Below are 57,671 nucleotides of genomic sequence, written 5' to 3' on the forward strand. Positions count from 1 at the left end.
ACTGACGCGCTCGGCGCGATCCGGCTGGTCGCCGGGGACGAGCCACAGCTGGCCCAGATGCTGGAGGACGTGCTGGGCAACCGGCCACGGTTCCATCCCGGGGAGAGCGCCGGCAGCACCCCGCACGTGCTGGTCGTGATCGACGGCGCGGAGCCGGCCACCACCCGGCTCGACGACGCGCTGGACGGGCTGACCGTGGTCGACCTGGACACCGTCCCACCCCGGCTGCTGGACCGGTCGACGTTGGTCCTGCAGGTGCGGGCGGACGGGGTGCTCGGCACCTGGACGATGGATCACGAGAGCGAGGCGGGCAAGGCCGACGGCCTGACGGTCGCCGAGGCGGAGGCGGTGGCCCGGCGGCTCGCGCCGCTGCGGCTGGCCACCACGGTGGACCCGGTCAGCGGGGCGCCGACGCAGACCGACGCCGGCCTGCCCGAGCTGCTCGGCCTCGGGGACGTGGAGAACTTCTCGGTGGCGCACGGCTGGCCGGCCCGCCCGGACCGGGACCGGCTGCGGGTGCCGATCGGGGTGAGCTCCGACGGGCTGCCGGTGGAGCTGGACATCAAGGAGTCGGCGCAGGACGGCATGGGCCCGCACGGCCTGCTCATCGGCGCCACCGGTTCCGGCAAGTCGGAGCTGCTGCGGACGCTGGTGCTGGCGCTCGCCGCCACCCACTCGTCCGAGCAGCTCAACTTCATCCTGATCGACTTCAAGGGTGGCGCGGCGTTCGCGTCGATGGATCAGCTGCCGCACACCGCGGCCGTGGTCACCAACCTGGAGAACGCGCTGCCGCTGGTGGACCGGATGGCCGACGCGCTCGAGGGTGAGATGTCGCGGCGGCAGGAACTGCTGGCCAAGGCCGGGAACTACGCCAGCCTGTACGACTACGAGCGCGCCCGGTCCGGCGGCGCCCCGCTGGCCCCGCTGCCGACCCTGTTCATCGTCTGTGACGAGTTCACCGAGATGCTCAAGGAGAAGCAGGACTTCATCGAGATCTTCCTGCAGATCGGGCGGCTCGGCCGGTCACTCGGCGTGCACCTGCTGCTGGCCAGCCAGCGGCTCGAGGACGGCCGGCTGCGGGGCCTGGACACGCACCTGTCGTACCGGATCGGTCTGCGGACGTTCTCGGCGCTGGAGTCGCGGGCGGTGCTGGGTGTGCCGGACGCGTACGAGCTGCCCAAGGCCCCCGGCAACGGCTATCTGAAGTTCGGCACCGAGCCGATGTCCCGGTTCAAGGCCGCCTACGTCGGCGGCACGGTCCGCCGGGCCGGACGGTCCCGCGGCTCGGCCCGGCACGACGGCCCGCTGGTGCTTCCCTGGTCCACCCGGTACGTCGCGGCCCCGGTCGCCGCACCCGAGCCCCAGCCGGCGCCGGAGCCGGAGGACGGGCCGAAGCTGGCCGACGTGGTGATCGAGAAGCTGGTCGGGCAGGGGCCGCCGGCGCACCAGGTGTGGCTGCCGCCGCTGGACGAGTCGTCGCTGCTGGACGAGCTGGTCGGCCCGGTCGCCGTGGTGCCGGGCCGCGGCCTGACCTTCACCAACCCGTCGGTCCGGGCCCGGCTGCAGGTGCCGATCGCGATCATCGACAAGCCGCGCGAGCAGCTGCGGGACGTGATGTGGCTGAACCTGGCCGGAGCGGCCGGTCACCTGGCGGTGGTCGGCGGCACGCAGAGCGGCAAGTCCACCGCGCTGCGAACGCTGATCTGCGGGCTGGCGCTCACCCACACCCCGGCCGAGGTGCAGGTGTACTGCCTGGACTTCGGTGGCGGTTCGCTCGGCGCCCTGCGGGACCTGCCGCACGTGGGCGGGGTGTTCGGGCGTCTGGATACCGCGGGGGTACGCCGTACGGTCGGCGAGATCACCACGCTGCTCACCGAACGGGAGGCCCGGTTCGCCGAGCTCGGGGTGGACTCGATGGCGTCGTACCGGAGCCGCCGGCCGGCCAACGACCCGTTCGGTGACGTGTTCGTCGTGGTCGACGGATGGGGCACGCTGCGCAAGGAGTTCGAGGAGCTGGAGCCGATCCTGACCGATGTGGCCACCCGGGGCCTGTCGTACGGCATCCACCTGGTCGCCGCGACCTCCCGCTGGCTGGACTTCCGGGCCGCGGTGCGGGACCTGTTCGGCTCCAAGCTGGAACTGCGGCTCGGTGACCCGAGCGAGTCGGTCGCCGGGCGGCGGGCGGCTCTGGACGTGCCGGAGGGCCGGCCCGGCCGGGGCATGGTCCCGCACCCGATGGACCGCAACAAGGGTCTGCACATGCTGACGGTCCGGCCCGAGGTGAGCACCCTCGGGGACACCGCCGGCCTGGTCAAGGCGGTCGCGGCGGGTTGGGACGGCGCGCCGGCTCCGCGGGTGCGGCTCCTGCCGACGCTGGTGCCGTACGCCGATCTGCAGGCCGAACGGGGCCATGGCCTGCGCATCCCGATCGGTATCGCCGAGGCGGACCTCAAGCCGGTCGAGATCGACTTCGCCACCGAGCCGAACCTGGTGATCTACGGCGACCTGGAGTCCGGCAAGACATCGTTGCTGCGGTCCATCGCCACCACGCTGACCAGCCGGTTCCGGCCGGATCAGGCACGGCTCATGCTGGTCGACTACCGCAACAGCCTGCTCGACCTGCCCGAGTCCGAACACCGCATCGGGTACGGCATGGAGGCTGAACACACCGAGAAGCTGATGCGGTCGGTGGCGGCGTACATGGCCGAGCGCAAACCCGGGCCGACGGTGACGGTCCAGCAGCGGCGGGACCGTTCCTGGTGGTCCGGTCCGGAGCTGTTCATCCTGGTCGACGACTACGACGTGGTGTCCAGCGGAAGCACCAACCCGCTGGAGCCGCTGATGGAGTACCTGACGTTCGCCCGGGACATCGGCCTGCACCTGATCATCACCCGCCGGACCGCGGGCGCGAGCTCCTCGATGTACCGGGGCATCCTCCAGCAGCTCAAGAACGATTCGGCGGCCGGTCTGGTGCTGTCCGGGTCGCCGGAGGAGGGTGCGCTCGTCGGCAACGTCAAGCCCTTCCCGATGCCACCCGGACGTGGTCGTCTGGTCACTCGCCGTGAGGGTGTGCGCTTGATCCAGTTGGCGCATCAGCCGCCCTTCGAGCATTAGCGGAAGATGAACAGACAACCGGTGCGATTAGGAGCTCGGGACCGCAGCGACACGCCGGTGTCAGGGAGTAATCTCCCTCCATCGACTGACCGCATCGACTGATCCGCCTGGAGAATGGCGACGCCATCCGTGAGCAGTGTGAGCATGCAGCCCGGGCTTGACCGGCGGCGATGGGCGGCATCCGTGGGAGCGGCCGCGCTGGCCGGCCTGATCGCCATCGGGGCGCCGGCCACCCCGGCCTCGGCCGTCCCCGCCGAGCCGATCAGCCTGAGCGGCGACGCCGTCCGCAACGACCAGTGGCACCTTCAGGCACTGAAGCTGCCCGACGCCTGGGCCTATTCGGAGGGTGCCGGCGTCACCGTCGCCGTCGTGGACTCCGGGGTCGACGCGCGCCACGCCGACCTGGAGGGTCAGGTCCTGCCCGGCATCGACCTGGTCGACGGCGAGCGCGACGGCACCACCGACCCGGTCGGCCACGGCACCACGGTGTCGGCGATCATCGCCGGCCGCGCCGACGATCCGAACGGGGTCGTCGGCATCGCCCCCAAGGCCAGGATCCTGCCGGTCCGGGTGCTCGACGAGGAGAACCGGTACGACGACGCCCTGATCGTGGCGAAGGGCGTGCGCTGGGCCGTCGACCACGGCGCCAAGGTGGTGAACCTGTCGCTCGGCGGCAGCGGGTCCAGCCCGGCGCTCGCCGCCGCCATCGACTACGCCTTCGCCAAGGACGTCGTGGTGGTTGCCTGCACCGGCAACGCGACCGGCACGTCGACCACGACCACTTCCAAGGTCGGCGTGTGGTACCCCGCCCGGGAACCGGGTGTGGTCGCCGTCGGCGGCATGCAGCGGGACGGTGAGGGCCTCTGGAGCGGCTCCATCCGCGGCCGGGAGACCGTGGTGACAGCGCCCGCCACCGATCTGGTCGGCGCCCGGCCGGGCGGTTACTGGCGGGTCCAGGGCACCAGCTTCGCGGCGCCCATGGTGGCGGCCACCGCGGCGCTGATCCGGTCGCGGTGGCCGGACATGCCGGCCGGCGAGGTGGTCAACCGGATCATCAAGACCGCGCAGGACCGGGGTGCGCCCGGCCGGGACTCCGAGTTCGGCTTCGGCCAGATCGACCCGGTGGCGGCCCTCACCGCGGACGTGCCGTACATCGCGACGAACCCGCTCGACAACATGCCGCCGCCGGGGGTGGCCCGCTTCGGCAGCGCGCCGGCCGCCGGTCAGGCGCAGTCGGCGCCGGAGGAGAGCACGCAGCCGGACCGAGTCCCGGCGAAGGTGCCGGGCGGCAACACCGGCGGCTGGGCCGCGCCGGCGCCGGCGCCCGCGCCGAGCGGGACGCCGGTGGCCCTGTGGACGGGCTTCCTGCTGCTTCTGCTGTCGGCGGTGGCGGCCGCGGTCACCATCCGCCGTTTCGCCGCCACCACCGGCTGAGCCTGCCCTGCCGCGGCCCGGGACGGGTCAGGCGCACTTGCCGGTGCGGACCCGCTCGTTGTTGCCCAGGCCCGCCTTGGCCACCGGGGCGGCCTCGTCAGCGGTGAGGGCGAAACCGACGTTGCGGTCGTCGGCGGCGGCCGCGAAGATCACGCCGAGGACGTCGCCGTTCGGCGCGATCAGCGGGCCGCCCGAGTTGCCACTGCGGACCAGCGACTTGATCGTGTAGATCTCCCGGGTCACATCGCCGGACTCGTAGATGTCGGGGCCGGTGATGTCGCTGACGTCGCGGACACGGGCGGACTGCGCGTTGTACGGCCCGTCCTGGGGGTAGCCGAGGACGATCGCGCTGGCGCCGCTCCCGGCCTCCTTGCCGGCGAACGACATCACCGGCGCCTTCAGGCCGGGCACGTAGAGGACGGCGAGGTCACGCTTGGGGTCGTAGACGACGACGCGGGCGGTCACCTCACGGCCGCCGCTCTCCACCACCACGTCCTCGGTGCCCGCGACCACGTGCGCGTTGGTCATCACGCGCTCGCGGGCGTAGACGAAGCCGGTGCCCTCGATGCGGCGCGAGCAGCTCGGCGCCGAGCCGAGGATCTTCAGCACCGAACTCTTCGAGTCCTTGACCACCTTGGAGCCGGCCAGCGCCGGGTCCGGGGCGGCGACCTCGCGGGCCTGGGTGCGGGCCAGGCCGCCGAAGACGTCCGGGAAGCCGTTGGTGTCGAGGGTGTCGCGCAGCCCGGCGGAGAGCGCCTGCACCTGCTCCGGCACCAGCTCGCCGACACTGCCGAGGATCGCGCTGTCCCGGACCGCCGCGTTGATCGCCGGGAACGGCGTGGAGCCGAACGGGACCGCCACCAGCCAGGCCGCGAACAGCACGGCGACGACCGAGACGAGCGCGCCCCCGGCGTCGTCGATGTACTGCAGGGGGCGGCTCTCGATGTTCTGCCGGAGGTTCGTGCCGAGCCACCCGGCGAGGGTCTGGCCCAGCACCGCGAGCACCAGGATCACGCCGAGCGCGACGACCAGCCGCACCGTCCCGTTCTCGAACTGACGGGCGACGAGCGGGCCGAGCTGGAGACCGATCAGCACACCGCTGAAGAAGCCGCCGAGCGACAGCGCGCCGATGACGAAGCCCTGGCGATATCCGCTGATCGCGAACAGCACCATGAGCACGATCAGGAAGATATCGACCACGGGCACTCATTCAGCGTAGAAGTCGGGGGCCAGCTCACGGGAGCACCTCGTCGGGCGCACCGCCACGAGCGGCCGGAACCGGCGCGGCCGCGTCGGGCAGCTCCACCACCCGTCCGGGCTCCCACGGGCGCGACCACCCGGCCATGTCCAGCAACGTCGAGATCACCCCAGCCGTGAAACCCCAGACGAGCAGCCCCCGGATCTGGAACGCGGGCCCGACCCAGCCGCTCGGATGTCGCACCCGGATACGGTTCTGGGGGTCGGCGAGTTCACTGATCGGCAACCGGGCGACGTGCGCCACCTCGGTCACCTGGAGCGGATGCACCGGATGCGGCTTGCGCCACCAGGCCAGCACCGGGGTGACCACGAAGCCGCTGACCGGGATCCACAGGTCCGGCAGCAGGGCCAGCACCTCGGCCGACGACGGGTCGAGACCGACCTCCTCGCTCGCCTCCCGCAGCGCGGTGGCCGGGGCGTCGGCGTCCTCCGGGTCGGTGGCGCCGCCCGGGAAGGCGGGCTGGCCGGCGTGGTTGCGCATGGTCGCGGCCCGCTGCAGGATCAGCAGATCGGGCTCCCCGGGAGTGTCCTCGCCGATCAGCACCAGGACCGCGCTGGCCCGGCCGCCGCCACCGACCGGGGCGCGCAGGGTGGTGAAGTCCTCGGTGCGGCACTCGGCCACCCGGGCGAGCAGCGGATCGAACCACTCCGGGAGGCCGTCCGGCCGTCCCAGCACCACACCTCGACTCATCGCACGACCGTAACGCCGAAGTGTTTCTTCACCTGTTCGATCACCTGGTCGACGTCCATGGCGGCACGATGCACGTCCATCCTCCCGTCGGCGTCGATGAACACGGTGGCAGGCAACATCGTCGTACCGAGCGAACCAAGAAGGCGCTTCTCCTGGTCGAAGAGCGTCGGAAAGGTGACACCACTGTCGGCGGCGAAGCTGGCGGCCTTGTTGCGGCTGTCGCCGGTGTTCACGCCGATGACGGTGAAGCGGCCCTGGGCCCGGTCGGCCAGCCCTTGCATGACCGGAAGCTCGTCACGGCACGGTGCGCACCAGGACGCCCAGAGATTGATCACCGCGGGTCCGCGCAGGTCACGCAGCCGGATCTGAGCACCGCCGGTGAAGCATGCGAGGGAGATATCGGAAATTTCCGATACAGTCGAGCCGGTGAGGTCGTCACAGGAGGCGAACGGGGAAGGTATCTCCGGTTCGTCCGGCTCGACGGCAGCGGTGCACCCCGACAGCAGCAGGACAGCGGTGATCGCCGCGAGCAGCCGTCTCATACCGGGTCTTCCTCCGGTGTCAGTACGGCGGCGGCCGGCACCAGGCCGGGGTCGACGCCGGCGGCCGCGGCCAGATCGCGGGCCCGTGGCCCCTTCAGCAGTTTCGCCGCCGGGGCCGCCTCGGTCGGACCGGTCCCGTACGACGGGCACATGGTCGCCAGCGTGCACGCCCCGCACGCCGGCGTCCGCGCGTGACAGACCCGCCGGCCGTGGAAGATCACCCGGTGCGACAGCATGGTCCAGTCGCGTTTCTCGATCAGGTCGGCGACCAGGAACTCGATCTTCACCTCGTCCTGCTCGTCGACCCAGCCGAACCGGTTGGTGAGCCGCCGGAAGTGGGTGTCGACGGTGATGCCCGGCACGCCGAACGCGTTGCCCAGCACCACGTTGGCGGTCTTGCGGCCGATGCCGGGCAGTTTCACCAGGTCGTCGAGCTTGCCCGGGATCTGCCCGTCGTGCCGGTCGATCAGCTCCTGGCCGAGGCGGATCAGCGAGTTCGTCTTCGCCCGGAAGAAGCCGGTGGGCCGGAGCAGCGCCTCCATCTCGGCGCGGTCGGCCGCGGCGTAGTCGGCGGCCGACCGGTAGCGCCGGAACAGCTCGGGCGTGACCTGATTGACCCGGACGTCGGTGGTCTGCGCGGACAGGATGGTCGCGACGGCGAGCTCGAGCGGGTTGGTGAAGTCGAGCTCGCAGTGCGCGTCGGGGTGCGTCTCGGTGAGCACCCGCGCCATCCGGCGGGCCCGGCGCTTGCGGCCGAGGTCCGTCTCACCAGCGAAGCGCTTGAGAGAGGCGGGGGGTCGGGTCACCGGTAAAGAGTACGTCGGTCACGCCGGCGCCTTGATGCTCCCGTCCGCCCCGATCACCGCCGCGGTCGCGCCGAAGTCGGCCGCGGACAGCGCGGCGACCATCTTGCGGCCGCGCTCGTTCGTCTTGTCCCGGGTCGGCACGCCGTTGTCGTTGAGGTAGGTGGAGACGAACTTGCCGCCGGCGAACGTGCCGTCCTTGGTGAGCGACACGTGCAGGACGCCCGAGTACTTCAGGTCACCGGTGCGGGACAGGGTGCGGCCGCCACCGGCGAAGTTGCCCAGGCTGTAGGCGATCAGTTTGCCCTGGTAGAACTCCATGCCGCGGAGGATGTGCGGCCCGTGCCCGACGACCAGGTCGGCGCCGGCGTCGATGACCGTACGGCTGAATTTGATCGGGTTGCCGCGGTTCTCCCCGAAGTAGAGCTCGTTGCCGGGCTTCACGTGTGACTTGTCGGAGCCCTCGGCGCCCATGTGCACCTGCACCACGACCAGGTCCGCCTGGCCCTTGGCCTTCGTCACGATCGCGGCGGCGGCGTCGAGGTCGTTCAGGTTGTTGGCGCCGGCGTACGGCGAGAAGCCGACCACCGCGACCTTGACGCCTTTGACGTCGACGACGGTGATCTGGTCCTCGGCGCCGGTGTGCTCGAGCCCGGCCGTCTCCAGCGCCTCGACGGTGTTCTTGTAGCCCTGGACGCCGTAGTCCTTGGAGTGGTTGTTGGCCGTGTTGAGCAGCTGGAACCCGGCCTCTTTGAGGTGCTGCGCGTACTTCGGCGGGGACCGGAAGGCGAAGCAGTTGGGCCGTTTCGGCGTGCCGCACTTCGAGGTGCCGGTGTCGCCGGTGAGCGGCTGCTCCAGGTTGCCCATGACCAGGTCGGCGGCGAGGCTGGAGGCCACCGAGTCGAAGAACCCGGCGCCGTCGCGGGCCGGCAGCTTGTTGGGCGCGTCGCCCATGATGATGTCGCCGGTGGCGGACAGGCTGATCGACTCGACCTGGGCGGACTCCTCGACGGGCGACGAGCCCGGGGCGCCGCTCGCTGACGAGGCGGGCTTGCCGGTGGCGGCGGGGGCGGTCCAGACCGGCTCGTCGTCGCCGGAACCAATCAGACCACATCCCCCCAAACCGGTTCCGATCAGGACAGAGGCGGCAATGGTGACGGCAAGCGCAGGCCGCTTCTTACGGTGGGACAGGGGGTGCGGATTCATCGACGCGGACGATACCGTCGGCCCGCAAGCGGATCGACAGACGAAAGGCCCGTCCTGATATGACCGGACCGCCGAATTGTCACCGGCGGAGATGGCAATCTTGTTACCGTCCAGTATCTGGATCAAGGGGTGGCCGCCCGTTTCCCGCCCGCGTGCGCCTAGACTGATCGAGCGCAGACGTTGCGCGTTTTCGAAAGGTGCGGCGATGGATGAGGTACTGGCCCGGAGCGGAATCTTTCAGGGTGTAGACCCGGAAGCCGCTGAGGCGCTCGCCAAAGAGATGGACACGATCGAAGTCCGCAAGGGCGACGTCGTCTTCAACGAGGGCGAGGCCGGCGACAGCCTGTATATCGTTCTGTCCGGAAAGATCAAGCTCGGACGCCGAGCCGCTGACGGCCGGCAGAACCTCGTCTCCATCATGGGGCCGTCCGACATGCTCGGCGAGCTCTCCCTGTTCGACCCCGGCCCGCGCACGGCCACCGCGACCGCGGTGACCGACAGCCGCCTGGCCCGGCTGAAGAAGTCGTCGCTGCGCCCCTGGCTGAACAACCGGCCGGAGATCGCGGAGCAGCTGCTGCGTGTGCTGGCCCGCCGGCTGCGCCGCACCAACGACGCGCTCGCCGACCTGATCTTCACCGACGTCCCCGGCCGGGTGGCGAAGAACCTGCTGCAGATGGCGGGCCGCTTCGGCACCCGTGACGGCGGCGTGCTGCGGGTGACGCACGACCTCACCCAGGAGGAGCTGGCCCAGCTGGTCGGCGCGTCCCGGGAGACGGTCAACAAGGCGCTCGCCGACTTCGCGTCGCGCGCCTGGCTCCGCCTCGACGGCAAGAGCGTGATCATCCTGGACCCGGAGCGCCTGGCCCGCCGCGCCCGCGTCTGACCCGCCGCTTATAAGGGGCCGTCCTCACCGACGGCCCCTTAATCGTGCCGTTCCACCGGTCCGTGTCGCATCCCCACGGCCACTCGTTACCGAGGTGGCCGAGAGGCACCGGCGTGGACAGGGAAGGGCGCGGCATTGAAGGCAGGCAGGGGTGTGGCGGGATGACCGTGCTCGACACCGCGCTCGACCCGCGCGATCCCGCCTATCTGGAGGGTCGCAGCACCACCCTGGAACGCCTCGCCGACCTGGAGTCCGCCCTCGACGAGGCGCGGGCGGGCGGCGGCGAGAAGTACGTGACCCGCCATCACGCCCGCGGCAAACTGCTGCCCCGGGAACGCATCGAGATGCTCCTCGACCAGGACAGCCCGTTCCTGGAGCTGTGCCCGGTCGCGGCCCGCGGCTCGCAGTACCCGGTGGGCGCCAGCGTGGTCACCGGGATCGGCGTGGTCGAGGGTGTCGAGTGCGTTGTGGTGGCGAACGATCCGACAGTGGAAGAGGGTGCGGTCAACCCGTACACCGCTGAGAAGATCCGGCGGGCCACCGCGATCGCCTCGGTCAACCGGCTCCCGATGGTCAACCTGGTCGAGTCGGCCGGCGACAACGGCACGTCCGGTGGCCTGTTCCCCCCGGACCGGGTCCCGTCGATCTGCGTCGTGTTCGGCGCGACCACCGGTGACGCCGCCTATCTGCCGGCCCTCTCCGACTACACGATCCGGGTACGCGGTCACGCCAAGGTCCTGACCATCCACCCGCAGCCGATAAACGGTCACGCCGGTGTCGAGGTGCGCGCCACCCCGGTCGTCCCGGCCGGCCCGGACGGACCCGCCGACCAGCTCGCCGAGGACGAACGGGACGGGCTGCGGCTGGCCCGGCAGGCCGTACGCCGGCTGAACTGGCGCAAGCAGGGCCCGCCGCCCCGGACCACCCGCCCGCGCCCGCCCCGCCATGAGGCGGAGGATCTGCTGACCGTGGCCGCCGCCGGGCCGGACGTGTTCGACCCGCGTGAGGTGTTCGCCCGGGTCCTCGACGACAGCGACTTCGACGAGTTCAAGCCCGGCCACGGCGCCGCGATGCCGGCCGGCTGGGGTGAGCTGCACGGATATCCGCTCGGCGTGCTCGCCGTACCCAGCCGGTCCTGTTCGGCCGTCGAGGCGCAGAAGGTGGTGCACTTCCTGCACCTGGCGAACGCGACGGCCACCCCGGTCCTGTTCCTGCGGCACATCGGGGCGCCGGCCGACGAGGAGAACGACGCCCGGCACGACGCCCCGATGGCGCACGCGATCAGCCGTTCCACCGTGCCGCACCTGGTCCTCACCGTCGGCGACGTCGTCGCCGAGCGCACCGACGAAGCCCGGTTCCGTTTCAGCTGGCCGTCCGCCGGCGCGAGCAGAGCCGACGACGGCGTCATCGATCCCCGCGACACCCGTACGGTCCTCGGCCTCTGCCTCTCCGCGGTGCACAGCGCGGCCGTGGAGGGCGCCGGACACGTCGGCGTGTTCCGATCTTGAAAGGTAGACCAGTGATCCGACGACTTCTGGTGGCCGACCGTGGAGAGGTCGCCCGCCGGGTGTTCGCCACCTGCAGGCTGGTCGGCATCGAGACCGTCGCCGTCTATTCCGACGCCGACACCGATGCGCCGCACGTGATCGAGGCCGACTACGCGGTCCACCTGCCCGGCAACACCCCGTCGGCCACGTATCTGCAGGCCGACGCCTTGATCGCAGCCGCCCAGCGGGCCGGGGCGAACGCTGTGCACCCGGGGATCGGCGTGCTCGCCGAGAACTCCCGCTTCGCGCAGGCGGTGGTGGACGCCGGACTGATCTGGGTGGGCCCGCCACCGGCGACCCTGCGCACCCTGACCGACAAGATCGAGACGAAGAAGCTGGTTGCCGAGGCCCGGGTGCCGGTCCTGCCGACGTTCACCGACCCGGACCAGGTGCCCGGCTTCCCGGTGCTGATCAAGCCGGCGACCGGTACCGGTGGCGCCGGCATGCGGGTGGTCCGGGACGCCTCGACGCTGGCCGAGGCGGTCGCCTCGACCCGGCGCGAGGTCGGCGGGGAGGTCTTCTGCGAGCCGTACGTGAGCAACGTCCGGCACATCGAGGTGCCGATCCTGGCCGACGCCCAGGGCGCGGTGATCCCGTTCGGTGAGCGGGAGTGCTCGGTGCAGCGCCGGTACCAGAAGATCGTCGAGGAGACGCCGTCGCCGGCGGTGAACCCAGCCCTGCGCGAGGACCTGTGCCGGGCGGCGATCATCGCGGTCCGCGCGCTGGGCTACGTCGGCGCCGGGGCGGTCGAGTTCCTGCTCGACTCCCGCGGCGACTTCTGGTTCCTCGAGCTCACCCCGACCCTGCAGGCCGACCACGCGGTCACCGAATGCGTCTCCGGCTACGACCTGGTCCGGCTGCAGCTGCTGGTGGCCGAGGGCGGCAGTGTGCCGATGCCCGGCCCGCCGCCGATCCGCGGGCACGCCATCGAGGTGCGGATCTGCGCCGAGGACCCGGCGTACGCGTGGCTCCCGGCCGCCGGGACCCTGCACCGGTTCGCGGTGCCGGACATCGCCGGCGAGTTCCGCCCGCTCCCGCAGCCGGGCCTGCGCCTGGACGCCGGGGTCGCGGACGGCTCGGTGATCGGCATGCACCACGACCCGATGCTGGCGAAGCTGATCGCGTGGGCGCCGAGCCGCCAGGAGGCCGCCCGGATGCTGGCGTCGGCGCTGGCCCGTACCCATCTGCACGGTGTGGTCTCGAACCGGGACCTGCTGGTGCGGGTGCTGCGGCACCACGCGTTCCGAGCCGGTGACGTGGACACCGGATTCCTGGACCGGCACCCGGAGGTGTTCGCCCCGCTGCTCTCCTCGGTCGACGCGGTCCGGTTGTCCTGCCTGGCCGCCGCGCTGGCCGGGGCGGCCGCCCGGCGGGCCGCCGCGCCGGTGCTCAGTTCGCTGCCGTCGGGCTGGCGCAACGTCCCGTCCGGTTCGCAGTCCGCGGTGTACGACGGCCCCACCGGCCCGGTCGAGGTCGGTTACCGGATGAACCGCGAGGGTCAGCTGGCCGGCTGGTGGGTGCGGGCGATCGACCCCGAGGAGCTGGATCTGGCCGGTCTCGGGCAGGCGCCGGTCGCCGACGAGCACCCACCGGTGGTGGTGGTCCAGGCCGGCAGCGGCCGGGTGGTCCTCAACGTGCAGGGCATCCGGCTGGCCGTACACGTGCACCGCGTCGGCGATGTCTCCTATGTCGACAGTCCGGAGGGGTCGGTGGCGCTGCGGGAGATCTCGCGATTCCCGCTGCCCGCTCCGGAGGCCGCCGAGAGTTCCCTGATCGCCCCGCTGCCGGGGGCCGTCCGCCGCGTCCTGGTGGTGCCCGGGCAGCGCGTTCGCGCTGGTGAGCTGCTGCTCACGCTGGAGGCGATGAAGCTGGAGCACCCGGTGCACGCGCCGGCCGCCGGGGTGGTCGCCTCGCTGCCGGTGCAGCCGGGGGCCGAAGTCGATACCGGAGAACTTCTCGCAGTACTCGATCCGGAGTAGACGAACCGGTATCGTTCCACCGTCATCGATTATCGACGGGGGACAGACGCATGGCAGTACGGCATCGCCGTACCCTGATCGCGCTTGCTGCCACACTGGTTCTGACCGGTGGCGGCTGCGCGATCGCCGAGGACAACGACGACACGACCGCGCGGCCGGCACAGCAGCAGCAACCCGCGCCGCAGACCTCCCAGGAGGAGACGCGGACCACCCAGGCGAAGTCGCCGACGCCGGAGAAGACGGCGGAGAAGGCACAGGCTGAGGTACGCCGTAACGGCGCCGCGGTGAAGTCCGCGCCGGAGGACGAGTTCCAGCCGGTCGACACCACCGTGGATGCGAACGGTGACCAGCACGTCCGGTTCCAGCGCACCCACCAGGGACTTCCCGTGCTCGGCGGGGATTTCGTGGTCCACTCCGACGCGGCCGGCAACTTCCGGGACGCGACGGTGGGCCAGGACCAGGTGATCGACGTCCCGGCGACGGCGAAGATCAGCCGGGAGCAGGCGATCAGGACCGCCAAGCTCCGCGGCAAGGTCGAGGCCCGGCTGATCGTCGACGCCTTCGCGGGCAAGCCCGCGCTGGCCTGGCAGGTCACCAGCGCCGAGAAGGCGGTCGTGGTCGATGCGACGACCGGGAGGATCCGGCTGTCCTACGACACCGTGGACGCCGCGGAGCAGGGCACCGGGAAGGGCCTGCACGTCGGCGAGGTGCAGCTCAGCACCACCAAGCGCGCGGACGGCAGCTACACGCTGACCGACCCGGACCGCGGCGGCATCACCGTCCGTGACGCGCTCAACAACGACTACTACTACGGGATCGGGGAGTCCGCCGAGTTCGTCGACGCGGACAACGCGTGGGGTGACGGCACCCGCCTCGATCGCGCCTCCTCCGGCGTCGATGCGCTCTACGGCATGGCGAAGACCTGGGACTACCTGCAGGACATGTTCGGCCGGACGGGCCTGTTCAACGACGGCAAGGGCACGACCGCCTACGTCCACGAGTACGTCAATCAGAACAACGCCTGGTGGAGCGGGATCTGCAAGTGCCTGGTGTTCGGTGACGGCGACCCGGCCACCCGCAAACCCTTCACGCCCGTCGACGTGGTCGCCCACGAGATGGCGCACGGTCTCACCGACGCCACCGCCGACTTCGTCAACTCCGGTGAGTCCGGCGGCCTCAACGAGGCCAGCAGCGACATCTTCGGCACGCTGGTCGAGTTCTACGCCGCCAACCCGGCCGACAAGCCGGACTACACGATCGGCGAGAAGATCCGGCTCGACGGCACCCCGTTGCGGTGGATGGACGAACCCAGCAAGGACGGCAAGTCCGTCTCCTGCTGGACGGCGACCGCCAAGAACCTGGACGTGCACTACTCGTCCGGCATCGGCAACAAGTTCTTCTACAACCTGGCCGTCGGCAGTGGCGCCTCCCCCTGGGGCGACAGCAAGCCCTGCGGGACCGCCGCACCGGTGACGGGAATCGGCGCCGACAAGGCCGCCCGGATCTGGTACCGCGCGCTCACCCTGTACCTGATCTCCAACGCCAACTACGCCAATGCCCGCGAGGCGACCCTGCGCGCGGCCGCCGACCTCTACGGCGCCGACAGCGTCGAGCAGCGCACCGTCGACGCCGCCTGGCTCACCGTCGGCGTGGACAGCTCCCTGGCCCCCTACGGCACCCCGGACATCAAGCCGTTCCCGAACAGCATGGTGGCCGTCGAGATCGGGAAGCCGGTCCGGCTCCAGGCCAGCGCCACCGACCCGCAGAACCAGCAGTTGACCTTCACCGCCACCGACCTGCCCACCGGCCTGTCGATCGACGAGACCGGCCTGATCAGCGGTACGCCCACGACGAGGGAACGGCCGCTCAGCAAGATCACCGTCACCGACCCGGACGGCAACAGCGACTACACGTACCTGTTCTTCGTCGTCAAGGGACCGCCGATCGTCAAGCTGATCGCCCCGACTTTCAGCGGGTACGCGGAGAACCCCGTCTTCCGCGGTTTCGGTGCGACGTTCACCGAGGAGCCGGACTTCCACGCCCAGGCGTGGGACGCGTTCAAGGTGACCGCCACCGGCCTGCCGGAGGGCCTCGAACTATCGGTTCCGAAGCCGGTTTCCGGTAGCGGCCTCTACGTCGCCAGCGTCATCGGCATCCCGACCAAGGCCGGTTCCGGGACCACCGTGCTGACCGGCACCGACCCCGACGGCAACCAGGCCACCGCCTCGATCGACTGGGAGATCCTCCCGGCCACGGTGCCGACTGAGCCGAACAACGTCACCGTCATCCCCGAGGGCGCCGGCGTCGCCATCCTGACCTGGCAGCCGCCGACCTACACGACCGGCACCTCGGCGAACTCCGGTTACGTCATCCGGGTCACCCCGGGCAGCGAGACCAAGGTCAAAGCCAACGTCAAGTCGCACACCGTCTCCGGACTCGACCCCCGGCAGACCTACACCTTCAGCGTGCACGCGACGAGCAAGGCCGGTGACGGGGCGGCGAAGACCGTCACGATGACCCCGGCCACCGTCTCCCTGAGCCCGTCAACGACCGTGATCAGCAGCGGTCAGGCGGTCACGCTCAGCGGCAAGGTTCTCCGAGACGGATCACCGGTCACCAACAACACCGCATCGCTGGAGCAGCTCGCCGCCGGCAGCAGCACCTGGACCCCGGTGACCGCGGTTCAGCTGTACTCGAACGGCGCCTGGCAGGCCTCGGTCCGGCCCACGGTCACGACCGCCTACCGGCTCCGTTTCGAAGGCGCCCGCGGCATCTGGCCGGCCACCTCTCCGACCCCGTGGATCGCGGTTCGTTACGCCGTCTCGGCCAAGGCCGCCACCGCCGCCCCGAAGGCCGGGCAGAAGATCGCGATCGGCGGTTCCGGGCAGCCCGCCCGGGCCGGCACCCTGGTCACCCTGCAACACGCGGTCGGCGGCCGCTGGGTCGACCTGGCCACCACCCGGATGTACAGCAACGGCGCGTACTCGTTCTCGCGCGCCTTCACCCGCGGCACCTGGACGCTGCGGGTCGTCGTCGCCGGCGGCGCCCAGAACGCCACCGGCATCAGCGGGAACTTCACCGTCAAAGCAAGCTGATCCCGTGAGAGAGGCGGGCCGGATCCTTCCGGTCCGCCTCTTTTTCGTCGTACGGGTAACCGGCCGCCCCGTGGCGCCCCCGCGAGGTGTGGCTGCCGGGTCCGGACCACAGCGCGGCCACCGGGCCGAATGCGGCCCGCACCGTTACCCCACCCGCTCACGGCAGTCCCACGGGTCCCGGCCACCCCCAGTTCGCCAGCCGCCGCTCAGCCACGCTTCCCAGCCCCCATAACCGGCCTCAGCGACGGCTGACGACCGGGACAACCGCAACCCGACCGCCCGCCGTACGCCAGCCAGGCCTCCCGGCGCCCATAACCGGCCTCAGCGACGGCTCGCGGCGCGGGGCAACCGCAGCCAAGGCGTCAGCCGTACGCCACCCACGTTTCCCTGCCCCCATAACGGGCCTCAGCGACGGCTGACGACGCGGGACAACCGCAACCAGAACGCCAGCTGTACGCCAGCCAGGCCTCCCGAACCCCAAAACCCGCCTCGGCGACGGCTCGCGATCGGGGGTGACCGTGAGCCGGAGGCCTGCCGTAAGGCGACGGGGTAGCGGTGACCATCGCATTCGGCCCGGTGGCCGCGTCACGGCCCTGACCGGGCAGTAACCTCGCGGCCGTTACCCGTACCAGGGAAGGGTTTTCAGCCCCCGAAGAACCATTTCTGGAAGAAGTTCTTGCGGTTCGGGCTGTTGTGGACGGTGGGGGTCTCGTCGAGCGTGGGCGTGCTCGGCGGGATCGGGCGCGGCCGTGGCGGTGGCACGTGGTTGACCCGGGTGGTGCGGTAGACCGTCGGTGGCGGCTGTGGCTGGCTCGGGTCCAGGTGCAGGTTGTTGAGCAGGTCGCGCAGTTCCTCGGCGGAGGGCCGGGCGGACGGTTCGTTGTTCATGCCGTAGCGCAGCACGTCGGTGAGCTGACGCGGCACGCCCGGAAGGTCCGGGATCGGGTGGTTGAAGAGGTCCATCAGGGTGAGAATGCTGGGGCTGCGGTTGGAGTCCCAGCGCGGCGGGCGGCCGTTCATCACCGCGTAGAGGGTGGCGCAGAGCGCGTAGACGTCGGCGGCGCCGGACGGGCTGTCGTGGCGGAACATCTCCGGCGGCGCGTAGGCGGGCGTCAGCACCTCGAGGGTGACCGAGGAGTCGCGCATCTCGCCGAGCACGGCCAGGCCGAAGTCGGCGAGGACGGCCGCGTTGAACTCGGAGTAGAGGATGTTCGCCGGCTTCACGTCGCGGTGCAGGACACCGTTGGCGTGCGAGTGCACCAGCGCGTCCGCGATCTTGATGCCGACGTCCCGGGTCTCGGCAGCGGTGAGCGGGGACACACGCATGCGATCGAGGTACGACCCGTCGCAGAGCTCCATGATCAGGTACGGGTGCTGGTCGACGGTCACGCCCACGTCGAACAGGTCGACCACGTGCGGATGCGACGACATGCGCCCGGCAGCCCTTGCCTCGCGCAGGAATCGGGCCTGGTCACGGGCGTTGTCGAGGGTCCGGTTCTCGACCTTGATGGCGACCTCACGGCCGACGGAGTCCTGGGTGGCCCGATAGACGGTGGCATATCCACCTCGGGCCATGACTGACAAACCGGACATGCCCGGCACGTATGGTACGGGCAGGGCGCCAGGCGGAGTCTCCGTCACGAGATAGAAAATACGCCAGCCACTGCGGAGATCATCCGGGCACGTCGGACGCGTACGCGACAGTTTCCTCGACGACGGTCACCGCGAGGGTGTCCCGCAGTTCCTCGGCCGCCGCACGCTCGCTCGCCTGCTCGGTCGAATACGCCTGGTGGACCGCCTCCTCGGCCGCCGCCCGGGCCTCCTCGCACCGGCCCGCCGCGGCCAGCACCCGGGCCCGGACCATCGCCGAGATCACCCCGCTGCGCACGTCCTCCGCGGACGCCTCGCTCGCCCGGTCGATCCAGGTCAGGGCGGACTCCACCCGCCCGTCGGCGAGCAGGGCGGAGGCGTACGACGCCAGCGCGTGCCGCCGGGAGAACAGCAACGACGGCTGCGACGTGTCACTCGCGATCGGCGCCAGCAGCCCGATCGCCGTCCCCGCGTCCCCGGCCCGCATCCGCGCCTCGGCCAGCAGCACCCGCGGGCCGACCTGCGCCGGGGCCAGCGGATTGTGCGGCTCGACGGCGGTCATCACGCGCCGCGCGTCGGCCTCCGCCGTCTCCAGGTCGCCGCGTTGCAGCGCCACGAACCCGCGCAGGGTCCCGGCCATTCCGAGCAGCAGCGGGTGACCGGTGTGGTCGGCGTACCCCAGGGCGTCGGTGAGCAGGTCGTAGGCGTGTTCCGGCTCGTTCAGCCCGCGGGCGATCGCACCGCGCACGACGAGCGCCAGCCCGCAGCCCCAGTCGTCGTTCACCTCGAGGAACTCCCGGTACGCCCGGCGGGCCTGCCCGTCGGCGGCGCCGAGATCGCCGAGTTCGGCGGCCGCGTACGCCTCGACGACCCGCAGCGTGCCGACCGCCCAGCCCTCGCCGACCCGGTCACCGAACGGCAGGAACAGCCGGGCCAGCCGGCGCGCCTCCTGCAGCCGGCCGGCCAGCAGCCGGGCGAACGCCGTGGTGCCGCGCAGCCAGGACCGGCCGACCGGGTCACCCAGCTCGGCGAAGAGCCGGGCCGCCCGGCCGAGCACCGCGTCGGTGCCGGCGAAGTCTCCGCGGGTGGTGGTCACCCAGGCCAGGTTCTGCAGGGCCCAGGCCTGCCCGTGCCGGTCCCCGGCGGCGAGCGTGACCTGGTACGCGGCGGCGAACCGGCTGCTCGCCTGGCTCAGCTTGCCGGACAGGAAGTCGGCCATGCCGAGGCGGCGCATCGCGTTGGCCCGCTCCGGCAGCAGTTGCGCCTCGGTGGCGATCTCCAGGGCCTCCTGCCAGCCTGCGACGGCCCGGCCGGAGTCGCCGAGCGCCTCGTAGGCCCGGCCGACCACGATCATCGCCTCGGCCCGGCACACCGGCTCCCCGGCGGAGGCGGCGGCGATCTTCTCCCCGTACGCCAGCGCCTCCTCGGCCCGGCCCAGGCGCAGCAGCGCGCGGGCGTGCACCAGCTGGTCGGGCAGCGGCAGGTCGCCCTTGGCCAGGGTGGTGGCGCGTTCGGCGTACTCCAGGGCGGCGGCCGGCTCGATGTCGGCCAGCGCCCGCCGGGCCATCCGGCCGAGCGCGGCGACACCCAGCGGGGCCACCTCGCGGGCCGGGGCGTCCGGGCGCAACCGGACCGCGTCGGCCAGCTCGATCGCGTGCTCGGCGTGGGTGGCGATGAACGCGTCCCGCTCACCGCCGGTCAGGTTGAGCCGGACCGCGCCGTCGTGACCGGGCCGGTCCACCGTCTCGGGAGCCGCCCAGGCGGCCAGGTAGGCGTGCCGCTCGGCCAGGTCGGCCTTACCGATCCCGGCGTACGCCGCCTCGCGCATCAGCGGGGTGGTGAACTGGAAACCGCCCCGCGACCGGTGCAGCATGCGGCGCTGCAGCAGCTCGTCGACGGCGCGTTCCAGCTCGACGGCGACCACCACGTCGGGCCGGGAGTCGGCGACCACCCGCCGCTCCTGCAAGGCCTCGAGAACGCCGCTGGGCACCGTCGTCCCGGCGACCGAGGCGTCCCGCAGCACCGACCGCGGCTCCGGGGACAGCGCGTCGATGCGGGCGGCGAGCACGGCCGCCAGGTCGCGGGAGAGCAGCCGGCTGCCCAGCGACCCGGCCGCGAGCTGCCAGCGCCCGGCCGCGTTGGCGCCGATCGCCGGGGTGAGCGCGCCCCGCTCCATCAGCAGGGTGACCATCTCGGCCAGGTAGAACGGGTTGCCCTGGGCGGTGGCGAGCAGCCGGTCGCTGTCCGGCTGGGGCAGCTTGCCGCCACTGAGGTAGGAGGTGAGCAGCCGGGACGCGTCGGCGCCCCGCAGCGGCGGCAGGTTGTGCACCTCGGCGTCGGCGAGCCGGGTCATCGCGCCGGAGGCCCGCACCAACTCGGGGCGGGCGAGCAGCAGCACGACGGCCGGGCCCTCCAGCCGGCTCGTGGTGCGGCCGATCGCGTCGAGCGTGGTGTCGGTGGCGTCGTGCAGGTCGTCCACGATCACCACCAGCGGTTCCTCGGCGGCGAGCGCGTTCAGCAGGTCGGCGACAGCGACCGCGATGGCCTCGGCGTCGGTGCGTTTGGCGCTCGGCGGCCAGTCGGCGGGGGCGGCCGGGCCGACCGGGCGGTCCGGGGCCTCGCCGTAACCGAGCAGGACCAGCAGGCGGTCGGTGTCCAGGGTGACGTTGAGCCGGCCGCCGAGTTTGCGCAGCCGTTCCTCGACGACCGTGCGGGCGACCGTGGTGGCGACGTCCTTGGGCAGGCCGGCGGCCTTGCGGACGATGTCGGCGAGGGGGGCGTACCGCCGGCGTTCGCCGAAGGCGCGGCACCGCACCCGCAGCACCCGGGCGCCGTGCCCGGAGTAGCCGGTGGCGAGCCGTTTGACCTCACCGGCGAACCGGGACTTGCCGATCCCGGCCTCGGCGGTCATCACGATGATCTTCGGGATGCCGGCGTCGATCGCCTCGGCCAGCGCGCCGGAGACCCGGCCCAGCTCGGCCTCCCGGCCCACGAACGGCGCCTCGTCACCCACGCCCGAGCGGGTGCCCGGCGCGTCGTGCAGGCCGAGCAGCTCGTAGGTGGGCACCGGCTCCCGCTTGCCCTTGAGCCGCAGCGGCCGCAACTGCCGCCAGGAGGCCACGTGCCGGGTGCCGGCGCTGGTCCGCTCACCGGCGTAGACCGCGCCCACGGCGGCGGCGTCGGCCAGCCGGGCCGCGGTGTTCACCGTGTCGCCGATCACCGTGTATTCGATGCCGGCCTGCACGCCGGCGACCACCTCACCGGTGTTCAGCCCGACCCGGAGCCCGAGCGGCGCGCCGCCGCCCCGCTCGTCGTCGAGCACCCGGCGGACCGCCCGCTGCATGCTCAGCGCCGCCCGGACCGCCCGCTCGGCGTCGTCCTCGTGGGCCACCGGGGCGCCGAAGACCGCCATGATCCCGTCGCCGGTCAGCTTGTCGACGTGCCCGCCGAACGTCTTGACCGCGCCGGCCAGCGAGGCCAGCACCCGGTCGGTGACGGCGCCGACCCGTTCCGGGTCGAGGTCCTCGGAGAACGAGGTGAAGTCGGAGAGGTCGCCGAAGAGCACCGTGACGATGCGCCGCTCGGCGGCCGGCAACTGGGCGGCGACCGGTAACGCCGCCCCGCAGTGGTGGCAGAAGCGGGCGCCGGGAACCGGGACGGTCCCGCAGACGGGGCAGGTCACGGCGTTCCCTGGATCTTGCGCAGATGGTCGAGCTGGGCGGCGGCGGACCACTCGGCGGCGAACCGCAGCGCCGGATCGAGGTCGGGGTAGACCAGGTCGACGACGGCCGCGGGCGTGTCCGCGCCGGCGGCCATGGCGGCGGCGACCTGCGCCAGCCGCTCCCGGCGATGATTCAGATAGAAGCGGGCACGCTCGGCGGTGTCGGTGCGGGCCGGTCCGTGGCCCGGCAACATCAACACCTCGGGGTACGCGGTGAGCAGCTCCAGACTGCCCAGATAGGCCCCGAGGTCGCCGTCGGGCGGGGCCACCACCGTGGTCCCGCGCCCGAGCATGGTGTCACCGGTGAACATCGCGGCAGAACTCTCACACTCGACGAGGAAGGACACCGAGTCGCTGGTGTGCCCCGGAGTCTGCAGCACTCGTATTTCCAGCCCGTTCCCGTCGAGGGACTCGCTGGGGTCGAACGGCTCACCGCCCAGGCAGTGCACCGGTGATCCGGCCCGGACCGGCGCCCCGCCGAGCAGCTCGGAGAGCCGGGCGGCGCCTTCCACGTGGTCGTGATGACCGTGTGTGATCAGGATGCGCTCGATCGGCCCGTGCTCGGCGATCCGGCGCAGATGCCCCTCGTCCAGCGGACCGGGATCGACCACGGTGGCCCGGTCGGAGCCGGGCGTCCGCAAGATCCACGTATTCGTGCCGTCCAGCGTCATCGGCCCCGGGTTGGGCGCCCGCAGCAGCGTCACCCAACCCGGTAGCCGGTCGACCTCGGCCGACTCGGGCTCAGCACCCCCCATGCCCCGAATCGTACGTCGGCTCGGCACCGTTCTTGGAGACACGATGTCCGATCCGGTCACCATCGGTGAGCAAATGCGGCCGAACCACCGCAAGATCACGCCACTTCGGCGATGACCTCGACCTCGACCGGCGAGCCCAGCGGCAGCTCGGAGACCCCCACCGCGGCACGCGCGTGCCGGCCCTGCTCGCCCAGCACCGCGGCGAAGAGGTCGGACGCGCCGTTGATCACGGCGGGCTGGGCGGTGAAGCCCGGCGCCGACGCGACGAACCCGCCCACCTTGACGATCTTGACGACCCGGCCCAGGCCGACCAGCGCCTCGATCGCGGCCAGCGCGTTGAGGGCGCACAGCCGGGCCAGCCCGGTCGCCTCCTCGACGCTGACCTCGGCGCCGACCTTGCCGACCTGCGGCAGCTTGCCGTCGACGAAGGGCAGCTGGCCGGAGACGTAGACCATGTTGCCGGACTGGACGGCGGGCACGTACGACGCGACCGGCGCCGCCACCTTCGGCAGGGTCAGGCCCATCTCGGCGAGTTTCGCGTACGCGTCGACGGCCCCCTCACCGGCGATCGGAGCGGGCGTCGTCACTGCTTGGGCCGCTTCATGTACGCGACCAGCTGCTCCGGGTTGTTCGGTCCCTGGACGACCTGGACCAGCTCGTAGCCGTCCTCGCCCCAGTTGTCGAGGATCTGCTTGGTCGCGTGGACCAGCAGGGGCACGGTCACGTACTCCCACTTCTGCATGGCTTGCGTACTCCCCTGTTCGTCGGATACCGGCACAGCTTAGGACGCGGGGCGGTCCGCCGTTGGTTAGGCTGAGCGGGATTCGAGCACGTAGCGCATGCATGCCATCACTGAATGCGATGAGCGGAGGATGACATGACGCACGCCGTGGGCGGCCACCCGGAGCCGCCCCCGTCACCGGAGCCCGACCCGCCGATGCCGATCCCGCCGGAGGAGCCGATCCCGGTGCCGGAGCCGCCGCACGCGGCCGCTGATCACGACACCGCCGAGCATCCCGTGGTGCCGGCCGAGGTGATATCGGCCACCACGGTCTGGCACCAGCCGCCGCCCACCGGGCCGTGGCACGCCCGGCACGAGAGACCCGGCGAGTGGCAGCACCCGCCACCGGCCCACCTGGCGTACCAGCACTCCCCACCGGCCGAGATCCAGCCGCAACCGGAGCCGATCTGGGCCGGGCCGCCGCCCGGCCTGCCACCGGCGGCCGACCCGCGGCGCCGGTCGACGATCTTCCTGTCGATGGCGTTCGTGGCCACCCTGGCGCTCTGCAGCGGCGGCGCGGTCTCGGCGTATTACCTGCTCAGGGACGCCGACAACCCCGGCTCGGCGGATCCGGTCACCGCGGTCAACCGGTTCCTGACCGCGGTCTACACGCAACAGGACGCGACCGCCGCGCGGGACCTGGTCTGCGCGAAAGCCCGCGACGAGGCGAAACTCGCCGCCCGGGTGGAGCAGATCGGGTCGTACGCGGACGGCTACCAGGGACCGGTCTTCCGCTGGGACGAGCCCGCCGTGGCCGGCCGTGACGAGGAGACGGCGAGCGTGGACGTCCGGCTGGTGATGTCGACCGAGGACGAGAAGACCGCCGCCCAGGATCTCCATTTCACCGTCGTCCGTAAGACCGGCTGGCTGGTGTGTGAGGTCGCCGGCTGACACCCCGCCGTACCGTGGATCCCATGGGCGATGAACAGCGCGACTGGCCGGAGCGGCTGCACGTGGTGACCGGCAAGGGCGGGACCGGCAAGAGCACCGTGGCCGCGGCCCTGGCGCTGGGCCTGGCCGCCGGCGGCCGGCGCACCCTGCTCGTCGAGGTGGAGGGCCGGCAGGGCATCGCCCAGCTGTTCGGCCTGGAGCCGCTGCCCTACGCGGAGCGGCGGGTGGCCGTCGCGGCCGGTGGCGGTGAGGTCCGCGCGCTGGCCGTGGACCCCGAGGAGGCCCTCCTCGAATACCTCGCGATGTTCTACAAGCTCGGGGCCGCCGGGCGGGCGCTGCGCAAGGTCGGCGCCGTCGACTTCGCCACCACGATCGCCCCCGGCCTGCGTGACGTGCTTCTCACCGGCAAGGTGAAAGAGGCCACCACCCGGACCGCGAACGGCCGCCGGGTCTACGACGCGGTGGTGCTGGACGCCCCGCCGACCGGCCGGGTGGGCCGCTTCCTGAACGTCACCGAGGAGACCGCGCGGCTGGTCAAGGTCGGTCCGATCAAGACACAGAGCGAGGGCGTGGCCAACCTGCTGCGCTCACCGATGACCGCCGTGCACGTGGTGACACTGCTCGAGGAGATGCCGGTCCAGGAGACCCTGGACGCGATCGCCGAGCTGACCGCGCTGAAGATCCCGGTCGGCCGGATCGTGGTGAACGGGGCCCGCCCGCCCCTGCTGGCCGGTGGCCGGGCGACCAAGGCGGAGATCAAACGGGGACTGACCGCGGCCGGGCTGCCGGCCGGCCCGGCGACGGTGACCCAGCTGGCCGCCGAGGCACAGGCCCACCTGACCCGGCGCGAGCTGGAGGAGTCGCTGCGGATGGAGCTGGCCGAGGTGGGCCGCCCGTCGATCGAGCTGCCCCTGCTGCCGGACGGGGTGGACCGGACCGCCCTCGACCAGCTGGCCGGGCTGCTGATGCGGGGCCGATCGTGACGTTCGTCCGATCAAGACGCACTAACCTGAAACGGTGGCTGATGTGACGGCTCCACGGCTCGACGTCGACGCTCTCCTGGCCGACCCGGCCATCCGCATCGTGGTCTGCTGCGGCGCCGGCGGGGTGGGCAAGACCACCACGGCCGCGGCTCTCGGTCTGCGCGCGGCCGAGGTGCACGGCCGCCGCACGGTGGTGCTCACCATCGATCCGGCCCGCCGGCTGGCCCAGTCGATGGGCCTCAACGAGCTGGACAACACACCTCGCCAGGTCAAGGGCATCGCCGAGGGTGGTGGCGGCGAGCTGCACGCGATGATGCTGGACATGAAGCGCACCTTCGACGAGGTGGTCGAGCAGCACACCACGCCGAAACGCGCCGCCGAGATCTTCGCGAACCCGTTCTACCAGGCCATGAGCTCCACCTTCGCCGGCACCCAGGAGTACATGGCGATGGAGAAGCTGGGCCAGCTGCGGGCCGGCGACGAGTGGGACCTGATCGTCGTGGACACCCCGCCGTCGCGTTCGGCGCTGGACTTCCTTGACGCGCCGGCCCGGCTGTCCCGCTTTCTCGACGGGCGGATGCTGCGGATGCTGCTGGCGCCCGCCCGCACCGGCGGCCGCAGCGTGTTCAGCCTCGTCACCGCCTCGTTCGGGCTGTTCTCCAAGACCGTGCAGAAGATCCTCGGCGCGCAGCTGCTCACCGACCTGTCCGGTTTCGTGGCGGCGCTCGACTCGATGTTCGGCGGGTTCCGGCAGCGCGCCGATCAGACGTACCGGATCCTGCAGGACCCGCAAACCGCGTTCCTGCTGGTCGCGGTGCCCGAGCGGGATGCCATCCGGGAGGCCGCCTATTTCGCGGAGCGGCTGGTGGCGGAGCGGATGCCGCTGGCCGGCCTGGTCCTCAACCGGATGCACAGCACCGAGGCGGCCGGGCTGACGCCCGAGGAGAGCGAGACCGCGGCGGAGCGGCTGGAGGCCGAGGGCGACCAGCTGATCACCGCTGACGTGTTGCGCATCCACGCCGGGCTGCTGCGCCAGGCGGAGCGGGAGACCGCTGTCGCAGCCGGGTTCACCGAGTCCTTCCCGGCAGTTCCGGCCGTCCCGATCGCGGCGCAGCCCGCCGACGTCCACGACGTCGACGGGCTGCGCACGATCGGATCGCTGCTCGCCTGACCAGAGCGATCAGTGCGTGGAGACGAGCACCTTGTCGGCGCCCTTCTCCTTCAGAGCGGCCTCGAACATCTTCCGCCAGCTCGCCACATGCGGGTGCCGCCGCAGCAGAGCCCGCCGCTCCCGCTCCGTCATACCTCCCCAGACGCCGAACTCGATGCGGTTGTCCAGCGCGTCGGCGAGGCACTCGTAGCGGACCGGGCAGCTGCGGCAGATCCGCTTCGCCACGTTCTGCTCGGCGCCCTGCACGAACAACGCGTCAGGGTCGCCACTCTGACACGCCGCCATGCTGGGCCAGTCGCTGATCATCCCCACGGTAAAAGTCCCCCCTAGCTGTCACACCCCCTGACGCCGGCCGGCCCCTGTTCCCCCATGCCTGACCGGCGTCCGTGTCTCGCCGCACCATCATGCTCCGTAGTTGGGTGATTACGCAACGTTGTCCCTCAAATACGTATAGGCCGGTAGTTCCGGGCATAGCGGCTGTGGAACCTCGGCCGAACGGGGGTATCTTTGGTGCAGAAGCCGAAAAACGCTCCGCCAAAAGGGGTGACAGGTCACACTTGGAAGGCGCGAGGCAAGCCTTCTCGACAGGCGGTCACGTGCATCCGTCGCGTACCCTGCTCGGGTGACCTCCTGGTTTCGCCGACGCGATCACAACATCTTCACGAACGCGACCTCATTACTGGTCTGCGGCCTGCTGGCCGGCGTGGTCGTGGCCGCCGCAGCATTCCCCGCGGCGGCGATGACCGGGCTCGCGGCCAAGGCGGGCGGCAAGACGTTCGCCAATCTGCCGAGCGAGCTCAAAGAGTTCAGCTCGCCGCAGATCACGCGGGTCTACGCGTCCGACGGCAAGACTCTGCTCACCCAGTTCTACGACGAGTTCCGCAGCGACGTGCCGCTGAAGGACATCGCGAAGAACATGCAGGTCGCCATCCTGGCCGCCGAGGACCGCAAGTTCTACGACCACAACGGCGTCGACCTCAAAGGTGTCGCCCGGGCCTTCGTGAGCAACAACCAGGGCGGCGCCCAGCAGGGCGCCTCGACCCTGACGATGCAGTACGTGCGCATGTCGCTGGCCTACTCGGCGACCAACCCGCAGGAGGTGATCGACGCGACCGAGGACAGCCCGAAGCGCAAGATCACCGAAATGAAGTACGCGCTGCAGATCGAGAAGGAGCTCACCAAGGACCAGATCCTGGAGCGCTACCTGAACATCGCGCCGTTCGGCAACCAGGCCTACGGCGTCTTCGCCGCCAGCCAGGTCTACTTCAACAAGCGCCCGAAGGACCTGAACGTCGCCGAGGCGGCCATGCTTGCCGGCATGGTGAAGGCGCCGAGCGCCTTCAACCCGACCACGTCGGCCGGCCGGGCGGACATCACCGCCCGCCGGGACAACTACATCATCCCGGCCATGGTCGCGATGGGCGCGATCACCCAGAAGCAGGCCGACGACGCCAAGAAGATCAAGGTGCCGTCGACGGTCAAGCAGGTCGGCCGCGGCTGCGCCTGGGTGGCGAAGAACCACTGGGGCTTCTTCTGCGACTACTTCCACCGCTGGTGGCTGGGCCAGGAGGCGTTCGGCGCGACGACGTACGACCGCGAGCGCCGGTTGAAGAGCGGCGGCTACCGCATCGTCACCACCCTCGACCTCAAGGGCCAGCAGGCGGCGCGTGACCAGGCCGTCAAGCGCGAGCCGGACGCCAGCCCGGACGCTGTGCTCCTGGCCGGCATCCAGCCGGGCAACGGCAAGGTGCGGCTTCTCGCGGCGAACCGGAAGTACAAGCTCGACGACCCGGCCCGCCCGCAGAACAAGATCTCCTCGGACCCGAAGAAGGCCGCGAAGAAGATCCGGGGCACCCACCCGAACACGACGAACCCGCTGCTCACCGGCGGTGGGGACATCAAGGGCTACCAGGCCGGTTCGGTGTTCAAGATCTTCCCGATCATCGCCGCGCTGGAAGCCGGCTACCCGCTGGGTTACACGATCAACGCGCCGAAGATCTACAAGTCCGGCTATCCGGTCGGCCCTGGCCCGGCGTCCTGCGACGGGTACTACTGCCCCAAGAACTCGGGCGGCGGCGGTGAGGGCATCTACACCATGTGGTCCGCCTTCGCGAAGTCGATCAACACGTACTTCATCCCGCTCCAGGAGCGGGTCGGGTCGGACAAGGTGATCGCGGTCGCCAAACGCTTCGGCGTGCAGTTCCGCGAGCCGAAGGAAGCCGAGATGACCACCAAGGAGGGCGGCGCCGCCAGCTTCGGCGCGTTCTCGCTCGGTGTCACCGCCTCGACCCCGCTCGACATGGCGAACGCGTACGCGACCCTCGCCGCCGACGGCAAGTACTGCGTGCCCACCCCGATCGAGCAGATCACCACCAACGAGGGTGAGAAGATCGACGTCGGCAAGCCGCACTGCATCGCCGCCACCTCGCGGGACGTGGCCCGTGCCGCCCTCGACGCGGCCCGCTGCCCGGTCGGCGACTCGGCCCAGCTCGGCAGCTGCAACGGCGCCACCGCGCGGCCCACCAGGGGCATCGTCGAACACCCGGTCTTCGGCAAGTCCGGCACCACCGACGGCTCGGCGACCGCCTCGCTGATTGCCGGCACCACATCGCTGGTCGTCGCGGGTTACATGGCCAACCCGGACTATCCGGAGCACAAGAACCAGATGGACCACGACATCATCAACCCGGCGGTGCAGTACACGCTGGCGGCATACATGGCCGGCAAGCCGAAGGTCCAGTTCAAGAAGCCGGGCAACGACAAGATCGCGTACGGGGACCAGCGGTCCATCCCCAACGTGGAGTGCGAGTCGCTCTCCTCGGCCCGCGACGAGGTCGAGGACGCCGGGTTCGAGGTCTCGATCGGCGCCAGTGTCGACTCCACGTGCCCGCAGGGCACCGCTGCGGGCACCAACCCGCCGGGCCGCACCATCAAGGGCGGCGCGGTCTCCATCGAAGTGAGCAACGGCAAGGGCGCCCAGCCGCAGGTGCCAGGTCCGGGGACGAGCACTCCGAACCGGCCCGGCGGGCGGTAACGCCGGCTAGCCAGGGGACACGAAACGGCCGGGAGATCCACTCTCCCGGCCGTTTCCCGTACCACCCAAGGGTTTTGACCTCAGGCCAGCCGGCGCCGCACCTCGGCCGCCACACGGCCGCCCTCCGCACGCCCCGCCACCGCGGCCTGGGCCGCCTTCATCGCCGGGCCCATCTGCGCCTTGCCCGTGAAGCCGCCGGCCGCGAGCGCCTCCCCGACGATCTCGCTGATCTCCGCGTCGGTGAGCTGCTTCGGCAGGTAGCGGTCCAGGACCTCGCCCTCGGCCGTCTCCTTGGCCGCCTGGTCCGCGCGACCCGCACCGGCGAAGGCGGTCGCCGCCTCCCGGCGCTTCTTCGCCTCCTTGGTGAGCACCGCCAGCACCTCGTCGTCGGACAGGTCGCGGGCCTCGTCCCCGGCGACCTCGGCGGTCCGCACCGCGGACAGCGCCATCCGCAGCGTCGACGTGATCAGTTCGTCCCGGGCCTTCATGGCGGTGTGCAGGTCATCGTTCAGGCGGTCTTTCAACGTTCCCATGGACGGAGAAACTACCCTTGCGGGCATGCGTAAGCGCTCCCTTATTTCGGCCGCCGCCACTCTGACCGCCCTCGGCGGCGCGACGCTCGCCTATGCGTCACTCGTCGAGCGGAACATGTTCACCCTCCGGCGCTTCGATGTGCCGGTGCTCGAGCCGGACTCCGAGCCGCTGCGCATCCTGCACCTCTCCGACCTGCACATGATGCCCGGCCAGCGGCGCAAGCAGGACTGGGTGGCAGCGCTCGGCGGCACCGACCCCGACCTGGTCGTGGTCACCGGCGACAACCTGTCCGACCCGGAGGCCGTCCCCGGCGTGCTGCGCGCCCTCGACCCGCTGCTCGGTGTTCCCGGCGCGTTCGTCTTCGGCTCCAACGACTACCGCGGCCCGGTCTTCAAGAACCCCCTGCAGTATTTGATGCCCGACCGGGAGTACGTGCAGGGCGTCGACCTGCCCACCGAAGACCTCCGGGCGGCCCTGACCGACGCGGGCTGGGCCGATCTCAACAACGCCCGCACCGTCGTCAAGGCCGGCGGCCGGTCCATCGAGATGGCCGGCGTCGACGACCCGCACGTCGACCGGGACGACTACCCGTCCGTGGCCGGCCCGATCAGCGCCGGCGCCGACCTGCACCTCGGCGTCACCCACACGCCCGCGTCCCGGGTGCTCGACGCGATGGCCGCCGACGGCTTCGCCCTGCTGCTGGCCGGGCACACCCACGGCGGCCAGGTCTGCGTGCCGTTCGTCGGCGCCCTCACCACCAACTGCGACCTGCCCACCTCGATGGCCAAGGGCCTGCACCGCTGGCCCGGCTCGGACGCGTGGCTGCACGTGTCCGCCGGACTGGGCACCCACCCGACCGCGCCGATCCGGTTCGCGTGCCGTCCGGAGGCCTCGTTGCTCACCCTAATTCCGCGCTGACCTGCAGTTTTACGATTTGGGGATACCCGTTGGCGGGGCCCTCCGGGGCTCCGCTAGTATTTATCTCGCAGCGACGGGGTGTGGCGCAGTTTGGTAGCGCGCTACGTTCGGGACGTAGAGGCCGTGGGTTCAAATCCCGCCACCCCGACCATGCATGAAGGCCGGATCTTCGGAAACGAAGATCCGGCCTTCACTCGTTTGCGCTTTGTTGACGCGGGCGGCGTCCGCCGCTTCGTTTCGCGCGGGCGGCTTCCGCACTTCGTTTCGCGCGGGCGGCTCTCGCACTGAGGCCCCCGTGGCAGCCTCAGCGCGAGCGGATGCGCTCAGAGGGCCAGCTGCGGGCCGACCGTTCGCGGGGCCATCTGCTGCGGCACCGCATAGGGTCCGAGCATCGACTCGACCGCCGGCGCGATCGACGGGCGCTCGGTGAGCTGCATGAGCCGGGTCGCGCGGGCGAGGGAGCCGGTCTCGCCGTCGCGGAAGCCCTCGCGGTAACCACGTTCGTAGCGTTCGCCGCGGCCGAAGGCACGACCGAGGGCGAAGCACGACGATCCGGCGAGGGCGAGCAGGAAGAGCATCGCGAAGGGTGTCACAGAACTATCCTTCCGGGCGCAAGCCACTAATTAGGCGAAAATTACCCTAAACAGGCATACTTTGCGCTAAGGCGGAGATCAAGTACGCCAACGGGTGACCGTGAGGGGTGCCGTACGGCCGGTTCGGGCCACCTGACAAGCTGGGACCTTGTGACAGACTCCATCGACCTCGCCCGCCAGGTCCGCACCGTGAGCCGCCTGACCGGAGAGTTCACGCTCCGTTCCGGACGCACCGCCACCGAATACTTCGACAAGTACCAGTTCGAGGCCGACCCGGTCCTGCTGGACAAGCTCGCCGAGCGCCTGGCCGTGCTGATCCCCGAGGGCATCGAGGTCCTCGCCGGCCTGGAGATGGGCGGCATCGCCGTCGTCACCGCCCTGGCCCGGCACGCCGGCCTGCCGACCGCCTTCGTCCGCAAGCAGGCCAAGCAGTACGGCACCGCCCGCCTGGCCGAGGGCGCCGAGGTGGCCGGCCGTCGCGTCCTGATCGTCGAGGACGTCGTCACCTCCGGCGGCCAGGTCGTCATCTCCACCAACGACCTGCGCAAGCTGGGCGCGCACGTGGACCACGCGGTCTGCGTCATCGACCGGCAGGAGGGCGGGGCGCAGGCCCTGGCCGCCGAGGGCATCACCCTGCGGGCGCTGCTGACCCGCGCCGAGCTCGACGCCGTTGCCTGACAGTCAAGACCCGGCTGGTCGTCAGTGCTGTCTCCACGCCCGCGAGACAGCACTGAGGACCAGCCGGGGTTTCAGGCGGTGCGTTTGGCGATCTCGGCGGCCAGCAGCTCGGCGATCTGGACGGTGTTGAGGGCGGCGCCCTTGCGCATGTTGTCGCCGGTCACGAAGAACGACAGGGCGCGCGGGTCGTCCATGGCCCGGCGGATGCGGCCCACCCAGGACGGGTCGGTGCCGACCGCGTCGATCGGCATCGGGAACTCGCCGGCCTCCGGATCGTCGACAAGGATCACGCCGGGGGCGTTGCGCAGCGCCTGCCGGGCCCCGTCAGCGGTCACCTCGGACGCGAAGACCGCGTGCACGGCGATGGAGTGGCCGGTGACGACCGGGACCCGTACGCAGGTGGCGGAGACCTTCAGGGCCGGCACGGCCAGGATCTTGCGGGACTCGTTGCGGAGCTTGAGCTCCTCGGAGGACCAGCCGGCGTCCGCGAGATCCCCCGACCAGGGCACGACGTTGAGCGCGAGCGGCGCCGGGAACGGCCCGAGGTCGTCGCCGACGGCCTGCCGCACGTTGCCCGGCCGGGACCCGAGCGAGCGGTCCCCGGCGACCTTGCTGAGCTGGTCGTGCAGGGTGTCCACGCCGACCTGCCCGGCGCCGGACGCGGCCTGGTAGGAGGCGAGGACGAGTTCGCGGAGCCCGTACTCCCGGTGCAGGGGCGCCACCGCGACGATCATCGCGGCGGTGGTGCAGTTGGCGCTGGCGACGATGCCGGCCGGCCGGTGCGCCAGGTCCTCGCGGTTGACCTCGGGCACCACCAGCGGCACGTCGGGCCGCATCCGGAAGGCGGACGAGTTGTCCACCACGGTGACGCCGCGGGCCACCGCGATCGGCGCCCACTCCTCGGACACCGCGTCGGGCACGTCGAACATCGCCACGTCGACGCCGTCGAACGCCTCGGCGCTGAGCTCGCGGACCTCCAGGCTCTCCCCGCGGCAGGTGAGCACCTTGCCGGCGGAACGGGCGGACGCGATGAGCCGGATCTCGCCCCAGACGTTGCGCCGGGACGAGAGCAACTCGAGCATGACGGAACCGACGGAGCCGGTGGCTCCGACGACGGCGAGCGTGGGCTGCGCCATCGCTGGGGTTACCGGCCGGTACCGCCGTAGACGACGGCTTCCTCGTTACTGCCGAGCTCGAACGCGGCGTGCACGGCACGCACCGCGGTGTCGAGGTCGGTGTCCCGGCAGACGACCGAGACCCGGATCTCCGAGGTGGAGATCATCTCGATGTTGACGCCGGCCGCGCCGATGGTGGCGAAGAACTCGGCGGCCACGCCCGGGTGCGAGCGCATGCCGGCGCCGACCAGCGAGACCTTGCCGATGTGGTCGTCGAAGAGCAGGCCCTTGAACTTGACCTGGTCCTTGATCTTGTCGAGCGCGTTCATCGCGGTCTGGCCGTCGGCCTTCGGCAGCGTGAACGAGATGTCGGTGCGGCCGGTGCCCTCGGTCGACACGTTCTGCACGATCATGTCGATGTTGATCTCGGCCTTGGCGACGGTCTCGAAGATGCGGCCGGCCGCGCCGGGCTCGTCGGGCACGCCGACGATCGTGATCTTCGCGTCGCTGCGCTCGTGCGCGACCCCGGTGATCAGTGCGTTCTCCACGTCAGGGTCCTCCATCGAGCCGGTGACGAGCGTGCCTTCTTTGTTCGAGTACGAAGAGCGTACGTGGATCGGCACATTGAAGCGCCGCGCGTACTCCACGCATCGCAACATCAGCACCTTCGCCCCGCCGGCGGCGAGGTCGAGCATCTCCTCGTACGTGATCTTCTTGATGTGCTTGGCGTCCGGGACGATCCGCGGGTCGGCGGTGAAGACGCCGTCCACGTCGGTGTAGATCTCGCAGACGTCGGCGTGCAGCGCCGCGGCGAGCGCGACCGCCGTGGTGTCCGAGCCGCCACGGCCCAGCGTGGTGATGTCCTTGGTGTCCTGCGACACACCCTGGAAACCGGCGACGATGGCGATGGCGCCCTCGTCGAGCGCGGTCCGCAGGCGGCCGGGGGTCACGTCGATGATCCGCGCCTTGCCGTGCACCGAGGTGGTCAGCACGCCGGCCTGCGAGCCGGTGTAGGACCGGGCCTCGTAACCCAGGTTGTGGATCGCCATGGCCAGCAGCGCCATCGAGATCCGCTCGCCGGCGGTGAGCAGCATGTCCAGCTCACGGCCCGGCGGGAGCGGGCTGACCTGGTTGGCGAGGTCGAGCAGCTCGTCGGTGGTGTCACCCATCGCGGAGACGACGACCACGACGTCGTCACCGGCCTTGCGGGCGGCCACGATGCGCTCCGCCACCCGCTTGATGCGTTCAGCGTTCGCGACGGACGAGCCACCGTACTTCTGCACCACAAGCGCCACGACGAATCATTCCTTCGAGCTCGGCAATCGCTCCCACCCTAGCCGCGCCTCGGCGCGGCCTCGACAGGCGATCCCAGAATCCGGCCGGCGCGGCGCGACACGCCGGTGTCACCGGAGGGCCGTACCGGGAAGCATCGCACGGTATGGGGCGAGAATGTCGCGATGCGCATTCCCTCCGCGTTGACCGTCGCGCTGCTGACGGTCGGGCTGACCGGCTGTGGCGACAGCGGTACGCCGGAGGCCACCCCCGCCTCGCCGTCCGCGACGCCGTCCGTCGCCGCCCCCGAGCCCGCCGCCCGGGACGAGCTGGCCGGCCTGGCCGCGCTCGCCCTGGACCGGCGGTACGCCGCCCGCTACACCCTGGACGACGGGCGCGGCACCCCGCGGGAGGTGGTCGCGGCGGTGGCCCAGGACGGCACGTGGCGCGTCGACATCCCGGGCGGCGCGCTCGGCGGTTCGGCCGGCGTGTCGATCGTCCGGGTGCCCACCGGCCTCTATCAGTGCACGCTGGCCACCCCGGCGCAGCCGGTGAGCCCGACGTGTGTCCGGGTGGCCGAGGGCGGTGACAAGGTGCCCAGCCGGTACGACCCCCGCGTCCAGCGCCTGTTCCGCCAGTGGCTGCCGATCTTCACCGACCGCCGGTCCGCTCTGGCGGTCACCGCGGTCACCGCGGTTCCGGCGCTGGCGGGCGCGCAGGGCGCCTGTTACGCCGTCGACTCGGTGACCGCGTCGCTGGATCCGCCGGTGGACGTGGGCATCTACTGCTATGCCCCGGACGGCCTGCTGACCGCGGCCCGGGTCGACTTCGGCGTGCTGAAGCTGGTCAGTCAGTTCGCCGGCCCGGCCACGCTGGCGTTGCCGGGCCCGGAGGTGGCGGGGCAGCCGATGGGGATCAGCGCCGGCGCGCAGCCGGTCACGCCGAGTGGCAGCGTTCCCACGATCCGGGCGAACGGATAGCCGATCTCATCCCCTTGACGTAACGTGACTGGCGACATGTGGCTGGTGAACCTTCTCCTTCGTTGCCGCGACGAGGCCTAATCCCAGGCCGGCACCTCGTCGCGGAGGTGACGCGCGCCGCCTGCTCGTCTTCTTCCTGACTGGAGCAGTCACACATGTCCGTTTTCGGTTCTCAGCAGCCCAGCCCGATGCCGTTCCAGCGCTACGAGGCGTACCAGAAACAGTTCTCGATCTCCCTGCCGGACCGGCAGTGGCCCGGCAACGTGACCGAGAAGGCGCCGCGCTGGTGCGCTGTCGACCTGCGGGACGGTAATCAGGCGCTGATCGACCCGATGTCACCCGAACGCAAGCGGCGGATGTTCATGCTGCTGGTGAAGATGGGCTACAAGGAGATCGAGGTCGGTTTCCCGGCGGCGAGCCAGACCGACTTCGATTTCGTACGCCAACTGATCGAGCAGGACCTGATCCCGGACGACGTCACGATCCAGGTGCTGGTGCAGTGCCGGGAGCATCTGATCGACCGGACGTTCGAGTCGATCCGGGGCGCCAAGCGCGCGATCGTGCACTTCTACAACTCGACCTCGACGCTGCAGCGGCGGGTGGTGTTCGGCCTGGACAAGGACGGCATCACCGACATCGCGACGACCGGCGCGCGGCTCTGCCAGAAGTACGCGGAGATCCACACCCCGGACACCGAGATCTTCTACGAGTACTCGCCGGAGTCGTACACCGGCACCGAGCTGGAGTACGCGCTGGAGATCTGCTCGGCCGTGATCGACGTGATCGACCCGACCCCGGACCGGCCGCTGATCATCAACCTGCCGGCCACCGTCGAGATGGCCACGCCGAACGTGTACGCCGACTCCATCGAGTGGATGCACCGCAACCTGCCGCGCCGGGACAGCGTGATCCTGAGCCTGCACCCGCACAACGACCGGGGCACCGGGGTGGCGGCCGCCGAGCTGGGCCTGCTGGCCGGCGCGGACCGGATCGAGGGGTGCCTGTTCGGCAACGGCGAGCGGACCGGCAACGTCGACCTGGTCACCCTGGGGCTGAACCTGTTCTCCCAGGGCGTCGACCCGCAGATCGACTTCTCGCAGATCGACGAGATCAAGCGGACCGTGGAGTACTGCAACCAGCTGCCGGTGCACGAGCGGCACCCGTACGCGGGCGACCTGGTCTACACCGCGTTCTCCGGTTCGCACCAGGACGCGATCAAGAAGGGCTTCACCGCCCTGGAGGCCGACGCGGACGCCGCCGGCACCCCGATCGACGAGTTCACCTGGGGCGTGCCGTACCTGCCCATCGACCCGAAGGACGTGGGCCGCACGTACGAGGCGGTCATCCGGGTCAACTCGCAGTCCGGCAAGGGTGGCGTGGCGTACATCATGAAGGAGGAGCACAAGCTGGATCTGCCGCGGCGGCTGCAGATCGAGTTCTCCGGCGTGGTGCAGCAGCACACCGACGCCGACGGCGGCGAGGTCGGCCCGCAGCAGATGTGGGACCACTTCGCCACCGAGTACCTGGTCGACCACCAGGCCGCGCCGGCTATCCGGCTGGAGAGCTACGCCACCGCCACGGTGGACGGCAAGGTCGAGATCGAGGCGCAGGTGACGCACGGCGGCGAGCGGAAGCGGGTCACCGGCGTCGGTAACGGCCCGATCGACGCGTTCGTGCAGGCCATCGCCCCGCTGGGGATCCGGGCGCGGGTGCTGGACTACAACGAGCACGCCCTGACCTCCGGCGGTGACGCGCAGGCGGCCGCCTATGTGGAGGTCGAGGTCGGCGACGTCGCGGTGTGGGGTGTCGGGATCGACGCCAACATCGTCAGCGCGTCGATCAAAGCGGTGACAAGTGCGGTGAACCGCGCCTCCTGATTGGCGCCCACCAAGATCCGGTATGAGACTGGGCTACGTGGCCCCACGTAGCTCAGTCCTCGCCGTAGCCGTTCTGTTCGCCCTCTCCGGCTGTGAGGTCGCCACCACTGGCGACCCCGGCAATCCTCCCTCCTCCTCGACCGGAGGAGGGGCGAGTCTCGACTCCCTGACCGTCGCCGCCGAAGGCACCATGAAGGGTTACAGCCGGGAGAAGTTCCCGCACTGGCGGGACACCGGCGAGAACTGCGACGTCCGTGACACGGTCCTGAAGCGGGACGGTGACAAGGTCAAGTTCTCCGGTTGCAACGTCGTCGCCGGCACCTGGACCAGTCTCTACGACGGCGAGGTCCTGAACTCGCCCACCAAGGTCGACATCGATCACATGGTGCCGCTGGCCAACGCCTGGCGGTCCGGCGCCGACGAGTGGACCACCCAGAAGCGCGGCGACTTCGCCAACGACCTCGACCGGCCGCAGCTGCTGGCCGTGTCCGCCTCGTCGAACCGGTCGAAGGGCGACCAGGACCCGTCCACCTGGAAGCCGAAGGCCAAGGATGCCTGGTGCACGTACGCCAAGGATTGGATTGAGGTGAAGAGCTACTGGAAACTCAGCATCACGCAGAAGGAGAAGGAAGCTCTCACCGAGATGCTGGGGACCTGCTGATGAGCGACACCACCGACATCGTGCCCGGGCCGGGCGGCGTGATGACCGACGAGGTCGGGGTCGTCACCGGCGACCTCACCCTGCGGACCGAGCTGGTCGACGGCGAGGCCGTGGTCCGGGTGCAGTACAAGGACGCCGACGAGTGGTACACGGTGACCGGCGCCCGGGCGAAGCTGGCCGACTCCGCCGATCTCGCCGCGGTGCACGCCGTCGCGGCCGCCCTGCTGCACCGTCCCGAGGATTGATGTCCTCCTCTACACTGCGCGGACCATCCGCAGTGGATTCGGGGGAAACCACGATCATGTCTCGTCCTCTCACCATCGGCCTTTCCCTGCTCACCGGCATCGCCGGAGCCGCGGTCCTCGCGGGTCCGGCCCAGGCCGCGACGATCGGCGCCGCGGTCTCCAACGGCGCCACGGTCAATTTCTGGGCGGCCTCCGGCAAGGCCAACCGCGTCGTCCTCAGCTCCGGCGCCAACGTCGTGATCATCGACGACGTCGTCCCGATCAAGGCCGGGGCGGGCTGCACGGCGGTCCGCGGCGACAGCACCGTGGTGCGCTGCTCGGTCACGGCGGCGCCGGCGCAGCGCCGGATCGTCGCGTACACCTACGACGGCGCCGACATCATCACCAACAAGACCAGCCTGGTGCTGGTCGCCAACGGCGGTGCCGGCAACGACGCGATCGGGGGTGGCCCGGCCGCCGACAGACTCTCCGGTGACCTCGGCAACGACGTCATCTACGCCGGTGCCGGCAACGACGCGATCCAGACCGGCACCGGCGACAACACCGTGCACGCCGGGGCCGGCGACGACTACATCGACGGCAGCGACGGCGTCGACCGGCTGTACGGCGACGACGGCGACGACCGGGCCTACGGCTGGGGCGGCAACGACCTCCTCGACCTGGGAGCCGGCGACGACATGGGGGTCGGTTACGCCGAGGACGACGTGATCATCGGCGGTCCCGGCGACGACGCCATGGACGGTCACATCGGTCGCGACAAGCTCTACGGCGCCGCCGGCGACGACTTCCTGCAGGGCGAGGAGCCCTACGGCGCGCCCAATCTGATGGAGGAGGACCTGCTCAGCGGCGGTGAGGGCACTGACAAGTGCACGAGCGACGTGGACATCCTCTACTCCTGCGAGAGCTGATCGCCGGGCCGACTGGTGATCACTGGGTACGGTCGGGCGGGTGCGTCTCTCCCGCTTGGCCGTGTCCCTGGTGGTGGCCCTGCCTCTGGTCACCGCCACCGCTTCGACCGGTTCGCCGCCCGGCGGCGCGATCACACTCTCCGATGTCATCCCGGCGGTCGCCGAGGCGATACCGGCGCCCGGTGACGGTTTCCGGCTCACCGACCGCACCACGATCACCGCTTCCGGCGCCGCGACACCGGTGGCCGCCCGGCTCGCGGAGGCACTCCGGCCCGCCACCGGCTTTGCGCTGCCGATCGTCGCCACCACCGGTGCGGAGACGATCGCCCTGGTCCTGGAGCCGGGTGGGCCGGACGAGGGCTACCGGCTGGACATCCGGTCCGGCGGCGTCACGGTGCGGGCCGCGCAGCCGGCCGGTCTCTTCGCCGGCGTGCAGACCCTGCGCCAGCTGCTGCCCCCGGAGATCGACTCGACGACCCCGCGGCGGGTGCGGTGGGTGCTTCCCGGCGGTGAGATCAACGACTTTCCGCGGTACGCCTACCGAGGCGCGATGCTCGACCTGGCCCGCCACTTCCACGAGCCCGCCGAGATCCGCCGTTACATCGATCAGATCAGCCGCTTCAAGATCAACCACCTGCATCTGCACCTGAGTGACGACCAGGGCTGGCGCATCCAGATCGACTCCTGGCCGCGCCTGACCCTCGCCGGCGGCGGCCCGGGCACCGGGGTCGGCGGTAAGGGCGGCGGCTTCCTGACCAAGGACGACTACCGGGCGATCGTCCGGTACGCCGCCGACCGGTTCGTCACGATCGTCCCCGAGATCGACATGCCCGGCCACGTCAACGCCGCCCAGGTCGCCTACCCCGAACTCACCTGCGACCGGACGGCGCCGCGGCCACGGACCGACATGCGGGTCGGCTACAGCTCGCTCTGTGTCCGCGAGGAGATCACCTACCGGTTCGTCGAGGACGTGATCCGCGAATTGTCCGAGATGACGCCCGGGCCGTACCTGCACATCGGCGGTGACGAGGCGATGTCGACCCCGCACGGCAGTTATCTGATCTTCCAGAAGCGGGTGCTGCCGCTGGTCCGCAAGCACGGCAAGATCCCGTACGGCTGGCACGAGATCGCCCAGTCGCCGGCCGCCGCGCAGACCGGGGCGGTGATCCAGTTCTGGGGCCAGGAGAGCCGCCATCCGGCCGTGGCCACGTCGGTCGCCGACGGCGCGCGGGTGGTGCTCTCCCCCGCCGACCGGGTCTACCTGGACCAGCGGTACGACCTGCTGACCCCGCTGGGGCTGGCCTGGGCCGGGCACACCGAGGTGCGCGACGCCTATGACTGGGATCCCGGGCGGCTGCTGTCCGGCGTACCGGAAGAGAAGATCCTCGGGGTCGAGGCGCCGCTGTGGTCGGAGACGCTGCGCTCGTCCGCCGACATCGAGTTCATGGCCTTCCCTCGCCTGCCGGCGGCCGCCGAGCTGGCGTGGTCACCGCGGTCCACACACGACTGGGAGTCGTTCCGCGCCCGGCTCGGCGCCTACGGTCCACGCTGGACCCATCAGGGCGTCCGGTTCCACCGATCCACGCAGATCCGCTGGTCCTGAACGAGCGGAAGGCATTTACGATCATCACATGACACCCCCTCTCCGGCTGGCCACAGCCGGGATCACCATATTGACCACGGTCGGCGCGCTGGGTGCCGTGGCGGCGCCCGCTCAAGCCGCCGGCACCGGCGTCGCGTCGGTGTACGAAACCAACAAGATCCGCTTCGTGGCCGCCGGCGGCCAGGTCAACGCGGTCGTGATCACCCGGTCCGGCAACACGGTCACCATCGACGACCGGACGACTGTCCGGGCGGGCGCCGGCTGCCGGGCCGCCGCCGGCGACGCGACGAAGGTGTACTGCGCCACCCGTACCGCACCGGTCCGGGTGACCGTCTCCCTCGGCGATCGGAACGACTCCCTGGCCCACCGGGCCGACGCGGCGCTCACCGCCTCCGGCGGCGACGGCAACGACTACCTGGCCGGTGGCCCGCGCGGCGACTACCTGGACGGCGGCGTGGGCGCGGACCGGATCCTCGGCGCGGCCGGCGACGACACGCTGCAGGGCAGCTGGGACAACGACCTGCTCTCCGGGGACGTGGGCAACGACCGGATCCTCGACGACGGCGGCAACGACCAGCAGTACGGCGGCGCCGGCAACGACTACTTCTTCCAGGGCCAGGACAGCACCGGCGGCGACGCCGACCTCATCTCCGGTGGCGCGGGCCGGGACCTGGTGGACTACAGCAACCGCCGCGCCCCGATCGCCGCGGACTCCGACAACGTCAAAGGCGACGACGGACGGTCCGGCGAACGCGACACCCTCACCGGCCTCGAGGAGATCTGGGGCGGCATGGGCAGCGACTGGCTGGGCGGCACCGCGGCCGACGACTCCCTGCAGGGCGGCCTGGGCAACGATACCCTGCTCGGCCAGGGCGGCAACGACGAACTCGTCGACCTCGGCGGCGACAACCGGATCGCCGGCGGCCCGGGGAACGACACCCTCTACGGCGGGGACGGCGCGGACCTGCTGCTCGGCGGGCCGGGCATGGACACCGCCAACTACGCCGACCGGACCAGGCCGGTCACCGTGGACCTGGACGGGGCCACCGGCGACGACGGGGAGGCCGGCGAGCGCGACACCGTCGGCGCCGACGTGGAGAACGTGCACGGTGGCAGCGGCGCGGACCGGCTCATCGGCAACGCCGCCGCGAACGGGCTCGACGGCTCGGCCGGTGACGACATTCTGATCGGCAACGCCGGCAACGACCGGCTGGAGGACTTCTACGGCAGGAACCGGCTGTACGGCGGGGCCGGCGACGACTACCTCTTCGCGGCCTACTCCGACGAGTTCGACTGGCTCGACGGCGGCGCGAACGCGACAGCGACCGGCGACAACTGCGTCGGAGCCGGCGCGGACCACCTGGTGAACTGCGAGTACTGAACCCCGGAAACAACGATGGGGCCGGTCACCCGGCCCCATCGTTGTTCGTCGTCTCAGGCTTTCGTGACCGCCGGGCGGCGGCCGGCCACCGTCTCGTCCTCGGCCACCGGGAAGTGGCAGGCGGTCAGGTGCGAGCCCGGGTCGTCGAGGCGCTGCATCAGCGGCGGCTCCTCGGTGGCGCAGATGTCCTGCGCCTTCCAGCAGCGGGTCCGGAACCGGCAACCCGACGGCGGGTTGATCGGGCTCGGCACGTCGCCGTTGAGCAGCACACGGCCGCGCTGGGTACGGTCGCGGCGGCTCGGGTCCGGCACCGGCACGGCGGACATCAGAGCGACGGTGTACGGGTGACGCGCGTTCGCGTACAGCTCCTCGCGGTCGGCGATCTCCACGATCTTGCCCAGGTACATCACGGCGACCCGGTCGGAGATGTGCCGCACCACGGACAGGTCGTGCGCGATGAACACGTACGTCAGGTCCAGCTCGTTCTGCAGGTCCTCGAGCAGGTTGACCACCTGCGCCTGGATCGACACGTCGAGCGCCGACACCGGCTCGTCGGCGACGATCAGCTTCGGCCGCAGCGCGAGGGTCCGCGCGATGCCGATGCGCTGCCGCTGACCGCCGGAGAACTCGTGCGGGTAGCGGTTGTAGTGCTCCGGGTTCAGGCCGACCAGCTTGAGCAGGTCCTGCACCTCGCGCTTGATGCCCTGCTCGGTCTTGACCTTCTGGATCCGGAACGGGGCCCCGACGATCGCGCCGATGGTGTGCCGCGGGTTCAGCGAACCGTACGGGTCCTGGAAGATCATCTGCATGTCCCGCCGCAGCGGGCGCAGCTTGCCCTGGCTGAGGTGGGCGATGTCCTGGCCCTTGTAGTTCATCGACCCGCCGGTCGGCTCGAGCAGACGGGTCAGCAGCCGGCCGGTGGTGGACTTGCCACAACCGGACTCGCCCACCAGGCCCAGCGTCTCGCCCTTGAGCACGTCGAAGTCGATGCCGTCGACCGCCTTGACCGCGCCGACCTTCCGCTTGAGCAGGCCCTTGGTGATCGGGAAGTGCTTCTCCAGACCACGGACCGACAGCAGGGGCTCGGCGGCCTTCTTCACATCACTCACTGACCGGCCTCCAGCTTCGGCTTGATCTCTTCGGCCCAGATCCGGCGCCGCTCGGCGACCGGCAGGTGACAGCGCACCCGATGCCCGCCGCCGGCTTCGACCAGCTCCGGAACCAGCGTATTGCCGAGGCCGCCGGTCCGCGGCTCGTAGACGCACCGCGGGTGGAACGAACACCCCGACGGCAGGTTGATCAGCGACGGCGGCGAGCCGGGGATCGGCAGGAGGCGGTCGGCCACCGGCCGGTCCATCCGCGGCATCGAGCCGAGCAGACCCCAGGTGTACGGGTGTTCCGGCGCCTCGAAGATCGTCTGGGCCGGGCCCTGCTCGATCGCCTTGCCGCCGTACATGACCAGGATGTCGTCGGCGAGCTCCGCCACCACGCCCAGGTCGTGGGTGATGATGATCAGCGCCGAGTTGAACTCCTGCTGCAGGTCGTGCATCAGGTCGAGGATCTGCGCCTGCACGGTCACGTCGAGCGCGGTGGTCGGCTCGTCGGCGATCAGCAGCTCCGGGTCGCAGGAGAGCGCCATGGCGATCATGGCGCGCTGCCGCATACCACCGGAGAACTGGTGCGGGTAGTCGTCCACGCGCTGGTCCGGCTGCGGGATGCCGACCCGGTTGAGCATGTCGATGGCGTGCTTGCGGGCCACCTTCTTGGACACGTTGTGGTGCACCCGGTAGGCCTCGATGATCTGGTGGCCGACCGTGTAGAACGGGTGCATCGCGGACAGCGGGTCCTGGAAGATCATCGCCATGCGCTGGCCGCGCAGCTTGCGCACGTCCTCCGGGGAGGCGTTCACCAGTTCCTGGTCGCCCAGCCAGATCTCGCCGGACACCCGGGCGTTGCGTTTGTTGTGCAGGCCCAGGATGCCGAGGCTGGTCACCGACTTGCCGGAGCCCGACTCGCCGACGATTCCCAGCGTCTTGCCGCGCTCCAGGGAGAACGTCAGGCCGTCGACCGAGCGGACCAGGCCGTCGTCGGTCGGGAAGTGGATCTTGAGATCCTGCACCTTCAGGAACGGATCGGCCATCAGCTGAGCCTCACTCGCGGGTCGATGACCGCGTACAGCAGGTCGACGATCAGGTTGGCGGCGACCACGAAGAACGCGGTCAGCATGACCACCCCCATGACCTGGGGCAGGTCGTTCTTGAAGATCGCGTCGATCGTGTACTTGCCCAGGCCCTGCAGGGTGAAGGTGGTCTCGGTGAGCACCGCGCCACCGAGCAGCAGGCCCAGGTCGAGACCGAAGATCGTGACGATCGGCGTCAGCGACGCCCGCAGCCCGTGCTTGGTGATCACGGTGCTGTTGCGCAGGCCCTTGGCACGCGCCGTTCGTACGAAGTCCTCACTCATCGTCTCCAGCATGCCCGCCCGGGTGAGGCGTGCGTACGAGGCCGAGAAGAGGAAGGCAAGGGTGATCCACGGCAGCAGCAGGCCGTGCGCCCACGCCAAGGGATCCTCCTCGATGGGTGTATAGGTGCCACCGGGCGGGGTCCAGCCGAGCCCGTAGCTGAAGATCACCAGCGACATCAGGCCGGTGAAGAAGATCGGAAGCGACACGCCGGCGAGCGCGATGCCCATCGACACGCGGTCGAAGACGCTGCCCCGCTTCAGGGCCGACACCACACCGACGGCCACACCGCTGATCAGCCAGATGATCGCGGCGCCGATCGCCAGGGAGAAGGTCACCGGCATCCGGTCGACCAGGTCCGGCCAGACCGGGGAGCGGTTGATGAAGGAGTACCCGAAGCAGGGTGCCGGGCAGGCCTCCGGGCCGGTGCCGAGGTCGTACGTCGCACCGACGAAGACGCCCTTGAGCCAGTGCCAGTACTGCAGCCAGACCGGATCGTTGAAACCGAGCCGCTCGGCGGCTGCGGCGATCTCCTCCGCGCCGGCGGAACGGCCCACGTACCGGGCCGCGAGGTTCTCCGCGCTACCACCCGCCCACCGAGGGACGAGGAAGAAGATCGAGAACGTCACCATGCTGACCACGATCAGCATGAGCAGGGCGCCGATAGTGCGCCGGATGATGTAGGTCACCACGTTGTCCGGCTTCGGGGGGCCGGCAGTTCCGAACTGTGGTCCGGAACTGCCGGCCCCCCGAGCGCCTTCACCTGCCTAACTGTCTTCGTCGGGTACTGCGTTGACGCAGGGGATTACTTAGCGGCGCCCATCATCATGTAGTCGTACTGGCCGAAGGCCTCGTTCACGAAGATGTTGGTGGCGTTCTTGCTGCGCAGGGTCAGAGCCTTGGACCACACGGCCGGCAGGACGACCGCGTTCTCCATGACCTTCTTGTCGATCTCGGCCCAGATCGCCTCGCGCTTGGCCTTGTCGGTCTCGGCGACGGCCTGGTCGATCAGCTTGTCCACGTCGGACATGTAGATGCTGAGGTTCGACGAGCCACCCGACTCCCGGATGGTGCGGCTGTCGACGATCTGCGAGAGGAAGCCGAAGCCGTCGTTCCAGTCCGCGGACCAGCCGTTGGTCATCAGGCCCAGGTTGTTGCCATCGCGGTAGCTCGGCTTGCCGGCGTACAGCGAGAAGTAGTCACCGGTGGGCAGACCCTTCAGGGTCAGCTTGATACCGACGCGAGCCAGCGACTGCTGGAGCGATTCGGCGGTGTTCTTCTCCTTCGGGCGGTCCGAGCGGTACGCCATGGTGGTGCTGAAGCCGTTCGGCTGACCACAGGCGGCCAGGGCCTCCTTGGCCTTGGCCACGTCACCCTTGTTGTCGGCGCCGGCCGGGTACAGGTCGATCTTCTGGTGACCCGCGATGTTCGGCGGCATCAGCGAGGTGGCGATCTCACCACCGGCGACCGGGCCACCGTACGCGGCCTGCAGACCGGTGCGGTCGGCGGCGTACATGATCGCCTTGCGGCAGTCCAGCTTGTCGAGCGGGGCCACCTTCGGGTTGATCGAGGTGTACCAGGTCCGGGCGGAGCCCGGGTTGTCCGACTGAGCCTTCAGGGTCGGGTCGTTCAGCACGCGGGCCAGCGAAGCCGGCTGAACACCGGTGCCGGCCATGTCGACGTCGAGGGTGCCGGCGATGAGCTGGTTGTCGATGTCGTTCGACTCCACGCCCAGCTTGACCTCGTAGCGGTCCGGGAGCGCCGGGCGGTTCGGGTCGGTGGCCTTGTCCCAGTTCGTGTTACGAACCAGGGTGAAGCCCTTGCCCTCCTGGTAGTTCTCGAACTTGTACGGGCCGGAGGAGACGACCTTCTCCTTGTACTTCACACCGGTGTCCTTCGCCTCCGGAACCGGCGCGGTGCCGGGCAGCATGGCGAAGTAGTCGAAGCCACCGAACGGCTGCTTCAGGTGGAAGACGATGGTGCGGTCGTCCGGGGTCTCGATCGCCTGATCGGTGTTGACACCCTTGGACTTGTAGACGCCCTTGTAACCCGCGGGCAGGTTCAGGAAGTCACCGAGGTAGGTCGGGCCGTGGACCAGGACGTCCTTGTCGACCGTACGCAGCACGGCGTACTTGATGTCCTTCGAGGTGATCGGAGAACCGTCGTCGAACTTCAGACCGGCGCGCAGCTTGTACGTCCAGGTCTTGCCGCCCTCGCTGGAGACACCCAGGCCCTCGGCCAGGTCGCCGACCAGCTCCTCGCTGCCCGTGCCGGGAACCGGCTTGAACATCGTGAGAGTACGGGCGTACGTCCGCAGGAAGTTCCAGGAGAGACCGTAGTAGGTGTCGCCCGGGTCGACCGAGTCCCAGTCCTCCGAGATGGCGAGCTTCAGCGTGCCGCCGGTCTTGGTGGACGGGGCGAAGATGTTGCCGACCGAGGCGTTGAACGCCTGCTCGGTGCTGCCGCCGCCGTTGGACTTCTTGTCATCATCGCCGCCCCCGCCACAGGCGGCGACGCTGAAAGTGAGCGCCGCGGTCATGACGACCGCAGTCACCGACCTTCTCCTCATCAGATAACTCCCCTTCGCTGATTTGCGTGAGATCGATCGTTGGTCATCGCGTCTTCGGGTCGAGCGCGTCACGCAGCCCGTCACCGAAGAGGTTGAAGGCGAGCACAGTGATGAAGATCGCCATACCCGGCCAGAACATGAAGTGCGGCAGCGTGTAGTAGTCCACCGCGGTGGACAGCATGCCGCCCCATGTGACACCCGGCTCGCCCTCCAACTGGCGCGCGACACCCACGCCGAGGAAGGACAGCGACGCCTCGAAGATGATGTTCGTCGGGATCAGCAGCGTGGCGTAGATCAGGATCGGCGCGACCAGGTTGGGAAGGAGTTCCTTCCACAGGATGTACGGGCCACGCGCGCCCAGACCACGAGCCGCGTCCACGAACTCACGCTCGCGCAGGGACAACGTCTGCCCGCGGATGACGCGGGCGATGTAACCCCAGTTGAAGAAGCCGATGATGAAGATCAGCAGAACGATGCGGAGACTCAGGCCGGAGAGCCCGAACGCCTCGTTCGGGATGACACCCGCCAGCGCCAGCGCGAACACCAGCACCGGGAAGGCAAGGAACACGTCCATCGCCCGGCTGATCACGGTGTCGACCCAGCCACCGAAGTACCCGGCCATGACGCCGAGCACCGTGCCGAGGATGACCGAGAGCAGAGTGGCGAGGAACGCGACCAGCAGCGAGATGCGGGCGCCGTAGACGATGCCGGCGAAGAGGTCGCGGCCGTTCGTCGGCTCGAGGCCCATCGGGTGATCCCAGCTCATCCCGCCGAACGTGCCCTTCGGCACGAACGTCTCGTCGAGCAGATCCTGATGGAACTCGTTCGGGGTGGCGCCGGTCAGCTTGACGATGAGCGGCGCGAAGAGCGCCATCAGCACCAGCAAAATGATCACGACAGCGCCACCGAGGGCGCCCTTGTCACGCTTGAGCCGGGTCCATGCGATCCGCCCGAGCGAGCGACCTTCGATCGCCTTGCCGGGAACCGGGCCCTCAGCCGGGTCCGGTGTCGCCGGAGCCTGGTCGGAGACCGTGCCGGGTCCTATGACCATGAACTGTCCGGTCCTCTCCCGGCCACCGCGCAGCGGGAGTCAACGCCAGCGGCCGACGGAGGTACACGGAACCTCTCGACCGGTGACGATGGCCCACGCAGCTGACGGCAACCGATCGGTTGTCGCATGCTTCGAGTGCCGGCCTTCGACGCGAGACCCAGTTCGGATCAGCGCACGAAGGCACTAGACGACGGGTGTGCCGTCATCGAGAGGAACATTCACCTAGTGCGGTACCCCGGGTCAAGGTCACTGACCGCACACGGACGCTTCCGTGTCTCCTCCGTGACATCGTTGTGACCTAGACTCCGATTAAACGGAAGGTACACCGCAAAAACCGCCCGCGGCACCATGCAGTGCCATTCGGGCGGCGCGTTTACTGCAACGTTACGAGTGGTGATCTCAAACAGCCCGGCGGCCCTCAAAAGCGCGACCGAGAGTGATCTCGTCCGCATACTCCAGATCGCCGCCCACCGGAAGACCGCTCGCCAGGCGGGTCACGGCGATCCCCATGGGTTTCACCAGGAGCGCCAGGTAGGTCGCTGTCGCCTCACCCTCCGTATTCGGGTCCGTGGCCAGGATCAGCTCCTTCACCTCGCCCGTCCCGAGCCGGATCAACAACTCGCGGACCTTCAGGTTGTCCGGGCCGATCCCCTCCAGCGGATTGATCGCCCCACCGAGCACGTGATAGCGGCCCCGGAACTCGCCGGTGCGCTCGATCGCCACCACGTCCTTCGGCTCCTCCACCACGCAGAGGACCTCGTTGCTCCGGCGCGGGTCACGGCACACCCGGCACTGCTCCGACTCGGCCACGTTGAAACACGTGGTGCAGAACCGGACCAGGTCCTTCACCTTGCGCAGCGCGGAGGCCAGCCGGTTCACGTCGGCCGGATCCGCGGACAGGACGTGGAACGCGATGCGCTGGGCCGACTTCGGGCCCACGCCCGGCAGCCGGCCCAGTTCATCGATCAGGTCCTGGATGGCACCTTCATACACGAGATCAGAACCCCGGCAGGGAGAAGCCGCCGGTCGCCGGGCCCATCTTCTCCTCCGTCAGCTCACGCTGCGCCTCGGCCGCGTTGTGGATCGCCGCGAGCACCAGGTCCTCGAGGGTCTCCACGTCATCCGCGTCGACCACCTTCGGGTCGATCTTCACCGACTTGTACTCCCCGAGACCGGTGACCACCACGGTCACCAGCCCACCACCGGCGGTGCCGGTCAGCTCGGCCTCGGCCAGCTCGGCCTGCGCGCGGGCGACCTGCTCCTGCATCTTCTGCGCCTGCTTCATGATCTGCTGCATGTTCGGCTGTGCACCGGGGCGCATGGCACCGCTCCTCAACTAATCGGTTCGTTGTCCACCGTCGATATGGCGCGGCGGTCGAAGTTACCGCCGCCAGCGTAGCCGCCACCGTCCTGATGCCCACCGAGACGCCACCGGACACCCACGAGAGAGGTCGGCCGCTTCCGCTCTCCCCGTCCCGTGCCCCGCGGCTGGCTCTCATGGCTGTCTCAGCAGTGCCGAGACAGCCACCACGACCAGCCGGGCAGCCCGCATCCGACCGGGACCGCTCGGCGCCGTGATCAGCAGCCTCATCAACTGCCCAACCCGCGCTCGCCACCGTCCCCGGTCCCGCCGGACCGGCTCACAGCTCGGCGATCTTCTCCGCGCCGAAGGCCTCCCGGAGCAGCTGGATCGCCTGCTCCTCACTGCTCTGCCGCGCCGTCTTCTCGTCGATCACCACGTCGAGCGGCTCGTCGCCCGGGTCGAAGCCCTCATAGGCCGAGCCGCTCGGAGGCGCCGGACCGTCGTACTCCGGGTCGTAGGGCGCCTCCTCCACCGGAGACCCGTCGGACCAGGTGTTTCCGGCCGGGCGGCCGGTCGCGGCACCCCCGGGGGCCGGCCCGCCCGCGCTGCGCGCGCCGGCCAGTGCGGCACGTGCGGCAGCCGCCCCACCTCCGGAGGCAGCACTGCCCATTCCGGTACGCGCAGCCGCCCGAGCCGCCTCCATCGCCGCCGACCGCGCCGACGCCGCTGGTGCTGGCGCTGGCGCTGGCGTGCCACTGTCCCGCGGCGCGGCCGCAACCGCCGCCCCGCCGAACGCCGACCCACCACCGAGCCCCGAGCCGCCACCGGCCCCGAGCCCACCGCCGGCGCCCGGCCCACCGCTTGGCCTCGTGCCGCCGCCGGCACCCGGCCCACCGCTCAGCCCTGTGCTACCGCTGGCACCCTGCCCACCACTCGGCGCCGTGCCACTACTGGCGCCCGGCCCGGAGCCGCTGCCGTTTGCGGAGACACCGCCTGCCACGCCTTGGCGTCCCGCAGCAGACGCAGAACGTGTCGACTCAACCGGCGGCACGGCACTCGGGCCGGCGGCCGTCTCAGCGCCCGCAACAGAGCCACCCACGACGGCCGCGCCGGGCCGCGCGGGTTCAGGCCATTCAGAGCCACTACCAGCGGCCGTTCCAGGCCGAACCGGCTCAGGCCACTCCCGCTCGCCGTCGATGGTCGCTCCGGAATGGGACTGCTCGGGCCGATCAGACCCGCCCGGTGAAGACACCGCGGACCGTGCCGGACCGGGATCGCTCTGGGCGGAAGCCCCGGGCCGTGCCGGTTCAGGCCAGTCGGTTTCGCTGCCGGTCGTTTCCGGGACGACGGTCACCCCGCCTGGGCGAACCGGCTCCGGCCACTCCGATGCCCCCGCACCGTCGACCTCCGCGACCGGCCCGGGCGCGGCGGATCGGCCGGCAACGTCAGGAGCAGCCGGGCGAACCGGCTCCGGCCAGCCGGTCTCGCCGGACCGTCCCTGATCGGAAGTCGCCCGGCTGCCCGGTGAAGCCGGTTCCGGCCAGCCCGTGTCCTCGGCGGCGTCCCGCGTACTCCCGGCAGCCCTGCCACCCGGCGCGACGGGCTCCGGCCAGCCGGTGTCGTCCGACGCTACGGAGGGTTGTGCGGCGTCCGTAGGCTCGCGCTGTTCCCGGCGGGCCGGTGCCGGGCCGTCTTCGTCGGCGTCGGCGGCCGGGGCGCGCTGAGGCCGGGACGGGCGCGATTCGGTACGGCCGGTGTTGCGCTCCGGAGCGGACACCGCGGACGTGGGTGCGGTCCGGTGGGAGGCGCCGGAGGACATGCGCCGGTCGGCGGACTGGTCACGGCGGTCCGCGGGAGCGCCGGGACGGCCCCCGCCCCGGGCCTCCGCCGAACCCACCTCGCACCGGATGCGCCAGACACCGCCGGGCGCCTTGCGGAACTCGCCGGCGATCGCATCGGTCCAGGTCAGGAAACGGTCCATGAGCGCCTGGTTCGGGGCGGCGAACACCACGGTGTTGCCGTCGACCTCGCGGACGCCGATGCCGTACTCCTGCATCGCGCGCACCTTCGGCTGGTGCTGCCCGAGCGCCTGCCAGGCTGCTCTGATCTGCTCCAGCCGCCCGTCCTCCTGCTCCGAGCGGACGGAATCCGGGCGCGCCGGCTCCGCACGAACGGCATCCGGGCGTACGGAGTCGGGCCGGCCGGCGTCCGCGGTCGAATGCTCCGATCGGCCGAGCCCGGCGCTCGCGGGATCGGGGTGGGTCTGGTGCGGCCGGGCGGCATCCGGGCGGGCCGGGACACGGCGCACCGGCTCGGGCGGGCCGGCGGCCTCGGGCGGGTCCTCGTCCCACGGGGGCGGCTCGTCGTCGTAATAGCTCGCTTCGACCGGCTCGTTGCCGCCGGCGACACGGTTCCAATCGGGCTCACCCTCCGCGGAGGCGCCGCGCGCGGGAGAACCGGCAGTCGACGGCGAAGCGCCACCGGGTCCGGCAGTGCGGTCACCACCCGGCGAAACCGGCGCAGAAGGGGCATTCGGTGCGGGAGCGACTGTCGCAGGAGCCGGCGAGACGGCCGACGCCGCTGGCGAAGGCGGAGTCGCCGGAGAGACCGGAGCCGTCGGCGAGACCGGGGCCGCCGCAGGGACCTGAGCTGCCGGAGAAACCGGAGCCGCCGCGGGGACCTGGCCTGCCGGAGCGGCCTGGCCTGCCGGAGAAACCGGGGCCGCCGGGGAAACCGGACGGACACCGCCAGGGCCGGAGGGACGACCAGCCGCCGCAGCACGGGCAGCGGCCATCGCAGCCGCCCGCCCACCACCGGCACTCGCCGCCCCCGCGTCGGCCCCGGCAGGGCCACGGGGCGCGTCGATGGCGGGGGTGGCGGGTGGGTGCTCACCTCGTACGTCAGGGGAACCGGCGGCAGACGGCGAAAGGGTGACCCCGCGCTCCAACCGCTCCAGGCGCTGCAGCAGCGCGGACGCCGAAGTGTCCGCGCCCGGCAGCAGCATGCGGGCCGTGACCAGCTCGAGCAGCAGCCGTGGCGCGGTCGTGCCGCGCATCTCCACCAGGCCGTTGTGCAGGATGTCGGCGCAGCGGGACAGGGTGGCCGCGCCGAGCCGGGCGGCCTGCGCGGCCATCGCCTCGAGCTGGTCGGCCGGGCCGTCGATCAGGCCCTTGGCGACCGCGTCGGGCACCTGCTGCAGGACGATCAGGTCGCGGAAGCGCTCCAGCAGGTCGGAGGCGAACCGGCGCGGCTCGTGCCCGGCCTCGGCGACCCGGTCGATGGTGGCGTAGGCGGCGGCGCCGTCACCGTCGGCGAGCGCGTCGCACATCTCGTCGATCAGGGCGACGTCGGTGACACCGAGCAGGCCGACGGCGCTCGAGTAGGTGACGCCGTCGGGGCCGGAGCCGGCGATCAGCTGGTCCAGGATCGACAGGGTGTCCCGCGCGCTGCCACCGCCGGCCCGGACCACCAGGGGGAGGACCGACGGCTCGACGGTGACGCCCTCGGCGTCGGTGAGCTGCTGAAGATAGGGCCGGAGGACGGCGGGCGGGATGAGCCGGAACGGGTAGTGGTGGGTGCGGGAGCGGATGGTGCCGAGCACCTTGTCCGGCTCGGTGGTGGCGAAGATGAACCGCACGTAGTCCGGCGGCTCCTCGACGAGCTTGAGCAGCGCGTTGAAGCCGGCCGACGAGACCATGTGCGCCTCGTCGATCACGTAGATCTTGTAACGGCTGTTGGCGGGTGCGAAGAACGCTTTCTCCCGCAGCTCCCGGGCGTCGTCGACACCACCGTGGCTGGCCGCGTCGATCTCGATCACGTCGATCGAGCCGGCGCCGTCGTTGGCCAGCGACTTGCACGACCCGCAGACGCCGCACGGCTCGGGCGTGGGGCCCTGCTCGCAGTTGAGCGAGCGGGCCAGGATGCGCGCGCTGGACGTCTTGCCGCAACCGCGTGGGCCGGAGAAGAGATAGGCGTGATTGATCCGGCCGCTGCGCAACGCCTGCGACAACGGCTCGGTGACGTGCTCCTGGCCGATCACCTCGGCGAAGGTGCGCGGCCGGTACTTCCGATAGAGCGCGAGTGCCACTCCTGCCCCTCTCCAACGACCGCGCCATTGTCCGTCGGGGGTACGACAAGAACCAAGACTGTCCCGCTGCCGTGGCACCGACGGTCGCCGGAACGTAAAAGACCCCTCGTGCACCCGCCAGAGCCCGCTTATCCTTGCTGCCTTCCGGCCCTGGGGAGGTTCACGAGATACACGCCGCACGAGAGGCTGATCGGAAGCATACCCTCTGAAGGAGGGGCCTGGTCGCCCCCACCCCCATGCACTCCACCCGGCGGAGTGCACTACTCTGGCGCACGGAGGATTCGCCTAGTGGCCTAGGGCGCACGCTTGGAAAGCGTGTTGGGGGAAACCCCTCACGAGTTCGAATCTCGTATCCTCCGCTCTCTTCAGTAGAGCTATCGCCGCGGGGCCGGATCGAAAGATCCGGCCCCGCGGCTTTTCTGCGTTCGGCATGCCATGCCTTGCTCCATATACAAGCTACTTGTATATTCGGTCGCCATGCGATCAACTTCGCGTGTCTCCCTGCGGGAACCGTCGTACTACGTCCTCGCCGCCCTGCTCGACGGCCGGCTGCACGGCTACGCCGTGGTCAAACGGGTCGAGGAGCTGTCCGGTGGCCAAGTCAAGCTCGCCGCCGGCTCGCTGTACTCGGTGGTGGATCGGCTGCTCGGCGAGGGCTACATCGCCGCCGACGGCGAGGAGATCGTCAACGGGCGGGCCCGCCGCTACTACCGCCTCACCGACGAGGGGCACACGGTGCTCGCCGCGGAGGCGGACCGGCTGGCGCAGGCGGCACGTGTGGTCCACGAGCGGCTGGACGGCCGCCGATCGAACTGGAGGGCTTCACCGGCATGACCCACGACATCCTGGAACGCCGCTATCGGGCGCTGCTGCGGGCCTACCCGGCGGACTACCGCGGCGAGCGCGCCGACGAGCTGCTGGAGATCCTGCTGGCCGACGGGACGCGCCGCTGGCCGGAGCCACGCCAGGCGGTCGCCCTGATCCGCGGCGGCCTGCGGGTCCGGGCCGGCGCCGCGTCGGCCCGGCCGGGGCTGGTGCTGCTCCGGCAGGGCCTGCAACTGGCGGCGATGGCCGTGCTGGCCCTGGGGGTGCTGGTCGGGATCGACGATCTCGTGGAGGCCTTCCAGTTCGGCGGCCTGGACGCCCCGCTGCTCGTGCTGCGGGATCTGGGGCCGAACCTGCTCTTCTGTGCCGCCGCCCTGGCCGCCCTGTTCCTGGGCCGGCAGCGGCTCGCGGTGGGCTTCGCGGTGGCGGCGATCGCCGTGCAGACCGCGGTCTCCCAGTACCTGTTCGCCAACGGCCTGCCGCAGTGGTGGGCCCCGGTTCTGGCCCTGCCGTTGCTGGTCATCGGGTTGCGCCGCCCGGACGACGTCCCGCTGCTGGAGCGGGGCAACGCCGCTCTGGTCACGGTGGGTGTGCTGGCGCTGCACCTGGTTCCGGTCGGCGAGTTGTGGCGGACCGATCCGGCCGTACGGATCATGGCCCTGATCGTGACCGCCGCGACGATCGTCGTCTTCCTGTGGTTCGCCACCGCTGATCAGCGCCTGTTGATCGCCGCCGCGCCGACCTTCCTGCTGGACCCGCTGCACCGGGCCATGACCGGTTCCCTGGATGCCGTGCAGACCGGGCCGTCGGTGGCCGCCGGGGTCGCTCTGGTGGCGTTCGCCGCGCTGCTGGCGGGCCGTCGCCGGGCTCGCGCCTGAGCGCTCTGAACTGCGCAGACGCCCCGCCGATCAGGGGGGCGCCGGAGCGGTCTATTGTCAGGATCGAAAACAGTGCGGGCGAGGGTCGGCTCCCGATCGGAGCCGGCCCTCGCCTTTTCCGTAACGCGGTCGGGGCGTTCGCCCTCGGGAACAAGGTGACCATCACCAGGCCGCGTCAGATCTGCGCGGCTGCTATCGCGTCGTCCACTTCCGGGAAGATCGCGAAGTAGCGGCCCAGCCCGACGGTCTCCAGCAGCTGGGCCAGGAACGGGTTGGCGCCGGCGAAGCTGAGCCAGCCGCCCCGCGCCGCGATCACCTGCTTGCTGGTGACGAACGCGCTCAGCCCCACCGAATCACAGAACTTGAGCCCGGTCAGGTCCACCACGATCCGCGGCACCGGGCGTTCCAGCAGGTCGGCGAGCACCGTATGCAACTGGCCGGCGGTGTCCGCGTCCAACTCTCCCCGCAGGTGGAGCACCGCAACCTCGGCCCGATGGTCGGTGATTGTTGCTTGCATGATGATTGGCTTCCTACCCGTGTGATGGGGATTCAGCATAGATTCCGACGATCTCCACACATCGGACACCACGTGCGTCAGAAAGCAGGAACGGACCGGACCCTGAGGGGGTCCGGTCCGTTCGAGGCTGGCCGTAACAAAGGTCAAGCATTCGCGGCGCAGCCTGTGGGGGGCTCCTGGCGCCGCTCTAGAGCTCGCGCCACCGCCAGCGTGGACCACGCCACGCGTCGGCCAGGATCATTGCTGACGCCTTGCCGGGACACTGCTGCACCTTCGACTTGCCCTCGGGGCCGCCCATCTGGGCCTCGACCTCCCAGAGATTGCCGTCGGTGCGGACGTAGACGTCGCGGCGCCCGAGCCGGACGTCGCCATTCCACCAGTGATGCTCAACTCTCACATGACAAATCTAGGACAGACATCGACAGACCTGCACGGGGCATTTCCGCGAAAGTTTCTCGCCGCCCGGTCGGAACCGCATTGTCTGATCCGGTGTATTTGGTCTGCGTGACTTGCGCAACACCCTATGTATTTGGGCGGTCCCCATCTGACTACAGACTGTAGGCACATGCTCTGACGTGCGACGAAACACCACCGTTACACGAATGCGTGCTGATCATGGAGAACAACCGAACGGACGAGCCTCGGGCGGCCCTGTCGGCGGACCCGGCAGCTGGCGACGGAGCGTAACAGCACCTGGGGGAGAAAAGCAGAGAGCCCGGTCACATGGACCGGGCTCTCTGGTGGCGGTGGCGGCGGGATTTGAACCCGCGGAGGGCGTAAACCCTCACACGCTTTCGAGGCGTGCTCCTTAGGCCACTCGGACACACCACCGGGAAGTACGTTACCGGACGCCTCGGCGAGTTCGTCGGCGGGTCACCCATAACCCGATGCGTGGCCGCTGACCTGGCAAGATCGACGTTCTAGTCACGGAACGTGGAGGAAAAACATGAGCGTGCACATCGGCGGCAAACCGGGCGACATCGCCGAGCGGGTGCTGCTGCCCGGTGACCCGATGCGGGCCAAGTGGATCGCGGAGACCTTCCTGGAGGACGCGGTCTGTTACACCCAGGTCCGCGGGATGCTCGGTTTCACCGGCACCTACCAGGGCGTACGGGTCTCGGTGCAGGGCTCCGGCATGGGCATGCCGTCGGCGTCCATCTACACCCACGAGCTGATCAACGAGTACGGCGTGAAGTCGGTCATCCGGATCGGCTCCTGCGGCGCCCTGGCGATGGACCTGAACCTGGGTGACGTCATCGCCGCGATCGGCTCCGCGACCGACTCCAACATGAACCGCACCCGCTTCGACGGCCTGGTCGACTACGCGCCGGTGGCCGACTTCAGCCTGCTGCGCAAGGCGGTCGAGGTGGCCGAGGCCCAGGGCACCCCGATCCGGGTGGGCCCGATCCTGGCCGCCGACGCCTTCTACACCGACCGGCCCGACCTCTACGACTCCCTCGCCGACTACGGCGTTCTCGCGGTCGAGATGGAGTCCGCCGCGATCTACACGATCGCCGCCCGCTACGGCGCCAAGGCCCTGACCATCCTGACGGTCAGCGACCACATCAAGCGCGGCGAGGCGATGGACTCCGCGCAGCGTGAGAAGGGCTTCTCCAACATGGTCAAGATCGGCCTGGAGACGGCCATCTCACAAGCCTGAGATTCTTCCGGTACGTGGCCGCGGGGCGGGGAAACCCGCGGCCTACCGGAAGAAGTCGCGCATCAGGGCGGCGCATTC

At 70.5% G+C, this 57,671-nt stretch carries 47 protein-coding genes, 3 tRNA genes, 1 other RNA gene and 1 pseudogene (2 of these 52 running past the window's edge); 24 read left to right on the top strand and 28 right to left on the bottom strand.

Annotated elements, in window-relative coordinates:
- Together eccCa and mycP are read left to right on the top strand one after the other, a co-directional pair.
- On the top strand, positions 1-3,114 hold the 3' portion of the coding sequence (gene eccCa / locus ACZ3II_RS04080) for a type VII secretion protein EccCa (protein WP_465516121.1). 825 nt of this gene lie to the left of the window's left edge; the window shows 3,114 of its 3,939 coding nt (coding positions 826-3,939); its start codon lies off the left edge, out of view; it ends in the stop codon at positions 3,112-3,114.
- 144 nt (positions 3,115-3,258) lie between these two features.
- A complete protein-coding gene (gene mycP, locus ACZ3II_RS04085; RefSeq protein ID WP_465516122.1) occupies positions 3,259-4,548 on the top strand; it encodes a type VII secretion-associated serine protease mycosin in 1,290 nt (429 codons plus the stop codon).
- Positions 4,549-4,575: 27 nt separating this feature from the next.
- Here mycP and ACZ3II_RS04090 read toward each other — a convergent pair whose 3' ends face one another.
- From ACZ3II_RS04090 to ACZ3II_RS04110, 5 genes are read right to left on the bottom strand one after another with little or no spacing between them, the layout of a single operon-like run.
- Positions 4,576-5,754 carry a MarP family serine protease gene (locus ACZ3II_RS04090; protein WP_465516123.1) on the bottom strand — a complete coding sequence of 393 codons (1,179 nt, stop codon included), beginning with the start codon at positions 5,752-5,754 and terminating at the stop codon, positions 4,576-4,578.
- Between the two features lie 28 nt (positions 5,755-5,782).
- Positions 5,783-6,496: an NUDIX hydrolase gene (locus tag ACZ3II_RS04095; protein ID WP_465516124.1), complete on the bottom strand. Its 714-nt coding sequence runs from the start codon at positions 6,494-6,496 to the stop codon at positions 5,783-5,785.
- Entirely contained in the window at positions 6,493-7,038 is a 546-nt protein-coding gene (locus ACZ3II_RS04100; RefSeq protein ID WP_465516125.1) for a TlpA family protein disulfide reductase, read from the bottom strand. Before ACZ3II_RS04100 ends, ACZ3II_RS04095 begins: the two co-directional genes overlap by 4 nt.
- Positions 7,035-7,844 carry an endonuclease III gene (nth, locus tag ACZ3II_RS04105; protein WP_465516126.1) on the bottom strand — a complete coding sequence of 270 codons (810 nt, stop codon included), beginning with the start codon at positions 7,842-7,844 and terminating at the stop codon, positions 7,035-7,037. The genes ACZ3II_RS04100 and nth overlap by 4 nt, the downstream gene beginning before the upstream one ends.
- Positions 7,845-7,862: 18 nt before the next feature.
- On the bottom strand, positions 7,863-9,047 hold the full coding sequence (locus tag ACZ3II_RS04110; protein ID WP_465516127.1) for a CapA family protein: 1,185 nt from the start codon (positions 9,045-9,047) through the stop codon (positions 7,863-7,865).
- Between the two features lie 205 nt (positions 9,048-9,252).
- On the opposite strand from ACZ3II_RS04110, the gene ACZ3II_RS04115 reads away from it, so the two are divergent.
- From ACZ3II_RS04115 to ACZ3II_RS04130, 4 genes are all read left to right on the top strand, one after another.
- Complete coding sequence (locus ACZ3II_RS04115) at positions 9,253-9,930, top strand: Crp/Fnr family transcriptional regulator (protein ID WP_014447921.1); 678 nt, start codon at positions 9,253-9,255, stop codon at positions 9,928-9,930.
- A gap of 161 nt (positions 9,931-10,091) precedes the next feature.
- Entirely contained in the window at positions 10,092-11,438 is a 1,347-nt protein-coding gene (locus tag ACZ3II_RS04120) for a carboxyl transferase domain-containing protein (protein ID WP_465516128.1), read from the top strand.
- An 11-nt stretch (positions 11,439-11,449) separates the two neighbouring features.
- Positions 11,450-13,456, top strand: coding sequence for an acetyl/propionyl/methylcrotonyl-CoA carboxylase subunit alpha (locus ACZ3II_RS04125; RefSeq protein WP_465516129.1), 2,007 nt, complete (start codon positions 11,450-11,452; stop codon positions 13,454-13,456).
- Between the two features lie 50 nt (positions 13,457-13,506).
- Entirely contained in the window at positions 13,507-16,551 is a 3,045-nt protein-coding gene (locus ACZ3II_RS04130) for a M4 family metallopeptidase (RefSeq protein WP_465516130.1), read from the top strand.
- 642 nt (positions 16,552-17,193) lie between these two features.
- Here ACZ3II_RS04130 and ACZ3II_RS04135 read toward each other — a convergent pair.
- From ACZ3II_RS04135 to ACZ3II_RS04155, 5 genes are all read right to left on the bottom strand, one after another.
- On the bottom strand, positions 17,194-18,192 hold the full coding sequence (locus ACZ3II_RS04135; RefSeq protein WP_465516131.1) for a serine/threonine-protein kinase: 999 nt from the start codon (positions 18,190-18,192) through the stop codon (positions 17,194-17,196).
- A gap of 31 nt (positions 18,193-18,223) precedes the next feature.
- On the bottom strand, positions 18,224-21,823 hold the full coding sequence (locus ACZ3II_RS04140) for an adenylate/guanylate cyclase domain-containing protein (RefSeq protein WP_465516132.1): 3,600 nt from the start codon (positions 21,821-21,823) through the stop codon (positions 18,224-18,226).
- Positions 21,820-22,617, bottom strand: a complete 798-nt coding sequence (locus ACZ3II_RS04145; protein WP_465516133.1) for an MBL fold metallo-hydrolase — start codon at positions 22,615-22,617, stop codon at positions 21,820-21,822. The genes ACZ3II_RS04140 and ACZ3II_RS04145 overlap by 4 nt, the downstream gene beginning before the upstream one ends.
- A 95-nt stretch (positions 22,618-22,712) precedes the next feature.
- On the bottom strand, positions 22,713-23,141 hold the full coding sequence (locus tag ACZ3II_RS04150) for a RidA family protein (RefSeq protein WP_465516606.1): 429 nt from the start codon (positions 23,139-23,141) through the stop codon (positions 22,713-22,715).
- A gap of 59 nt (positions 23,142-23,200) precedes the next feature.
- Complete coding sequence (locus ACZ3II_RS04155) at positions 23,201-23,359, bottom strand: DUF4177 domain-containing protein (RefSeq protein WP_152629122.1); 159 nt, start codon at positions 23,357-23,359, stop codon at positions 23,201-23,203.
- Between the two features lie 135 nt (positions 23,360-23,494).
- Between ACZ3II_RS04155 and ACZ3II_RS04160 the strand changes: the two genes are divergently transcribed.
- From ACZ3II_RS04160 to bagB, 3 genes are read left to right on the top strand one after another with little or no spacing between them, the layout of a single operon-like run.
- Complete coding sequence (locus tag ACZ3II_RS04160) at positions 23,495-24,289, top strand: Rv0361 family membrane protein (RefSeq protein WP_465516134.1); 795 nt, start codon at positions 23,495-23,497, stop codon at positions 24,287-24,289.
- A gap of 23 nt (positions 24,290-24,312) precedes the next feature.
- Positions 24,313-25,272, top strand: coding sequence for an ATPase BagA (gene bagA, locus ACZ3II_RS04165; RefSeq protein WP_465516135.1), 960 nt, complete (start codon positions 24,313-24,315; stop codon positions 25,270-25,272).
- A 43-nt stretch (positions 25,273-25,315) separates the two neighbouring features.
- The gene (bagB, locus tag ACZ3II_RS04170; protein WP_465516607.1) at positions 25,316-26,443 is read left to right on the top strand and encodes an ATPase BagB; all 1,128 of its coding nucleotides are present in this window, start codon (positions 25,316-25,318) and stop codon (positions 26,441-26,443) included.
- A gap of 9 nt (positions 26,444-26,452) precedes the next feature.
- On the opposite strand, the gene ACZ3II_RS04175 is transcribed toward bagB, so the two are convergent.
- Positions 26,453-26,755 (bottom strand): WhiB family transcriptional regulator, encoded by a 303-nt coding sequence (locus tag ACZ3II_RS04175; protein WP_043533057.1) that lies wholly within the window; start codon positions 26,753-26,755, stop codon positions 26,453-26,455.
- A gap of 310 nt (positions 26,756-27,065) precedes the next feature.
- On the opposite strand from ACZ3II_RS04175, the gene ACZ3II_RS04180 reads away from it, so the two are divergent.
- On the top strand, positions 27,066-29,477 hold the full coding sequence (locus ACZ3II_RS04180; protein ID WP_465516136.1) for a transglycosylase domain-containing protein: 2,412 nt from the start codon (positions 27,066-27,068) through the stop codon (positions 29,475-29,477).
- Between the two features lie 80 nt (positions 29,478-29,557).
- Here the strand turns inward: ACZ3II_RS04180 and ACZ3II_RS04185 are convergent, their stop codons facing one another.
- Complete coding sequence (locus tag ACZ3II_RS04185) at positions 29,558-30,010, bottom strand: GatB/YqeY domain-containing protein (protein WP_465516137.1); 453 nt, start codon at positions 30,008-30,010, stop codon at positions 29,558-29,560.
- Positions 30,011-30,035: 25 nt separating this feature from the next.
- On the opposite strand from ACZ3II_RS04185, the gene ACZ3II_RS04190 reads away from it, so the two are divergent.
- Together ACZ3II_RS04190 and ACZ3II_RS04195 are read left to right on the top strand one after the other, a co-directional pair.
- On the top strand, positions 30,036-30,929 hold the full coding sequence (locus tag ACZ3II_RS04190) for a metallophosphoesterase (protein WP_465516138.1): 894 nt from the start codon (positions 30,036-30,038) through the stop codon (positions 30,927-30,929).
- A gap of 74 nt (positions 30,930-31,003) precedes the next feature.
- Positions 31,004-31,080 (top strand) — tRNA-Pro (locus tag ACZ3II_RS04195).
- A gap of 172 nt (positions 31,081-31,252) precedes the next feature.
- On the opposite strand, the gene ACZ3II_RS04200 is transcribed toward ACZ3II_RS04195, so the two are convergent.
- A complete protein-coding gene (locus ACZ3II_RS04200) occupies positions 31,253-31,522 on the bottom strand; it encodes a hypothetical protein (RefSeq protein WP_043533053.1) in 270 nt (89 codons plus the stop codon).
- 150 nt (positions 31,523-31,672) lie between these two features.
- Here ACZ3II_RS04200 and pyrE point away from each other — a divergent pair, with 150 nt between their 5' ends.
- Positions 31,673-32,200, top strand: coding sequence for an orotate phosphoribosyltransferase (pyrE, locus tag ACZ3II_RS04205; protein ID WP_465516139.1), 528 nt, complete (start codon positions 31,673-31,675; stop codon positions 32,198-32,200).
- A 71-nt stretch (positions 32,201-32,271) separates the two neighbouring features.
- Here pyrE and ACZ3II_RS04210 read toward each other — a convergent pair whose 3' ends face one another.
- Both ACZ3II_RS04210 and ACZ3II_RS04215 read right to left on the bottom strand, forming a co-directional pair.
- On the bottom strand, positions 32,272-33,336 hold the full coding sequence (locus ACZ3II_RS04210; RefSeq protein WP_465516140.1) for an aspartate-semialdehyde dehydrogenase: 1,065 nt from the start codon (positions 33,334-33,336) through the stop codon (positions 32,272-32,274).
- An 8-nt stretch (positions 33,337-33,344) separates the two neighbouring features.
- Positions 33,345-34,610 (bottom strand): aspartate kinase, encoded by a 1,266-nt coding sequence (locus ACZ3II_RS04215; RefSeq protein WP_465516141.1) that lies wholly within the window; start codon positions 34,608-34,610, stop codon positions 33,345-33,347.
- Between the two features lie 162 nt (positions 34,611-34,772).
- Between ACZ3II_RS04215 and ACZ3II_RS04220 the strand changes: the two genes are divergently transcribed.
- The 7 genes and pseudogenes from ACZ3II_RS04220 (at position 34,773) to ACZ3II_RS04250 (ending at position 42,242) form a co-directional block, all read left to right on the top strand.
- Entirely contained in the window at positions 34,773-35,567 is a 795-nt protein-coding gene (locus tag ACZ3II_RS04220; RefSeq protein ID WP_465516142.1) for a hypothetical protein, read from the top strand.
- Between the two features lie 155 nt (positions 35,568-35,722).
- Positions 35,723-37,444, top strand: a complete 1,722-nt coding sequence (gene leuA / locus ACZ3II_RS04225; RefSeq protein ID WP_465516143.1) for a 2-isopropylmalate synthase — start codon at positions 35,723-35,725, stop codon at positions 37,442-37,444.
- 22 nt (positions 37,445-37,466) lie between these two features.
- Positions 37,467-38,105, top strand: coding sequence for an HNH endonuclease family protein (locus tag ACZ3II_RS04230; RefSeq protein ID WP_465516144.1), 639 nt, complete (start codon positions 37,467-37,469; stop codon positions 38,103-38,105).
- Positions 38,106-38,113: 8 nt separating this feature from the next.
- Positions 38,114-38,350 (top strand): annotated as a pseudogene (locus ACZ3II_RS04235) (hypothetical protein); the annotation flags it as partial.
- Between the two features lie 56 nt (positions 38,351-38,406).
- The gene (locus ACZ3II_RS04240) at positions 38,407-39,258 is read left to right on the top strand and encodes a calcium-binding protein (protein ID WP_465516145.1); all 852 of its coding nucleotides are present in this window, start codon (positions 38,407-38,409) and stop codon (positions 39,256-39,258) included.
- Positions 39,259-39,298: 40 nt separating this feature from the next.
- A complete protein-coding gene (locus ACZ3II_RS04245) occupies positions 39,299-40,861 on the top strand; it encodes a beta-N-acetylhexosaminidase (protein ID WP_465516146.1) in 1,563 nt (520 codons plus the stop codon).
- Between the two features lie 28 nt (positions 40,862-40,889).
- Positions 40,890-42,242: a calcium-binding protein gene (locus tag ACZ3II_RS04250; protein ID WP_465516147.1), complete on the top strand. Its 1,353-nt coding sequence runs from the start codon at positions 40,890-40,892 to the stop codon at positions 42,240-42,242.
- A gap of 53 nt (positions 42,243-42,295) precedes the next feature.
- Here ACZ3II_RS04250 and ACZ3II_RS04255 read toward each other — a convergent pair whose 3' ends face one another.
- The 9 genes from ACZ3II_RS04255 to ffs all read right to left on the bottom strand — a co-directional run bounded on the left by ACZ3II_RS04255 (position 42,296) and on the right by ffs (position 53,904).
- The gene (locus tag ACZ3II_RS04255) at positions 42,296-43,342 is read right to left on the bottom strand and encodes an ABC transporter ATP-binding protein (protein WP_465516608.1); all 1,047 of its coding nucleotides are present in this window, start codon (positions 43,340-43,342) and stop codon (positions 42,296-42,298) included.
- Positions 43,343-43,347: 5 nt separating this feature from the next.
- Positions 43,348-44,382 (bottom strand): ABC transporter ATP-binding protein, encoded by a 1,035-nt coding sequence (locus ACZ3II_RS04260; RefSeq protein ID WP_465516148.1) that lies wholly within the window; start codon positions 44,380-44,382, stop codon positions 43,348-43,350.
- On the bottom strand, positions 44,382-45,392 hold the full coding sequence (locus ACZ3II_RS04265) for an ABC transporter permease (RefSeq protein ID WP_465516149.1): 1,011 nt from the start codon (positions 45,390-45,392) through the stop codon (positions 44,382-44,384). The genes ACZ3II_RS04260 and ACZ3II_RS04265 overlap by 1 nt, the downstream gene beginning before the upstream one ends.
- 116 nt (positions 45,393-45,508) lie before the next feature.
- Positions 45,509-47,257: an ABC transporter substrate-binding protein gene (locus tag ACZ3II_RS04270; protein WP_465516150.1), complete on the bottom strand. Its 1,749-nt coding sequence runs from the start codon at positions 47,255-47,257 to the stop codon at positions 45,509-45,511.
- 58 nt (positions 47,258-47,315) lie between these two features.
- On the bottom strand, positions 47,316-48,323 hold the full coding sequence (locus ACZ3II_RS04275; RefSeq protein ID WP_465516151.1) for an ABC transporter permease: 1,008 nt from the start codon (positions 48,321-48,323) through the stop codon (positions 47,316-47,318).
- A gap of 399 nt (positions 48,324-48,722) precedes the next feature.
- On the bottom strand, positions 48,723-49,316 hold the full coding sequence (gene recR, locus ACZ3II_RS04280) for a recombination mediator RecR (RefSeq protein WP_465516152.1): 594 nt from the start codon (positions 49,314-49,316) through the stop codon (positions 48,723-48,725).
- A 4-nt stretch (positions 49,317-49,320) separates the two neighbouring features.
- On the bottom strand, positions 49,321-49,620 hold the full coding sequence (locus tag ACZ3II_RS04285; RefSeq protein ID WP_465516609.1) for a YbaB/EbfC family nucleoid-associated protein: 300 nt from the start codon (positions 49,618-49,620) through the stop codon (positions 49,321-49,323).
- A gap of 343 nt (positions 49,621-49,963) precedes the next feature.
- Positions 49,964-53,713, bottom strand: coding sequence for a DNA polymerase III subunit gamma and tau (locus tag ACZ3II_RS04290; RefSeq protein ID WP_465516153.1), 3,750 nt, complete (start codon positions 53,711-53,713; stop codon positions 49,964-49,966).
- A 94-nt stretch (positions 53,714-53,807) separates the two neighbouring features.
- Positions 53,808-53,904, bottom strand: an RNA gene (gene ffs / locus ACZ3II_RS04295) — signal recognition particle sRNA small type.
- A gap of 83 nt (positions 53,905-53,987) precedes the next feature.
- Between ffs and ACZ3II_RS04300 the strand changes: the two genes are divergently transcribed.
- The 3 genes from ACZ3II_RS04300 (at position 53,988) to ACZ3II_RS04310 (ending at position 55,416) form a co-directional block, all read left to right on the top strand.
- A tRNA-Ser gene (locus ACZ3II_RS04300) sits at positions 53,988-54,072 on the top strand.
- A 118-nt stretch (positions 54,073-54,190) separates the two neighbouring features.
- Positions 54,191-54,547 carry a PadR family transcriptional regulator gene (locus ACZ3II_RS04305; protein WP_465516154.1) on the top strand — a complete coding sequence of 119 codons (357 nt, stop codon included), beginning with the start codon at positions 54,191-54,193 and terminating at the stop codon, positions 54,545-54,547.
- Positions 54,544-55,416, top strand: a complete 873-nt coding sequence (locus ACZ3II_RS04310; RefSeq protein ID WP_465516155.1) for a hypothetical protein — start codon at positions 54,544-54,546, stop codon at positions 55,414-55,416. Before ACZ3II_RS04305 ends, ACZ3II_RS04310 begins: the two co-directional genes overlap by 4 nt.
- Positions 55,417-55,591: 175 nt before the next feature.
- On the opposite strand, the gene ACZ3II_RS04315 is transcribed toward ACZ3II_RS04310, so the two are convergent.
- The 3 genes from ACZ3II_RS04315 to ACZ3II_RS04325 form a co-directional block, all read right to left on the bottom strand.
- The gene (locus ACZ3II_RS04315) at positions 55,592-55,933 is read right to left on the bottom strand and encodes an STAS domain-containing protein (protein ID WP_465516156.1); all 342 of its coding nucleotides are present in this window, start codon (positions 55,931-55,933) and stop codon (positions 55,592-55,594) included.
- A 187-nt stretch (positions 55,934-56,120) separates the two neighbouring features.
- Complete coding sequence (locus ACZ3II_RS04320; protein ID WP_465516157.1) at positions 56,121-56,330, bottom strand: hypothetical protein; 210 nt, start codon at positions 56,328-56,330, stop codon at positions 56,121-56,123.
- Between the two features lie 344 nt (positions 56,331-56,674).
- Positions 56,675-56,764: transfer RNA gene (locus tag ACZ3II_RS04325), tRNA-Ser, on the bottom strand.
- 115 nt (positions 56,765-56,879) lie between these two features.
- Between ACZ3II_RS04325 and deoD the strand changes: the two genes are divergently transcribed.
- A complete protein-coding gene (gene deoD / locus ACZ3II_RS04330; RefSeq protein ID WP_465516158.1) occupies positions 56,880-57,593 on the top strand; it encodes a purine-nucleoside phosphorylase in 714 nt (237 codons plus the stop codon).
- A gap of 42 nt (positions 57,594-57,635) precedes the next feature.
- Here the strand turns inward: deoD and ACZ3II_RS04335 are convergent, their stop codons facing one another.
- On the bottom strand, positions 57,636-57,671 hold the end of the coding sequence (locus ACZ3II_RS04335; RefSeq protein WP_465516159.1) for a nucleoside deaminase. The gene runs 411 nt beyond the window's last position; the window shows 36 of its 447 coding nt (coding positions 412-447); its start codon lies off the right edge, out of view; its stop codon occupies positions 57,636-57,638.

Source organism: Actinoplanes sp. NPDC019969 (assembly GCF_055562375.1).

Coding starts and splice junctions, on each gene's coding strand:
- ACZ3II_RS04275 (WP_465516151.1), bottom strand. CDS start 48,323: ATGGTCATAGGACCCGGCACGGTCTCCGACCAGGCTCCGGCGACACCG.
- ACZ3II_RS04115 (WP_014447921.1), top strand. CDS start 9,253: ATGGATGAGGTACTGGCCCGGAGCGGAATCTTTCAGGGTGTAGACCCG.
- ACZ3II_RS04190 (WP_465516138.1), top strand. CDS start 30,036: ATGCGTAAGCGCTCCCTTATTTCGGCCGCCGCCACTCTGACCGCCCTC.
- ACZ3II_RS04315 (WP_465516156.1), bottom strand. CDS start 55,933: ATGCAAGCAACAATCACCGACCATCGGGCCGAGGTTGCGGTGCTCCAC.
- deoD (WP_465516158.1), top strand. CDS start 56,880: ATGAGCGTGCACATCGGCGGCAAACCGGGCGACATCGCCGAGCGGGTG.
- ACZ3II_RS04160 (WP_465516134.1), top strand. CDS start 23,495: ATGACGCACGCCGTGGGCGGCCACCCGGAGCCGCCCCCGTCACCGGAG.
- ACZ3II_RS04100 (WP_465516125.1), bottom strand. CDS start 7,038: ATGAGACGGCTGCTCGCGGCGATCACCGCTGTCCTGCTGCTGTCGGGG.
- mycP (WP_465516122.1), top strand. CDS start 3,259: ATGCAGCCCGGGCTTGACCGGCGGCGATGGGCGGCATCCGTGGGAGCG.
- ACZ3II_RS04260 (WP_465516148.1), bottom strand. CDS start 44,382: ATGGCCGATCCGTTCCTGAAGGTGCAGGATCTCAAGATCCACTTCCCG.
- ACZ3II_RS04310 (WP_465516155.1), top strand. CDS start 54,544: ATGACCCACGACATCCTGGAACGCCGCTATCGGGCGCTGCTGCGGGCC.
- ACZ3II_RS04145 (WP_465516133.1), bottom strand. CDS start 22,617: ATGGGGGGTGCTGAGCCCGAGTCGGCCGAGGTCGACCGGCTACCGGGT.
- ACZ3II_RS04250 (WP_465516147.1), top strand. CDS start 40,890: ATGACACCCCCTCTCCGGCTGGCCACAGCCGGGATCACCATATTGACC.
- bagA (WP_465516135.1), top strand. CDS start 24,313: ATGGGCGATGAACAGCGCGACTGGCCGGAGCGGCTGCACGTGGTGACC.
- ACZ3II_RS04185 (WP_465516137.1), bottom strand. CDS start 30,010: ATGGGAACGTTGAAAGACCGCCTGAACGATGACCTGCACACCGCCATG.
- ACZ3II_RS04120 (WP_465516128.1), top strand. CDS start 10,092: ATGACCGTGCTCGACACCGCGCTCGACCCGCGCGATCCCGCCTATCTG.
- ACZ3II_RS04210 (WP_465516140.1), bottom strand. CDS start 33,336: ATGGCGCAGCCCACGCTCGCCGTCGTCGGAGCCACCGGCTCCGTCGGT.
- ACZ3II_RS04095 (WP_465516124.1), bottom strand. CDS start 6,496: ATGAGTCGAGGTGTGGTGCTGGGACGGCCGGACGGCCTCCCGGAGTGG.
- leuA (WP_465516143.1), top strand. CDS start 35,723: ATGTCCGTTTTCGGTTCTCAGCAGCCCAGCCCGATGCCGTTCCAGCGC.
- ACZ3II_RS04220 (WP_465516142.1), top strand. CDS start 34,773: ATGCGCATTCCCTCCGCGTTGACCGTCGCGCTGCTGACGGTCGGGCTG.
- ACZ3II_RS04305 (WP_465516154.1), top strand. CDS start 54,191: ATGCGATCAACTTCGCGTGTCTCCCTGCGGGAACCGTCGTACTACGTC.
- ACZ3II_RS04240 (WP_465516145.1), top strand. CDS start 38,407: ATGTCTCGTCCTCTCACCATCGGCCTTTCCCTGCTCACCGGCATCGCC.
- ACZ3II_RS04150 (WP_465516606.1), bottom strand. CDS start 23,141: ATGGGCCTGACCCTGCCGAAGGTGGCGGCGCCGGTCGCGTCGTACGTG.
- ACZ3II_RS04110 (WP_465516127.1), bottom strand. CDS start 9,047: ATGAATCCGCACCCCCTGTCCCACCGTAAGAAGCGGCCTGCGCTTGCC.
- ACZ3II_RS04155 (WP_152629122.1), bottom strand. CDS start 23,359: ATGCAGAAGTGGGAGTACGTGACCGTGCCCCTGCTGGTCCACGCGACC.
- ACZ3II_RS04130 (WP_465516130.1), top strand. CDS start 13,507: ATGGCAGTACGGCATCGCCGTACCCTGATCGCGCTTGCTGCCACACTG.
- ACZ3II_RS04230 (WP_465516144.1), top strand. CDS start 37,467: ATGAGACTGGGCTACGTGGCCCCACGTAGCTCAGTCCTCGCCGTAGCC.
- ACZ3II_RS04285 (WP_465516609.1), bottom strand. CDS start 49,620: ATGCAGCAGATCATGAAGCAGGCGCAGAAGATGCAGGAGCAGGTCGCC.